The following is a 55844-nucleotide window of genomic DNA, read 5'->3' as shown; positions in this document are numbered from 1 at the left end:
ATTTCCTCCCGACGCACTGAGCGAAATCGTGGTCAACCCGGCCATCCCCGTCGACGAACGGGTCTGGGTTCCGCAGGCTGAAAATGTCGCGTTCCGCCCGCTGTGCCTGAACCGCTCGCAGGGCTACTGGATGAACCTCCTGCGTGTACGCAAGTCCGGCGTGCTCAGTTGCCACCGTCATCCGCAGACCGTGCACGGGTTCGTGCTGAAAGGCCGCTGGCGCTACCTGGAGCATGACTGGATGGCGGAAGCGGGCAGCTATGTGTTCGAGCCGCCCGGCGAAACCCACACGCTGTACGTGCCCGAGGATGTCGAAGAAATGATCACCCTGTTCCAAGTTAACGGCGTGATGTATTACACCGATCCGTACGGCAACAATACCGGTTACGAAGACGTATTCACCAAGATCGAGATGTGCCGCAAGCATTACACCGAGAACGGACTGGGCGCAGATTATGTCGATCAATTCATCCGCTGAGGCCGTGGGTACCCTCCCACACTACGACTTTGGCGGCAAGGTGGTGGTGGTAACCGGCGGCGCGCGCGGTATCGGTGCGGCGATCACGACCCGCTTCACGGCGGCCGGAGCGCAGGTTAGCGTGTGGGACCTGAGCGCGGCCGAGGCGGGCGGGGCGGCCCATATGGCAACCGTCGACGTCACCGACCTCGACAGCGTGCAGCGGGCATTGCGCGCCACCATCGAGCGCTTCGGAAAAATCGATGTGCTCGTGCACTGCGCCGGCCTGGCGGGGGAAACCGTGCCGCTCGAGGCCACCGCGCCGGACACCTGGCGCAAGGTCATCGACGTCAACCTGATCGGCGCCTACAACGTCTGCCGCACGGCAGTGCCGGCAATGCGCGCGGCCGGCAGCGGCCATGTGGTCAACATCGCCTCGCTGGCCGGCAAGGAAGGGACGCCGAATGCGTCCGCTTACAGCGCGGCCAAGGCCGGCGTGCTGGCCCTGACCAAGTCGCTGGCCAAGGAACTCGCCGGTTCGGGCGTGCTGGTCAACGCCATCGCCCCGGCCGCCATCGACACCCCCTTGCTGGGCCAGATGTCACCGTCCCATGTGCAGACCATGATCAGCAAGAGTCCGCTCGGCCGCCTGGGCACGACCGACGAGGTGGCCGAGATGGTGCTCTGGCTGTCGTCCGCCGCGTGCACCTTCAATACCGGCGCCGTGTTCGATTTGTCGGGAGGGCGTGCCACCTATTAAACGCGGTAGTGCAGCAAGCGAAGTAGACGTATCGATCATGGAACCGCCAGAGCGTCTGATTCAACTCATTCTAATAAGCTGGAGACACATATGAAAACACTATCATCGTTCAAGCAAATCGCATGCGCAGGCCTGTTTGCCGTTTCCGCCATCGGCGCGGCAGCGGCGCAGGCGCAAGAAATCATCAAGGTTGGCGTGGTGCTGAGCCTCTCCGGCCCGGCCGCGGCGTTCGGGATTCCCGAACGCGATGCCATCAAGATCCTGGCCGACCAATACAACCGCGACGCCGGCCCCAACGGCCGCAAGATCGAACTGGTCTATTACGACGACATGACCAATCCGACCGAAGCGGCGCGCGGCACCACCCGGCTGATCGACCAGTCGAAGGTGGTCGCCATCATCGGCTCGACCACCGGCTCGAGCTCGCTCGCGATGGGGCCGATCGCCGCCGCCAAGTCGGTGCCCGTGCTGGCGCCAGCCGGCACCATTTCGCTGATCTCGAAAACCCACGCGTTCTACCCATGGATGTTCCGCTCGTCGATCAGCGACGAGGTGGCCGTGGCCGAGGCGCTGGAGCGCGGCATTTTCGCTACCGGCAAGAAAAACATCGCGATCATTTACCAGGAAGACGCGTATGGCAAGACGACCAAGGACTACATCGTCGAGAAGCTCAAGGCACGCAAGGTCAACGTTGTCGCCGAGGTCAGCGCGCCGCTCAACGCCAAGGACCTGACGCCGGCCGCGACCAGGATCCGCAACGCCAAACCGGATGCGATCTTCGTGCAGGCATCGGCGCCAGCCCTCGGCGCCGCCTTTGCGCGCGCCGCCAAACAGGTGGGCATTACGGCACCGCTGATCGGTTCGTTCTCGCTGAACCAGCGCGCCTTCCTCGACAACGCCGGCACCGCGGCTGACGCCATGGTCGTGGTGTCACTGGGCAACTTCTACGATCCGTCGGCGAAGCAGAAACAACTCGTCGACCTCTTGACCAAGAACGGCAAGACGCCAACCGGCTTTGGCGAGTTGCTCGGCGCCACCGCGTTCCAGGCGCTGGCCGAGGGGATCAAGCGCACCAAGGATCCGGTTACCGGAACCAAGCTGCGCGACAGCCTCGAATCGATCTGCGGTTTCGAGGGCACCTTCCTGGACGGCAAGCTTTGCTACACCGGTACCCACCAAGGCATCGGCGCCGACTCGCTGGTGAAAATGACGGTCCAGAACGGCAAGCTGAAGACCACCCCCTGATCCACCGCACCACCTGACCACCGGTTAATCCGGGTGTGCCGCAACAGCGGGGCAGTGTTGCGCCTTTTTTCCTGAAAAACCAACAGAGAGAACAACATGAAACTTCAAAAACTGGTGACTCAAGTCACCCAATTCACCGTCAACAATCCGAACGAGCGCGATTGCTGGGAAAAGGCGCCGGCCATGACCGGCGTACTGACCTGGGGCGAAAAGGAGTCGGTGGCGGCCATCTCGCGCTGGCTGGACCGCGCCGTGGCGACCCAGAAATCCGATGGTAATTTCAGCTATACCGACGCGTCGAAGAGCATGCGTGGCCACCTCAAGGACCAGACCCCGACCGCCAGCCTGTCGGCCAGCATCGGTTTCCCGTTGCTGATGCGCTATCAGGAAAGCGGCAACAAGGCCGACCTGGAGGCGGCGGCGCGCCAGATCGAAGGACTGAAGAATTCGCCCCGCACGGCCGAGGGCGGCATCTGGGCGCGGCGTGAAGCGCCCGAACTGTGGATCGACTACCTGTACCTGATGTGCCCGTTCATGGTGCTGTACGGCCAGATTACCAAGGACGACAGCATCATCGATGAAGCGTTCAAGCAATTCGACGTGCACGTGAAATACCTGGTCGACCAGCACAAGCACCTGTCGCGCCATGCGTGGTGCGAGAAGCCGAACCATTTCCCGCAATCGACGTTCTGGCTGCGCGGCAACTGCTGGCTGGTGTGCGCCTGCGTCGACCTGGTGACCCTGATCCCTTCGCATCCGGCCATCGAGCGGGTCAAGAAGGTGTGCGCCGACGCGCTGGCCGCCATGGAAGCCTATCAGGACCGGTCCGGTTATTTCTACCACGTGCTGGACGACGAGCAGAGCAACTTCGAAGCCTCGGGCACCTTGATGTACGCGTATGCGGTGGCCAAGGCGGTCGAGCAGGGCATCGTCCCTGAATCGATGCGCGAATCGGCGCTGCGCGCCTTCACGGTCGTGGCCGGGGCGGTCGAGGCAGACGGCAAAGTGCCGGGCGTGGCGCTGGCCCCGGGCGGCCCCGGCGTGCCGTTCGACTGGACCCTGTTCGGCCAGGGCTTCTTTCTGCTGGCGGCCGATGCGCTGAAACAGCACCTGCCTGACGAGTTCTGAGCGGAGCCGCAGATGACAGCCCTCAAACCGCTTAGCGGCGTGCGCATCGTCGACATGTCGCGCATGGCGCCCGGACCGTATTGCACCATGCTGCTGGCCGACCTGGGTGCGGAAGTGATCGTGGTCGGTGGCGGACGTGCCGGCTTGCCGGTGTCGTCCTTCGCCCGCGGCAAGGATTACATCACGCTCGACCTGAAATCGGCGGCCGGCCAGCTGGCCCTGGCCGAACTGGTCAAGACCGCCGATGTGTTCGTCGAAAGCTTCCGCCCGGGCGTCGCGGCCCGGCTGGGTGCGGGCTACGCGCAACTCAGCGAACTCAACGACAAGCTGATCTACTGCTCGCTGACCGGCTACGGCCAGCATGGGCCGCTGGCCAGGGAAGCCGGGCACGACATCAACTACCTGGCGCTGACCGGCATTCTGGGCGCCATCGGCCCGGCCGGCAGCGAGCCGACGCTGCCGCTGAACCTGCTCGCCGATTTTGCCGGCGGCAGCCTGTTCGCCGCCATCGGCATCCTGGCTGCCTTGTACGAACGCAAAACGTCGGGCAAGGGACAGCACATCGATGCCGCGATGATCGACGGCTGCCTGTCGCTGATGAGCATGCACTACCCGGTCTGGAATACGCCGGTGATGCCGGCGCGCGGCAAAGGCTGGCTGACCGGCGAAGCGCCATACTATCGCTGCTATCGCTGCGCCGACGACAAGTACGTGTCCGTCGGTCCGCTGGAGCCGCAATTCTTTGCCGCGCTGTGGAACGACATCGAGGGCGGCGCGATCCCCGACCACATGACCAAGTCGCAGTGGCCACGCATCGAAAAGAGCTTCGAGAAATGGTTCCTGACCAGGCCGCGCGACGACTGGGCGCGCCACTATGCCGGCATGGATGCCTGTGTGTTCCCGGTACTCGACCCGGACGAGGTATGGCAGCACCCGCACATCCAGGCACGCTACCAGGGCACTGCCGGTCCGGAATCGGTGCCGACCGCGCCGCGCTTCAGCCGCAGCGAGCTGCCGGTGCAGGCCACCGACACCACCGACAAGACCGAGGCGATCCTGGCCGCGCTCGGGATCTCCCCGTCGCAGATCGCGGCCGCCTATCCCGAATCGGAGCGCAGCCGGGTCCACAGCAAGGCAGTCGAATGGCCGCCGATCCTGACCGACGAATAAACCCATTACCTGACACAGCGAGATAAACCATGACCATGCTCGATCACGATACCTACAACGAATTCAGGGCATCGATCCGCCGCTTTGCGGAAGACAAGGTGGCGCCGTTCGCCGCCCTGGTGGACGAAGAGGCGCGCGCCCCGGTTGAATCGGTGAAGGCGCAACTCGAAGTCGGCCTGCCGGGCTTGCCTTTCCCGGAGCGTTTCGGCGGTTCCGACGGCGATTTGTTCACCCAGATTATCGCGTCCGAAGAACTGTCGCGGGTGTGCGCCTCGACCTCGATCTGCACTTCGACCAACTGGCTGATGATGGCCATCGTGCAGTACGGCTCGGAAGAAATGCAGCAAGACCTGATTCCCGGCATTGTCAACGGCACCCTGCAGACGGCATGGGGCCTGACCGAACCGCGCGGCGGCTCCGACCTGATGGGAATCACCAGCAGCGCCAGACGCAGCGCCGACGGCTGGATCCTGAACGGCACCAAGCGCTTCATCACCAACGGCGGCTGGGCCGACCGCTACCTGATCTTCGCGCGCACCGCCGACAAGGAATTCAGCCTGTTCATGGTGCACAAGAACGACCCGGGGCTCAGCTTCGGCGCGCAAGAGCGCAAGATGGGCTTGCGCGGCAGCCCGACCTGCGACGTGATCATGGAAGAGTGCCTGATTCCGCATGCGCGCCTGGTGGGCAGCGAAGGCAAGGGTGCCTCCTACATTACCGACGCGCTGCACAAATCGCGCCTGACCATCGGCGCCCACGCGCTCGGCATCGCCCAGGGCGCGCTCGATGAAGCGCTGCGCTATACGACGGAACGCGAACAGTTCGGGCAGCCGGTGGCGCGCTTCCAGATGGTGCGCGGGATGGTGGCCGACATGTCGGTGAAGATCGAAACCGCGCGCGCGGTCCTGTACCGCGCCGTCGACTTCTACATGCGCGGCGACCCGGCCGCCAAACACCTGGCGTCGGTGGCCAAGATCGCCTGCAGCGACGCGGCGATGTTCGTGACCACCGAGGCGGTCCAGCTGCACGGCGGATATGGCTACCTGAAAGAGTATCCGGTGGAACGCATGATGCGCGACGCCAAGGTCACCCAGATCTGGGAAGGCACCAACCAGATCCAGAAGCTGATGATCGCCAAAGAAGTTTACGCCAAAGCCTAGGAGCAGCGTCATGTCTGTACTGAAAGGCATCACCGTCATCGAAATGTGCGAAGTCTGGCAAGGGCCGCTGGCCGGCCAGACGCTGGGCGACTACGGGGCGCGCGTGATCAAGGTCGAGCGGCCGCCCGCAGGCGACCTGATGCGCCACAATGATTTCCATGCGCAGCAAAAGAACTGGGTGAGCTGCTATTTTGCGGCCGCCAACTGCAACAAGGAATCGGTTTGCCTCGACCTGCGCGCGGAGGAAGGCAAGGCGGCGCTGGTAGCGCTGCTGCGCAGCGCCGACATCCTGATCTGCAACTACCGGCCTGGCGTCATGGACCGGCTCGGCTTCGGCTACGAGCAGGTCAGGGACATCAATCCGCGCCTGATCTACGCGGTCGCCACCGGCTACGGCGAAACCGGGCCGCTGGCCGGCATGGCTGGGCAGGATATGCTGATCCAGGCGATTTCCGGGATGGCGACCAAGCATGCGAATGCCGATGGCAAGCCGGGCATCGTCAACGTGCCGTATACCGATTTTTCATCAGGCATGTTGCTGGTGCAGGGCGTGCTGCTGGCGCTGCTCGAGCGCGCCAGCTCCGGGCTCGGGCAGAAGCTGTCGATTTCGTTGCTCGATACCGCGATTGCGATGCAAAGCCTGGAGATCGCCTCCTCGGTCAACTACGGTTACGACACGCAGTGGTTCGAATCGGGCCCCAACTTCACCGCGCAGACGGCCGACGGCCACGTGATCGTGCTGGGCTTCTATCGCGAGAACCCGTTGCAGCTGATGTGCTCGGCGTTCGGCTTGCCGGACCTCAGCCGGGAAGCCGGCTTTGGCACCCTGGCGCAGCAGATCGAGCGGCGCGAACAGATCGGCGACTACCTGCGGCCGGCGCTGCTGGCGCTGCCATCCGATGATGTGGCCGCGCGCTTCCAGGAAGCGGGCATCCTGTGCACGCCGGTGTTGACCCAGGCCCAGAGCATCGCCTCGGCGCAGGTCGTGCACAACGACATGGTCCGGACTATCCCGGTCGCCGGCCAGCCTGACATGACGATGGTCAAGCATCCGCTCAAGTTCTCGCGCATCACCCAGCAACTGCGCAGCGGGCCACCGCGCTTTGGCGAGCATACCGCGCAGGTGCTGGGCGAACTGCAACTGGCGGACGGCAATGGGGCGTCGACCGCGCCGGCCGCGCCATGATCCGCGCGGATACCCCGGCGCCCGGCGCGGACATGGCCGACTGGAACGTGGTGCGCCTGCTCGGCGAACGGGCGCGGACCCACCACGACCGTACGTTCGTGCAGGAGTTCGGCGGCCGCCGGCAAACCTATGGCGAGAGCCTGCAGGCGGCGCGCCGCATCGCCAGCGGCCTCCAGCGGCTCGGCAGCGCGCCACGCGACACCGTCGTGGTGATGGTCGGCAACCGGCTGGAAGCGATCGACCTGTGGCTCGGAATCAACCTGTTGGGCGCGACCGAGGTCGCCATCAACACGGCGTATGTCGGCAACAGCTTCGAACATGCGCTCAATCTGTGCGGGGCGCGCACCATCGTCATCGAGGAGGCCTGGCTGCCGGTGCTCAAGGCGTCGCTGGGCGCGCTGCCGCACCTGCGCTCGGTCGTGGTGCTGGGCCAGGCGGCAGGGCTGCCCGCACTGCCCGGCGTGACGGTCGAGGGCTACCGCGAGCTCGCCGCCGCGGACAACGGCGCCCAGTTCGTCGAGCCGCAGTACTTCGATACCGCATCGGTGATCTACACCTCCGGCACCACCGGTCCCGCCAAGGGGGTGATGATGCCGCACGCGCAAGTGATGCTGATCGCCCGGATGACCGTCGACGCGATGCGCATGACCGACAGCGATATCTTCTACAACTTTACGCCGCTCTACCATATGGCGGCCAAGTTCATGGGCGTGCTCGGCGTGCTGCAGGCCGGCGCCACGCTGGTGCTGGACCAGAGCTTCGCACCCGCCGAATGGCTGAGCCGGATCCGCGCCTGCGGCGCCACCGTCAGCGGCGGTCCCGGCACGCTGATCCAGATGATCCACGACACTCCGCCGACGGCCGACGACCGCAACCACGCGCTGACCCGCATCTACGGCGCGCCGGTGCCGCAACACATCGCAGCGCCATTCCAGCAGCGCTTTGGCGTCAAGGGCATCGAGCTATGGGGCATGACCGAAATCGGCGACCCCTGCTGGTCGCCGTATGACGAGCCCTTGCGCGAAGGCTCGTGCGGCAAGGTCGACCCGCGCTGGTATGAACTGACGATCGCCGATCCGGACACCGACCTGCCGCTGGCGAACGGCCAGACCGGCGAAATCCTGGTGCGCCCGAAGCTGCCGTGGATCTGCATGAAAGGCTACATGGGCATGCCGGACAAGACCGCGGAAGCATGGCGCAACCTGTGGTTCCATACCGGCGACCTCGGCTACGTCGACGCGGACGGCTATGTCTATTTCGTGGCGCGTGCCAGCGAGCGCATCCGGCGCCGCTCGGAAAACATTTCGGCCTACGAAATCGAACTGGCGGCGCGCGCGCATCCGGCGGTCGCCGAGGCGGCTGCGGTCGGGGTTGAATCCGAGTACGCGGGCGACGACGACATCAAGCTGTGCATTGTCGGCAAGGACGGCCAGGCGCCGGATCCGCTGCTGCTGACCGAGCACCTGGCCAGGCTGCTACCGCATTACATGGTGCCGCGTTACATCGAAGTACTGCCGGAACTGCCGCGCACCCCGACCAGCAAACTGCAACGGGCGCTGATGAAGAAGCCGGCACCCGGCGGCACGGTGTGGGACCGCAAACAGGCAGGGGTTGCGCTGCGCGGCATGGTCGAGCGGGTGCGCTGAACCAGGCGCTGGCGCGCGGCGCGAAGGACCAGGTAGTACGGGTAAGGAACTACGCAGCAATCAGGAGATGTTTCAACCACCAATGCGGCCTGCCAGTCATAAGAGCCCATCACTTAACGAGGTACGTTCTATGTTCACGGTATTATTGGAGTACATCTTGCAGGGGGTATTCGTCGGCGTCGTCTACGGCCTTGTCGCGTTCCCCATCAGCCTGCTTTTCATCACCACCGATTCGGTCGACCTCGCGGTCGGAGGCTACGCGGTGGTGGCCGGCAGCATCGCGATGCTGATGCCTGGCGTGGCCGGCATCGGCCTCGGTATTGTCGCCGCCATCGTGGCCTCGGTGCTGGTCGGCCTGATCTCGGTCAAGATCAACAAGCCGAACAGTACCGACCCGCTCACCGTGGTGCTGGCGACCTTCGGCGTCGCTACCTTCATCGAATCGGCGGTGCTGACCTTCCTCGGCAAGGATCCGATGATCCGCCAGCCGTTCGACGTGTTCTGGAACCTCGGTTCGATCCGCATCAGCCCGCAGGCGGGCATCAATGTCGCGATCGGCCTGTCCCTGCTGGGGATGCTCTACTGCCTGCTGTACCGTACCTCGTTCGGGCGCGACATGCGCGCCAGCGCGGTGAATGTGATTGGAGCCGCCCTGGCCGGCATCCCGGTGCGCGCGGTCTGGTTCGGCACCTACGTGGTGGGCGGGCTGCTGGCCGGCATCGCCGGTATCCTGATCCTGTATACCACCGGCACCGACTACAGCTCGGGCACCGCCCTGACCATGTCGGGTTTTGGCGCGGCGGTGCTGTTCGGGCTGACCAGCCCGCTGCGCGGCTTTGCCGGCGGCATCATCATCGGTATCGTCCAGGCGGTCGCGCTCGGTTATTTGCCCGGTGGCTGGGCCACCGCGGCCCCGCTGCTGTTCATCTTCCTGGTGCTCGTCAGCGGCCGGGTCAACGTTGCTAAAATCGCCGGAGGACGCGCATGAACCGCCCACACCCCACCGCGCCAAGCGCGCGCACGCCGTTTGTCAAATACCGCCAGGCGATTATCCTGGTGGCCTTGCTCGCCGCCGGTTCGGTGCTCAGTTTCGGCAACTCGTACTGGCTCGACAACTCGGTGACGATCGCCATCTACGCGCTGATGGCGCTGTCGGTCGGCATTTCATACGGCCAGGCCGGGATCCTGTCGATGGCAACCGCCGCCTTCGCCTCGATCGGCGCCTACGGCACCGCGATCCTGTCGACCCGCTACGGTCTGTCGCCGCTGGTCGGACTGTTGTTCGCGATCGTCGCGCCGATGCTGCTGGGCTACGTGATGGCGCGCGCCATCGGCCGCCTGTCGCCCTTGCCGCTGGCGATTGCCACCTTCATGCTGGCCGACCTGATCGGGCTGGCGATCCGTGAAGGCGGCGACTTCACCGGCGGCTTTGTGGGCCTGTCCGGCATTCCGCGGCTCGGGATCGCACCGGATGCGCAAGCGTTCCACTTCGTCGCCTGGGGCGCGGTGCTGGTGGTGCTGGTTTTGTATATCAATCTGATGAATTCGTCGGTCGGCCGGGCCATCAATACCGCCCGCCATGACCCGCTGCGGGCCAAGGCGGACGGCGTCAATGTGCCGCAGGTGATCTCGCTGACCTTCGCGGTGTCGGGCGCGGTGGCCGGTATCGCGGGCTGGCTGTACGCGCACCATGTGACCTATATGGGGCCGGACTCGATGACCACCCAGTTATCGATGAGTGTGATCCTGATGGCCGTGGTCGGCGGTGCCCGGGTGTTCCTGGGCCCGGTATGCGGCGCCGCCGTCTTGCTGATCATTGGCCTGTACATGCCGGCGGCTGAAAGCCAGGGCATGATTTTCGGCGCCATCCTTGTTCTGGTGCTGCTGATCGCGCCGCAAGGGCTGCTCGGCGTCGCGTGGAACAAAATCCTGCGCAAGAAAGCGGTCGGCGGCCCGGGTTCCAAACCGGCCCCGGCGCCCGCTACCAAGCGCACCAGCACCTTACTCGGAGAAACTTCGCGATGACCATTCAAGTCGATAATGTCAAAGTGCAGTTCGGCAACGTGGTCGCCCTGGCCGGTGTGTCGCTGCAATTCGGGGCCAACCAGATTGTCGCCGTGATCGGCGCCAACGGGTCCGGCAAGAGCACCTTGTTCAACAGTATCACCGGATTCGTCGATGTCACCTGCGGCAGCATCCGCATCGACGGCACCGAGGTGGTCGGGGTGCCGGCGTTCAAGCGGATCGCCAATGGCCTTGCCCGGACCTTCCAGACCCCGCGCTTCGATCCGTTCGTGACCGTGGAGAAGGCTGTCATGTGCGGGTTTTATCCCGTCTCGCGGGCTGGTTTCATGCGTTCCATCTTCGCCACCCCGAGCGCGCGGCGCGAAGAGCGCGAGATCGCCGACAAGTGCGACGGCTTGCTGCACGACTTCAAGCTCGACGGCCTGCGCCACATGCAGATGGGCGAACTGCCGATGGGGCAGGTGCGGCTGGTCGAGGTGGCGCGGGCGGTCGCCAACAAGCCGAAATACCTGCTGCTCGATGAACCGGCGGCCGGCCTGACCAAGGTCGAGCAGACCTTGCTCGGCGATGAAATCAGGCGGCTCTCGAAAAGCGGCGTCGGCATCTTGCTGGTGGAGCACAACTTCAACATGATCCGCGAGCTGTCGGAACACGTCGTGGTGCTCGACCGCGGAGCGGTCTTGTTCACAGGGAAACCCGACGAGCTGGCCGGCAACCGGGACTTCGTCAATGCATACCTCGGCACCAGCGGCCACTGACAGGGATTTCAGATGCAAACTACTCAACAGATTCAACAGGTGGACCGGGCCGGCCAGCATGGGCAGCCTGCGCTCGGTATTGCCAACTTCAACGTCAGCCACGGGCGCATTCAGGTCGTGTTCGACGTCAGTCTGCAGGTGCGCGCCGGCGAGATGCTGGCGGTACTCGGTTCCAACGGTGCCGGCAAAAGCAGTCTGCTGGGCGGGATCGCGGGCGTGGTCAACAATCAGGGCAGCGTGACGGTTAACGGGGTCAACCTGGAACGGTTGCCGGCCCATCTGCGCTCGCTGAAGGGCATCTCCTTCGTGCCTGAGCGGCGCGGGAATATTTTTTCGGCCATGAGCGTGGCCGAGAACCTCGATATCGGTTTGCGCCTGACCGCGGCCGACCGCCAGGCCGCGGTCAAGGCCGATATCCTCGAGTTGTTTCCGATCCTGACCAAGCGCATGTCCGCGCCCGCCGGCATGCTGAGCGGCGGCGAGCAACAAATGTTGGCCATCGGGATGGCACTCGGGCGCGAGCCCAGCGTGCTGGTGCTCGACGAGCCATCGCAGGGATTGGCGCCCACCATTTTCGATCTGCTCCAAGACACCTTCGATACCCTGAAAAAACGCAATATGGCGATCCTGCTGGCTGAGCAAAACCTGCCGTTCGCGACCCGCATCGCGGACCGCTACATCGTGCTGTCGCAGGGGGAGCAGGTGGCCGAAGGCGAGCAGTCCGATCTGCACGATCACTCGCGCATCATGGCGCTGTTCATGGGGCCGAAAGGCTGAAACATTCAAGGCCGGCGCGCGCCGGCCCGCAACCGACACCAAGGAAACAATATGACCTTTCATCCAAACCTGTTCGCCGGAAAAGTGGCGCTGGTTACCGGCGGCACCCAGGGTATCGGCGCCGGTATCGCCCATCATCTCGCCCGGCTGGGCGCGCGCGTGATCGCTGCCGGCATCAACGTCGAGTCGTCGGTCCGCGAAGTAGACGGGGGCAGTATCGAGACACGCCATCTTGATGTCGCCGATCAGGGCAGCGTGGACGCACTGTTCGCCGACCTCGGTTCGCTCGACCTGCTGGTCAACTGCGCCGGCATCATCAAGCGCGGCGAAGAACACCAGGTCGACGTGTTTCAGCAAGTGATCGAGGTAAACCTCACCGGCACCATGCGGGTGTGCACCGCTGCCCGGCCGCTCTTGGCAAAGAGCAAAGGCTGCATTGTCAATACTGCATCGATGCTGACGTTTTTCGGCGGCGGCCTGGTGCCGGGATATAGTGCAAGCAAGGGCGGCATTGGACAACTGACGAAGTCGCTCGCCATCGCCTACGCCAGCGACGACATTCGGGTCAACGCGATCGCCCCAGGCTGGATCGCCACGCCCATGACCGCCGCCCTGCAAAACGACCCGGCACGCAACAGCCCGATCCTGGCGCGCACCCCGCTGGGCAGGTGGGGCACGCCGGATGATGTGGCAAGTGGCGTCGTGTTCCTGTGTAGCGGGGCTGCGGGGTTTGTCACAGGCATTACTTTACCCATCGATGGCGGGTACATGGTTTCTTAGGGAAGCGCTGAGCAATCAACGACTTCAGCGTGCTCACGTTTTTCTGCCGGCGCGGCCCCTCGCAAGTCCGGAACGCGATTTTTACGGGCGCGAGGGCCGGTTCTCAGCAGATCCAGATTTACATGTCGGTGCGGTCATCGATTGCACTGGTAAACTTCTTGGGACCTTGGCGACGGCAACTACTATCAGCGGATACCAGCAACCCATGGCACGGGCTCGCACACTGGAGACCTTCGCCGCGCTGGCGTCGAAGTCCTGGAAGTGAATCGTCCCGATCGCAGAGGGGCGACTGGTTGGTCAGTCCGATCCAACTGATGCGGAGAGCGCGGCTGCGGGGGCATATTAGTAAGTGCTCCGGAAGAACTCCGGGATCGTCTTTGGAAGGCCAAAGCTGAGCAATGTGTCGCTGGCGGTGTCGATCTTCGTCAACTCGGCACAACGACGCATTTGGTAGCACTGCCTTCGACGCTACGTCTTTTGGCGAAGAAGGTTACGCATGCGGGGCAACGCCTGCAATTCTAGCCCAATTGCAGATCTGCACCAGCGCCTTCTTGCCGAGCATGCGCTGCAGTTGTGCGATCCGGGCGCGAGCCGCTGCCAGTGCGCTTGCCGGCAACAAAGGCCAGCACCATCACGATGACGGCGGCAGCGCCGAACACGGTGTGCCAGCCGCCATGGTCGGCCACCAGGCTGGCGGCGGGACGCGCCAGCATGATCCCCAGCAGCAGGCCGCTGACCACCTTGCCGACCGTATGCCCGCGCGTTTCTTCGCGCGACAGGTGGGCGGCGAAGGGTACCAGCACCTGGGCGGCGACCGAGCCGAGCCCGATGGCGAGCGAGCTGGCGAGGAACAGCCAGGCATTGCTGCTCAGGGCTGCGCAGGCCAGGGCGGCGGCAGTGCCGAGCAGCAGGACGAAGACCAGGTGGCGGTTTTCCAGCAGGTCGCCGAGCGGCACGATGAAGAACAGGCCGAGCGCGTAGCCGATCTGGGTCAGCGTCACGATCAGGCCGGCGGCGCCCTGCGACAGGCCGGTGCTGGCGGCGATCGGGCCGACCAGGGTTTGCGAGTAATACAGGTTGGCGACGATCAGGCCGGCGGCAAGCGCCAGCAGGCGCACCATGCCGGGCGCGATGTCGGCGCCGTGCGTTGTGGGGTGGTTCATGGATTCTCCTGTGGGATGGACATGTGATGCGTCCATTCTAGAAAGTCTCGAGCGAAAGATAATCAGCTGTCCAGCCTCCCTTACAATTCATCTTATCTGAACAATCAGCGCCATGCTGGGGAGAGGTGATTTGGACCGCATCAAAGCCATGCAGACCTTTGTCCGCATCGTCGAGGCCAGGAGTTTTTCGCGCGCGGCCGAAAGCCTGGACCTGCCGCGCGCGTCGCTGACGGCGACCATGCAGAATCTCGAGGCCTACCTGGGCCACAAGCTCCTGCAGCGCACCACGCGCAGCCTGTCGCTTACCACCGACGGCGCCGACTACTACGAACGCTGCCGGGAGATCCTGGCCGCCCTCGATGCGGCGGAAGCGCCGTTCCGGGTGGACGGTGCACCGCCCCAGGGTCGCCTGCGCGTCGAGCTTCCCGGCGCCCTCGGCCGCAACGTGGTCATGCCTCGCCTGGGCGAGTTCCATGCCGCCTACCCGGAGGTTGAGCTGGTGGTTGGCCTGAGCGACCGCCTGGCCGACCTGAACCGCGACGGCATCGACTGCGCGCTGCGCGTGGGAGAACTCGACGATTCGGCCCTGGTCGGGCGCCGCGTCGGCAGCATGCGCTTCGTCACCTGCGCGGCGCCAAGTTACCTGGCGCGCCACGGCACGCCCACGGACCTGGACGACCTCGGCGAGCACCAGGCGGTCGTGCATTTTTCAGGTCGCACGGGACGGCCCTTCGACTGGGACTTCGAGGTCGATGGCGAGGTCCGGCGCTTCAGCTTCGCAGGACCGGTATCGGTGAACGATGCCGACGCCTATGTTTGCGCCGGCCTGCAGGGCATGGGCCTGATCCAGGCGGCCAGCTACCAGGTTGCGCCGCACCTGGACAGCGGCGCGCTGGTGGCGCTGCTCCCCGACTACCCGTGTGCGGCGATGCCGGTCTCGCTGGTCTATGCTAAGGGACAGATGGCGGCGCCCAAGCTGCGCGTCTTCGGCGCCTGGATCGAGGCGCTGTTCGCCGCCCACCCGCAATTGCACCTCTGAACCGAATATGGAACCGACAATGAATGAACATATCCAGCCCGTCTCGCTCGAAAAAGCCTACCGACTGCTGACCCACGGACCGACCGTGCTGGTCTCGGCCCGCCACGCCCGCGTCGACAACGTGATGGCCGCGGCCTGGGCCTGCGCCCTCGACTTCGCGCCGCCGAAGCTGACCGTGGTGCTCGACAAGAGCACGCGCACGCGCGAGCTGATCGAAGCCAGCGGGCAGTTCGTGATCCAGGTGCCGACGGTGCAACTGCTCCAGCTGACGCACGAGGTCGGCACACGCAGCCGCGCGAGCGAGCCCGGCAAGCTGGATGCCATCGGCGTCGAGCTGATGCGCCTTGGCGCCAGCGGCATGCCCTACGTCGCCGGCTGCTCGGCCTGGCTCGAATGCCGCCTGCTGCCGGAGCCGCACAACCAGCAGGTATACGACTTGTTCATCGGTGAGGTGACGGCTGCCTGGGCGGACGACCGCGTTTTCCGCAATGGCCACTGGGAATTCGAGAGCGCCGGTCCCGAATGGCGCAGCATCCACCATGTGGCGGGCGGCCATTTCTATGCGATCGGCGAGCCGATGGCGGCGCGGTCGACGGACGAGGAATAAGCCTTCCTGCCGGCGTTCGAAAATTTCGACGATAGGACGGCAAACTACTCGCTTTCTGTTCCCGCTCCGGCGTCGCATAATGACTCCATCGACAACGTGGCCACAGCGCACACGGTGAAGTGAACCGGATACCGGCGCAGATGTTCGAACCCTTCGAACGGCCCACAAGAACAGGAGCGCATCATGTTGAAAGTACGTAAAAGCGAAGAACGCGGCATCGCCAATCTGGGTTGGCTGGACTCGAAGCACACCTTCTCGTTCGGCCATTACCACGACCCGGCCCACATGGGCGTCGGCCCGCTGCGCGTAATCAACGAAGACCGGGTGCATGCTGGCCGCGGCTTCGACGCCCACGGTCACCGCGACATGGAAATTATCTCGTATGTGCTCGATGGCGCGCTGGAACACAAGGACAGCATGGGCAACGGTTCGGTGCTGCGCTACGGCGACGTGCAGCGCATGAGTGCGGGCAAGGGTGTGGTGCACAGCGAGTTCAATGGCTCGAAGACCGATCCGGTGCACTTCCTGCAGATCTGGATCCAGCCGAACCAGGTCGGCGCGCCGTCCGGTTACGAGGAAAAGCATTTCGACCGCGAATCGAAGCTGGGCCGCCTGCGCCTGGTGGCGTCCAGCGATGGCCGCGAGGGATCGGTGACGATCCGCCAGGATGCGGCGCTGTATGCCGGCATTCTGAATGGCGGCGACGAAGTCAGCTTCCCGCTGCAGGCTGGGCGCATCGGTTACCTGCACGTGGCACAAGGCGCGCTGAGCGTGAACGGGATCGCACTGAAAGCTGGCGATGCGGTGCGGGTCGACGATGAGGCGTCGATTGTGCTGAATGGCGCTGACAATGCGGAAGTGCTGCTGTTCGATTTGCCGCACTGAGAGTGGTAGCAAGCCGGTGGTGAATGGTGGGTTCGAGAACCCACCCTACGCGCTGGAAACGGTCACCGGCGCGCTTCCATCGGCCGCGGTCAGGAGCGCAGGAAGTCGAGCAAGTCGGCGTTGATGCGCTCCTTGTGCGTGGTTGGGATGCCGTGCGGCGCGCCTTCGTACACGATCAATCTCGCCTGCGGCAGCAGTTCCACCGAACGCCGGGCGCTGGCGACGATGGGCACGATCTGGTCATCGTCGCCGTGGATCAGCAGGGTCGGGATCGTCATCTTCGCCAGGTCGGCCGTGAAGTCGGTTTCCGAGAACTGGGCGATGCAGGCATGGGCGCTGCGGATGCTGCACTGCATGCCCTGCAGCCAGAAGGTATCGATCACGCCCTGCGAGGGCGTCGCCCCGGGCCGGTTGCAGCCATAGAAGGGCAAGGCCAGGTCCTTGAAGTACTGCGAGCGGTCGGCGAGCACGCCGGCGCGGATGGCATCGAACACCTCCATCGGCAAGCCCTCGGGGTTGCTGTCGGTGCGCAGCATCTGCGGTGGCACCGCGCTGATCAAGACCGCCTTGGCCACGCGCGCCGTGCCGTGGCGGCCGATGTAGCGCGTGACTTCGCCGCCGCCGGTGGAGTGGCCGACCAGCACGGCGCCGCGCAGGTCGAGCGCGTCGACCAGGGTGGCCAGGTCGTCGGCATAGGTGTCCATGTGGTTGCCGTCCAAGGGCTTGCCTGAGAAGCCGTGGCCGCGGCGGTCGTGGGCGATGACGCGGTAGCCGTGTTCGGCCAGGAACAGCATCTGGTCTTCCCAGGCGTCGCCCTGCAGCGGCCAGCCGTGGGAAAAGACCACGGGCGTACCCTGGCCCCAGTCCTTGTAGTAGATGGCGGTGCCGTCGCGGGTGGTGACGGTGCTGGTGGTGCTGTCGATGGCGCTGGCGCTGGCGCTAGTACTTGTGGTCATGGTGTCCTCGCAAGATCGTTAGCTCATGCGATTGGACCCGGCGCGCCGCCAAACGTTCGGCGCTTTTTTTATCGTGCGCTCAACGCGGGCCGCGCTGCAGCATGGCTGTGACGGTGGCGCCGTCGCGCATGCGCGCCTTCCACCAGGCCAGCGCTGCGCCTTCCTCGCCGGTGCGCCAGGCCAGGTGCAGGGTTTCGTCCGGCTTCGGTTCGTCCACCGTCTTCACCACCAGGCGGCCCTCGGCCACGTCCTCGCGCACCCAGGGTTCGGGCAGGAAGCCGAAGCCGAGGCCGGCGCGCTGGTAGTCGTACTTGGTCTGCATGTCGGGCATGGCCAGGGTGTCCTGGCCGAACAGCAGGCCCACCGTCCGTGCCTGCAACTGGCGCGCCGAATCCGATACCGATACTGCGCGGTAGGCGGCAAGGTCGGCTTTCGAGAGCGGATGGTCGACGGCGGCCAGCGGATGGGCGGGCGCCACCACGAAGGCAAACGACACGGTCGCCAGCGGCATCGAACTGTAGCCGCCACCCGAGGGTCCGCTGCCGGCCGCGCCCACCAGCAGGTCGGCCCGGCGGTCGAGCAGGGCTTCCCAGGTGCCGGACAGGGCTTCCTTCAGCAGGCGCAGGCGGGTCTGGTCGGCCACTTCGTAGAATGCGCGGACGTCGGGCATCAGCGCGCACGGGTCGAGCATCGAGTCGATGGCGATCGTGAATTCGGTTTCCCAGCCCGAGGCCACGCGCCGCACGCGCCGCTCCAGGTCGCCTGCCGCCTTGAGCAGGTAGCGGCCTTCCTTCAGCAGTTCCTCGCCGGCCTCGGTGAGCGCCACGCGCGGGCCGAAGCGCTCGAACAACTGCACGCCCAGGTCTTCCTCGAGCTTGGCCACGGTGTAGGAAATCGTCGATGGCACCCGGAACAGCTCCTTGGCGGCGGCCGCAAAGGAGCCGCGCCGGGCGATGGTGTCAACGGTGAGCAGGGCGTCGAGGCTGAGTTTCAACATGCTTGGATAATGGGAGAAACGACAGAAGGCGGCGAAAGCGGCCGCCTCGCTGCGTCAGAAGTAAAAGTTGGCGAAGATGCCGGCGTGGTCGCCCTTGACCTTGCCGCCGTAGGCTTTTTCCTTGAACTCGTCGTTTACGTAGCGCAGCTTGACGCCGATTTGCGGGGTGAACAGGTATTCGAGTTCGACCACGGCGCTGGTCGTGTCCTTGAATTCGTAGTCGCCGATGTCGCTGGCGCCGCTGCTGCGGAACTCGGTGCCGGTCACCCAGCGCAGGCCGCCGCCGACGCGCACCTTGTCGTTCACATGGTAGTAGCCGAGCAGCTCGAAGGGAATGCGCTGGAAGCGCGTGTCGCCGTTGCGGGCGCTGGCGTTGTCGACGTGGTAGCCGACCGTGCCCTGCACCGAGAATTCCGGGCTGACGCGGTAGTCGAGGCCGGCCAGCAGGGCGACCGTGCCGCCGCCGCGGATATCGATGTCGAAGCCGTCCTCGTAATACACGGTGGCCAGCTTGTCGCCGCCATGGGTCAGGCCGGCGCCGACCACGAAGCGCAACGGCTTGGCGCCGACGGGTTCGTACTGGACAACGGGCGCCGGTGCCGGTTCGGTGGTCTGGGCCTGGGCCGCGTTCAGCGCAGCCAGGGAGAATGCAAGTGCGAGTGCGATGGTTTTCATGGTGATTTATCGTTGTTATGGTCGCGGGCTTGCACATTTCCGTGCTCAAGCATTGTAAAGATGCAATTGCTTATTTGCAATCTTGACACGATCACCGGGAGAGGAGTGTTGCAGCGGCAGGACGCCGCTGCGACGGGACGCGCGGCCAGGCAGGCCGCGCGGGTGCTTCTTTGCTACTTAGAACACGCGCTGCAGCCAGCCGTGCTTGTCTTCTGCGCGGCCGTTCTGGATGTCGAGCAGTGCAGCCTTCAGCCTGGTCGTGACTTCGCCGGCGCCGCCGTTGCCGATGGTGGCTTCGAAGCTGCTGCCCTTGACCTTGCCGATCGGGGTCACCACTGCCGCGGTGCCGCAGGCAAAGGCTTCGGTCAGGCGGCCGCTGGCGGCGTCCGCGCGCCACTGGTCGATCGAGTAGGCTTCTTCGCGCACGGTGATGCCCATGTCGCGCGCCAGCGTGATCAGCGAGTCGCGGGTGATGCCCGGCAGGATGGTGCCGGTCAGCGGCGGGGTCTGGATCGAACCGTCTTCGAACACGAAGAACACGTTCATGCCGCCCAGCTCTTCCACGTACTTGCGCTCGACGGCGTCGAGGAAGACGACCTGGTCGCAGCCCTGGCGGATTGCCTCGGCCTGCGCGGCCAGGCTGGCGGCGTAGTTGCCGCCGCACTTGGCGTCGCCGGTGCCGCCTGGCGCGGCGCGGATGTAGTTTTCCGAGACCCACAGCGTCACGCCCGCAGCGCCGCCCTTGAAGTAGGCGCCGACCGGCGACGCGATCACGCAGTACAGGTATTCATTGGCCGGTTTCACGCCCAGCGCGGCTTCGGTGGCGATCATGAACGGGCGCAGGTACAGGGCCGAACCTTCGGCTTCCGGGATCCAGTCGCGGTCTTCGCTGACCAGGGCGTGCACCGATTCCAGGAAAAGCTCTTCCGGCAGCGGTTCCATGGCCAGGCGGGTGGCCGACTTGGCGAAGCGGCGCGCGTTGGCGTCCGGACGGAACAGGGCGGCGCCGCCTTGCGGCAGGCGGTAGGCCTTCAGGCCTTCGAAGATTTCCTGCGCATAGTGCAGGACCATGGTCGACGGGTCGAGCGGCAGGTTGGCGCGCGCCACGACCTTGCCGTCATGCCAGCCTTTGCCTTCGGTGTAGCGGATCGTGACCATGTGGTCGCTGAACGCGCGGCCGAAGCCCGGGTTTTCCAGCAGCGCCGAACGCTCCGCCGGCGGCAGGGGAATCAAGCATTTTTCGATCGACAGCGTCGATTGGCCTTCTTTGTTCATACAGTCTCCAGAAACGGCGGGTGGGCGCGCGATGCTGCCCGGCTGCCCGCAAAACCACTATTATCGGTCAATTCGCGGGGTTTGTTGCAGCTGCCGTTTTGAAAGCGCCAACATTGCCGGAATGGCCGCTTTGGCCCCGTATAATTCGGTTTCGCCCCGCAGGAGTTGCGCCTTGTTCCAGAACCAGTCATTGCAGATGCCGGACGCGCCGCTGCCGCCCGCCGGCGCCGGCCTGCTGTTGCGTGCGCTGTTCAAGCGCGGCGCCGGCGTCAATCAAATGCCGCAGCTGCCGGCGACCGTCTTCGCCTGCACGGCTCCCGGTCCGGGCGCGCTGGCGCGCTACAACGCTTTACTCGGCTTTGCGCCGGGTGCGCAGCCGGTGAGCGCGCATTACCTGCTGGTGCAGCGTGCCCACCTGGCGAGCATGCTGGCGCCGGCGTTTCCGTTCCGGCTGCCGGGCATGGTCCATATCGAGAACAGCGTCGCCGAGCATGCGCGGGTGGCGGCCGGCACGCCGCTGCGGCTGATCACGCAGGTGCGGATCGACCCGCCGACGGCATCCGGCGCGCGCTTTTGCGTGCTCGACACCACGGCATGGGATGGTGCAACCGAGGTGTTCGACTGCACCAGCAAGTACCTGGCGCTGCCCGGACGGAGAAGCGGAGCGCGCAGCGCGCCACAGCCGGCGCCGGCGCTGCCGGTGTTCGGCGGCTGGGACGTGCAACACGATGCCGGCCGCGCCTATGCGCGCGCGTCGGGCGACTGGAATCCGATCCACCTGGCGCGGCCGGCGGCGCGGCTGTTCGGGCTGCGCGCACCCATCATCCACGGCATGCATTCGGTCGCCAAGGCGCTGGTCTGCCTGGAAGCGCAGGGCGGACGCGTGCGTGCAGCCGACGTGCGCTTTCGCTCCACCGTGCCGCTGGGCGCGCACGTGCAGATGCTGCATGCGCCCGGTGGCGCCGCCTTTGCGCTGGTGTGCGAGGGACGGCTGGCGGTCGAGGGGAACGTGGCGTTTGCGCCGGCCTGAGCTGATTGCATATGGGAAAGTCGCGCGGAATCCCGCTACAATGGTTTTTTGATCTTCAGCCTCGCAGGCCCACACCATGAACGACCAGCACGGACGCCCGATCCACGAACTGACCATGACGGTCCTGATGACGCCCGACATGGCGAACTTCTCGGGCAACGTCCACGGCGGCACCATCCTGAAATTCCTCGACAGCGTGGCCTATGCCTGCGCCAGCCGCTACTCGGGTTCCTATGTGGTGACGCTGTCGGTGGACCAGGTGATGTTCCTGGAGCCGATACACGTGGGCGAGCTTGTGACCTTCCTGGCCTCGGTGAACTATACCGGCACCAGCTCGATGGAAGTCGGCATCCGCGTAGTGACGGAAAACATCCAGCAGCGCACCGTGCGCCACGCGAACAGCTGCTATTTCACGATGGTGGCGGTGGACGAGCATCGCAAGCCGCAGGCCGTGCCGAAGCTGGTGCCGGAAGGCGAAGACGCCGTGCGCCGCTACCAGAAGGCCGAGGAACGCAAGCGCTCGCGCCAGGCGCTGCACGGCCGCAAGGGCTGAGCGGCGCGCTCCGCCGGTGCGAGCTTACTCGAGGTTCTCGTGGTGGTCGGCCACACCCTGTTTCCAGTAGGCCGACACGCGCATCGCTTCCTTGGCGATGCCTTTTTCTTCGGCCAGCAGCGCGCGCAGGCGGCGCATGGTGGCCGCTTCGCCTGCACCCCAGGCAAAGCCTTCGCCCGCCGGCAGCGTGCATGCACGCACGCGTTCGAGCAGGGCATCCTCGCTGTCGACCCAGTGCACGTCGATGTGCGCGGCGCTGGTGAACGGCAGGCGGTCGCCGTCGCCGGCAAGCACGACCACCATGGCGCGCACCTGGGCCGGCAGCTCTTCCAGGCGGCGGCGCATGGCCGGCAGGGCGGTGCTGTCGCCGGCCAGCAGGTGCCAGTCGAAGTCGGGCGGGATGATCATCGAGCCGCGCGGGCCGCCGACGATGGCCCGGTCTCCTGGTTGCGCATGGCGCGCCCAGTTCGATGCCGCGCCGTCGCCGTGCAAGGCAAACTCGATGGTCAGCTCGCGCGATTGCGCGTTGAAGCGGCGCGGCGTATAGTCGCGCCGCACCTGGTTACCGGCGCCGTCGTCGAACATGAACTTCACATGGTCGTCGAAGGAGAGCGAGACGAAATCGGCCAGGGCCTCGCCCTGGAAGGTGATGCTGGCGAAGTGCTCGCCGCTTGGTGCGATGCTGGCGACGCTGACTTCGCGCATGCGCAGCTCATGGCGCACGCGCTGGACGGTCTTGCGGGATTGCTGTTCCATGATTCATCCAAACTAGTTGATAATGTCACCTATTATGCGAAAACCAGTTGATAAAGTCAACGAAAAACCGTCGGGGACGGTGGGCGATGTGTTCGACGCCATCCATTCGATCATGCACCTGTACCGGGCGCAGCAGTTCCGGGCGTTTGCCGACGGCGAGCACGAGCTGACGCACATGGAAAGCAAGGTCCTGCGCTTCTTCGCGCGCCAGCCCGGCGCCACGCTGAGCGACCTGGTGGCGCATTCGGGGCGCGACAAGGCGCAGCTGACGCGCTTGATCAAGGGCTTGCGCGAACGTGGCTTGCTCGACGCCAGCGCGGACCAGGCCGACCGGCGCAGCACGCGGCTGCACCTGAGCCAGGCGGGGGAGGCGCTGCACGGGCGCTTGCACCAGGTCGGCGCGGCGTTGTCGGGCGTGGCGCTGGACGGGATCAGCGAAGCGGAGCGCGAGCAGCTGCATGCGCTGTTGCAGCGGGTAAGGGCGAATCTGGCGGGGGAGGGGGAGGGGGAGGTGTAGTGGCCTTTGTTGGCGCTGCGTGATTTCANCGGCGTTGTCGGGCGTGGCGCTGGACGGGATCAGCGAAGCGGAGCGCGAGCAGCTGCATGCGCTGTTGCAGCGGGTAAGGGCGAATCTGGCGGGGGAGGGGGAGGGGGAGGTGTAGTGGCCTTTGTTGGCGCTGCGTGATTTCAGGCGTCAGACCGCGTGGGCTCAAGAGCCCACCCTACGAAACCCGCGATACGTAGGGTGGGCTCTTGAGCCCACGCGGTATGGAACAGCCGCCAGTCGAAACGACGAACCCGCCGCCATCAAATGCGTAGGGTGGGTTCTCGACCCACCGGTACGGAACGGTCCTAATCCCGCACCACCTCGCCCTCCGCTTTCGCCGCCACCGCATTCGCCCCCGCACCCCGCACGATATTCGCACTCGCCGCAATCACCACCCCCGCCAGCGCCAGCGACCCGACCCCTACCGCCAGCCCGGCATGCGCCGCAATCCACCCGATCACCGGCGGCCCGAGCAGCAGCCCGCTGTATCCCACCGTGGCCGCCGTCGCCAGCCCCACGCCCGGCGCCATGCCCGGCGTGCGCGCCGCCGCGGTAAAGATCACCGGCACCACGTTCGCCGCCCCCAGCCCCACCAGCCCGAAGCCCAGCGCCGCGATCACGACATTCCCCGTGCTGACCGCCAGCAGCACCCCGGCCGCCATCGCCAGCCCGCCCGCCACCATCACGCCGCGCGCGCCGAAGCGCAGCACCAGGCCGTCGCCGGCAAAGCGGCAGGCCGCCATCGCGATCGAGAACAGCGAGAAGCCCAGCGCCGCCTGCGCCGCCGAGGCGCCGGTCTGCTCCCTGAGCACCAGCGCGCTCCAGTCGACCAGCGCGCCTTCCACCGCCATGCACAGCAGGGCCAGCAGGCCGAGATACAGCGCCGGTCCGCGCGGCAGGCGCACCCCGGGGCCATGCTCGCCCGGCACCGGCGCTACATGCAGCGTCGAGCTCACCGTCAGCATCACCGCAACCAGCATCACGCCCGCCAGGACCAGCACGCCGTTGCCGTCGCCCAGGCCGAACTTCAGCATCAGGCCGCCCAGCGCCGCACCGAACAATCCTCCCAGGCTGAAAAAACCGTGGAAAGACGACATGGTCGGCACACCGCGCGCCTTTTCGACTTCGGTCGCATTCGCGTTCATGGCAACGTCGAGCGTGCCGTTGGCGGCGCCGAACAGGAAAGCGAAGACGAACAGGGAGGCCGGCGCCGAGGCGCCGACCAGGGCCGCCAGCGTGATCGGGAACAGCAGCGCCGAGGCCAGCGTCAGGCGCCGGCTGCCATGGCGCGCGATCAGCGCGCCGCACAGCGGCATCGCCGCCATGGCGCCGCCGGCGATGGTCAGCAGCAGCAGGCCGAGGGTGGCGGTGTCGAAGCCGGCGCGCGCCTGCACCGTGGGCACATGCACGGCCCAGGCGCCGATGCCGGCCCCGTTCAGCAGGAAGATGGTGGAGATGGCGCGGCGCGCGCGGCGCACGGCGTCCGGCGAGGGGCTGGTTGGAGACATCATGCGACCTTGTTGGCGAGAAGGATATCGGGGCCGCCGGCGGCGTCGCGCAGGCGTGCCAGTACGTCGGGCGGCGCGTCCGCCTCGAGCACCAGGTGATCGAGTTCGGCGAGGGCGGCAACGGCAAACGGCGCGGCGTCGAGCAGGCGTTCGTTGAGAACGGCGGCGGCGCGGCGGCTGGACGCCGCCAGCATGGCGCGCTTGAACAGCGCTTCTTCCGGGTCGGCGGCGTACAGGCCTTTCTGCACATGGACCGCGCATACGCCGACGATGCATATATCGGCATGGATGCGCCCGACCTCGGCCACGGCCTGGGCGCCGAGGGCGGCGCCGCAAGTGGGCGAATACACGCCGCCGATCAGCACGATGCGCGTGCGCTGGAAGCCGCGCAGCGCCAGCGCCACCTGCGGGCTGTTGGTGACGATCGCCGCGGCGCAGCCATCGCCCAACTGCTGCACCAGCGCCAGGTTGGTCGAGCCGGCATCGATCAGCACGGTGTCGTGTGGCTTGACGAGGCTGCGCAGGGCGAGGCCGAGCGCCGCCTTGCGCGGCCCGTCGCGTTCGGCACGCTGCTGCAGCGGCGCTTCGCCCATGGTGCGGCGCAGGGCGCCGCCATGCACACGGCGCAGCAGGCCGGCGTTGTCGAGGTCGCGCAAGTCGCGGCGTACGGTGTCTTCCGAGGCGCCCAGCCGGGTGGCCAGCTCGGCCGCCAGGACCTTGCCTTCGCGCTCGACGGCGTCGAGGATCAGCCGGCGCCGTTCTTCGGGTAGTTGCATGGAGTGCTCCAGAAATGAGCACGGATCATAACTTGCCATCCATGAACAGGCAAGAAAAAGCAGAAACCGGCATAAAATAGTGCGAATCAGCGCATGTTCACGCATCAGCAGGCGAAACCAGACAAACGCGGCGCCGCGCTTACACGCGAACTGAGGTCAGCGCTTCGGCGCCGGCTGCTGGCTACGCAGCCAGGCAAGCAAATCGGCCACCTGCTTCTGGTCGCTCATGCCCCAGAAGCGCATCTTGGTGCCGGGAACCACGTCGCCCGGGTCGTCGAGGAAGGCGGCCAGGGTCTTGTCGTTCCAGACGATGCCGGCGCGTTTCATGGCCGGCGAATAGCTGTAGCCGGAGCCGCTGCCGGCGCGTCGCCCGAACAGGCCGTTCAGCTGCGGGCCGAAACCGTTGCTGGCCGCCGGCCCGACCGCGTGGCAGGATGCGCAGCGCACGTTGAACAGGCGCTGGCCGTTGGCCAGGTCGGCGGCGCCGGCGCCCAGGTGCAGGCCGAGCAGGGCAATGAAGCAGAATGTTTTCATCAGGCAGACAGGATTCAGGCAGCGGCGGCCCCGGGGGTACGCGCGCCATACGCGGCAAGGAAGACGCCCACGGCGCGCTCGGCGCTGGCCTCCAGCTGTTCCGGCCCCAGGGCCTCGATGGCCTGGAACAGCAGGCGCTCGCCCCACTCGGCATCGAACAGGGCCTTCAGGTGGCGCGCCGCCAGTTCGCTGCCGGCTTCGACCAGCTCGCCGTCGTCCATGGCCTGGTGCAGCAGGGCGGCCAGGGCGGCGATCACGCGGCCGGGGCCGAGATCGTAGCACTGGTTGCCCAGGCTGGAGCGCGCCGCTTCGGCCAGCACCAGCCGGCGCGTGGCCAGCGTTTCGGGCGCGCAGGCAAAGGCCAGGTAGCGCCGGCCCACATGTTCGAGCGTGGCGCGGATGCCGGCGGGGCTTTCCGCCAGCGCGGCACGCGCCGCTGCGTACTCGGCTTCGGCGGCATCCAGGGCGATGGCTACCAGCAGCTCTTCCTTCGACTTGAAGTAGGCGTACACCGTCGCCTTCGAATAACCGACGCGGTTGCAGATGTCGGACATCGAGGCGCGGTCGAAGCCGGCCTCGTGGAACACTTCGGTCGCCGTGCGCAGGATGGCCGTGCGCCGGGCTTCGCTTTTCGTCATGGACGCGCCTACTGGACGCGCCGTACGCGCGCCGTGCTGTTCTGGCCGTCCACCTGGAAGAAGAAAGCGCCGCCGAACAGGCCGCGCTTGATGCGCACCTTCGGGTTATGCATGCGCGGCAGCACGGCCTGGCTGCCGTCGGTGATGCGCCAGACCTGGCCATTGGCGAGCTTGATGGTGGTGTTGCCGCTCCAGCCGTCGAAGTCGCCGGCGATGCTGCTTTCGATCTGCTCGGGTTCGGCTTCCTTGACCTGCTGCTGCTTGATGCCGAAGCGCTGTTCCGGCGCCCGGGCGGCGGGCGGCGCCGATGCCGCGTTTATCGAAGCTGCGCCGACCGGCATCGCGTCGTAGCAGGCCAGGCGCTGGGCGGCGTCGGCAAGGCTGCGGCATGCCAGGACGGCGGCGTCGTCGGCCAGGGCGGCGCCGGGAGCGGACAGGAACAGTGGCAGGAACAACGGCAGGAGCAGGGGCGAAGCTTTCTTCATGGGCTATCCGTAAAGTGAACGCGCCGCGCCAGTGCACGGCTGAGTTCGATTATAGCCACAGGAAGCGGTGCGCGGGCAGCCCCGTGCCTGGCGCCCGGGCGGGATCGCCGCCGGCCCCCTCGCTGCGCTACTGGACGCGCACCACGCGCGCCGTGTTGGGTCGCCCCACGACCTGCAGGAAGAAGGCGCCCAGCAGGCCGCGCGAGACTTCGACCTGCGGTTCCTGCATCGGCGGCAGGACCGCCTCGCTGTTGTCGGAAACGCGCCAGACCTGGCCGTTGGCCAGCGTGATCCGCGTGCCGGGGGCCCAGCCGTCGAAGGCGCCGACCACCGTGCTGCGGAACGAAGACGCCTGCTCGACCTTCTTGACCGGCGGCGTGAGGCCGAAATCCTGTTCCGGCGCCTTGGCGGCAGCGGGGGTGGCAACGGTGGAGCTTGGGGCGACAGGGGGCGCAAGCGAAGCGACCGGGATCGCGTCGTAGCAGGCGACACGCGGGACAAGATCGGTGAGCGCGCGGCACTTCAGCAAGGCGGCATCGTCCGCCAACGCAGGCCCGGCCGCCGAAACCAGGACCAGGGGGAGCATATACAGGGTTTGTTTCATTCGCATTCCAAGGATGAGGAAAAATCGGCGTTATCCTGCAGACAACGCGCGATTATAGCGCCTGCGTCCGGCGCCGCCGCGGCGGCGCAGGCACATCCTCACCAAAGGCCGGTCAGGCGGCCAGTGGAGCCGCGCCGCTGGCCGTGGCGCCGATATGGCGGTTCACCGCCGACAGCACCGCGTGGAAGGACGCGGTGACGATGTTGCTGTCGATGCCGGCGCCGAACAGGGTCGGGCCGTTCCCGACGCGCAGCTCGACATAGCAGGCCGCGCGCGCATTCGCGCCGGAGCCGATCGAGTGCTCGTGGTAGTCCATCAGGCGGATGTCGAGGCCGAGGGCATTCACGAAGGCGTCGATCGGGCCGTTGCCAACGCCGCGCCGCACCGCCTGCACGCGCTCCTGCTGCGCCGTCACCTCGATCTGCACCGGCTGCTCGCCCGTGCTGTCTTCGGTCATGCGGTGCGACACGTAGCGCCACGGCGCCTGCTGTTCCAGGTATTCGCGCCCGAACAGGGCGTGGATGTCGCTGGCGGCGATTTCGCGGCCGCTGCTGTCGGCCAGCTGCTGCACCACGCGCGAGAATTCGATCTGCAGGCGGCGCGGCAGCTGCAGGCCGTATTCCTGTTCGAGCAGGTAGGCCATGCCGCCCTTGCCGGATTGGCTGTTCACACGGATCACGGCATCGTAGCTGCGGCCCAGGTCGGCCGGATCGATCGGCAGGTAGGGCACTTCCCAGATCGCGTCCGGCTGCTGCTTGGCGAAGCCCTTCTTGATCGCATCCTGGTGCGAACCCGAGAAGGCGGTGAAGACCAGGTCGCCGGCATACGGGTGGCGCGGGTGCACCGGCAGCTGGTTGCATTCCTCGACCAGCTGGCGCACGGCGTCGATGTCGGAAAAGTCCAGGCCCGGGTGTACGCCTTGCGTATACAGGTTCATGGCGAGGGTGACCAGGTCGACGTTGCCGGTGCGTTCGCCGTTCCCGAACAGACATCCCTCCACGCGGTCGGCGCCGGCCATCACCGCCAGTTCGGCCGCCGCCACCGCCGTGCCGCGGTCGTTGTGCGGGTGGACGCTGATGACGAGCGATTCGCGGTTTTTCAGGTTCCGGCACATCCATTCGATCTGGTCGGCGTACACGTTCGGGGTGCTCGCTTCCACGGTCGACGGCAGGTTGACGATCATCTTGTTCTCGGGCGTCGGCTGCCATTCGGCGCTGACGGCGTCGGTGATCTGCTTCGAGAAATCGAGTTCGGTGGTGGAGAACGACTCCGGCGAATACTCCAAACCCCATTGGGTTTGCGGGTGCTGGGCAACGAGCTCCTTGATCAGCCGTGTGCCGTTGACGGCGATCTGCACGATCTCCTCGCGCTCCATGCCGAACACCACGCGGCGGAACACCGGCGCCACCGAGTTGTAGATGTGGACGATGGCCCGTTTGGCGCCGACGGCGGAATCCACGGTGCGGCGAATCAGCTCGTCGCGCGCCTGGGTCAGGACGATGATGGTGACGTCGTCGGGAATGTGGCCGTCCTCGACCAGCATGCGCACGAAATCGAAGTCGGTCTGCGAGGCAGACGGGAAGCCGACTTCGATTTCCTTCAGGCCGATCTGGACCAGGGTCTGGAAGAAGCGCAGTTTCTTGTCGGCGCTCATCGGCTCGATGAGGGCCTGATTACCGTCGCGCAGGTCGGTGCTCATCCAGATCGGCGGCTGGGTGATGGTCTTGCCCGGCCACTGGCGGTTTTCCAATGGGACGGCGGCGAACGGGCGGTATTTGGCGGATGGATTGGTCAACATGATCGGTACTCCTGCTTGTGCTGTGAATGCTTGCCTGGAAGGCGCTGGTGTGGCGGGGAGGCTGCCGGACGGGCCACGAAACGCTAGGCCCGGCAACCGATCGGTAGTTTTAGCAGCAGACGAAACACGGCGCGTGCGCCGGCTGGCAGGGCCGACCCCTGGCGGATGGTGAATGACGAGGAATTCTGAGGGACTGGCATCGTACAACTTCCTGTAACTACTTTTTAGGGTGCCGGCAATGGTGGCCGGACGCGAACGCGACGTTCAGGCGCGTAGTAGTAGCGACGCTGGCGATAGCGCGCCGGCGAGCGGTAGGACAGTTAGCAGATGCAATTGGATAGACATTGATATGACTGTAGGCCGAATATAGTTCGGTGTCAACCCTCGATTTCGAACAGGTGTTGCGCGGGTGCGATGTCACCGCTGCGGCGGCTGGGTCAGGAAAAGCCAGGCGACCGTGATCACGACCATGCCGGTGGCCGTCACGCAGCTCCAGGTAAAGAACCAGGCCGACAGCAGCGTCGCCTGCAGGGCGCGCTCGAACACGAAGCCCAGCACGAAGTCGAAGGCGGTGAGGAAGGACCAGCGCCGCAGGTAGACCGGCAGGTAGACGCTCATGCGCCGGTTGTGCTGGAAGGCGGCGTGGCGCTCGACGGCCGTGCGCGCGCCGCCGACGTCCTTGAACAGCCAGTCGAAGAAAATGAAGCGGTAGAGCAGGGTGCGGAAGGGCAGCTCATCGGCCTGTTGTACGGTCGCGGGCGGGGTGCGCTGTGGTTCCGGCGTGGTCGTCATGGTCGGCTTTCGTCCAGGCGGGCAAACGAAACCCCAGTATGCCGGAAGGGGCGCAACCACTGCCCGGCAGCGTCAAATCGTGCGGAAACAAAATTCTGCGTGGCAACTGCGCCACGGCTGGGCAAATTGCCGGCTTGGCGTTAGGATGGCTTTTTTTCGTTGGGCTACCGTATGATCTCGCCTGCTTCCTTGCAGATCCGTTCCATCCGCGAGGATGACCTCGACGCCGTCCTGGGCGTCCAGGCGGCTTGTTATCCGCCTGCCATGCAGGAGCCGCGCGACGTGGTGCTGGCTCGCCTGCTGGCGACGGGCGATACGACGCTGGTCGCCGTACACGGCGGCGCCCTCTGCGCGTATGCATTTGCCTACCGCAGCGCCGCCGGCGCTGTGACGCCACTGGGCGCCGCCTTCGAGGTGAAGGAGGGCGGCGACACGCTCTATATTCACGACCTGTCGGTGGCGCCGGCCGCGGCCGGGCTGGGCATTGCCAGGCAGCTGGTTGAGAGCCTGCGTTCATTGGCGGCTGGAGCGGGGCTGCGGCAGTGCGCGCTCGTGTCTGTCCAGGAATCGCAGCCCTTCTGGGAAAAGCTGGGTTTTGCGAAGCAGGCTTGCGAGGAGGGTACCGCCCGGCTGGCGCTGGCAAGCTATCCTGCCGTCGCCATCTACATGTGCGGTGACCTGCAAGGCGGAACGCCGACATGACTGGCTCCTGGCCTGCACACTCTGCGGCCCGATCCTTGCTATAGTTTCGCCTTTCGTATTACGCGGCGGCGATCGGATGCTCGCAGGCTTCTACGTGTGGCTGCTCGCCCACGCCTGCCTGGTAGCGGCTGTCGTCCCGGCCCGCTACGCACATCACAAGACACATCGATAAGGAACCAATGAAGAAGTACGCCATCGCCGCCTCCCTCCTGACTCTCTCTGGCTTCGCCACTGCCCAGGAAGTGGTCAAAATCGGCCACTCGGCCGCCGTCACCGGCCCCGTCTCCTACTTCGGCAAGGACACCGAAAACGGCGCCCGCATGGCGATCGAGGCCCTGAACGCGCGCGGCGTCGTCATCGGCGGCAAGAAGGTGCGCTTCGAGCTGGTGGCCGAAGACGACGGCGGCGATCCGAAGCAGGCGACCAACGTGGCGCAGAAGCTGGTCGACGGCCGTGTGAACGGCGTGGTCGGCCACGAAACTTCGGGCACCACGATTCCCGCGTCAAAAATCTACAACCAGGCCGGCATCCCGCAGATTTCGCCGTCGAGCACCAGCCCGGTGTACACCAGGCAGGGCTTCAACACCGCCTTCCGCGTGGTGGCCAACGACGTGCAGCTCGGCCAGGCGCTCGGCCACTACGCGGTGCAGAAGATGAACGCGCGCCGCGTCGCCGTGATCGACGACCGCACCGCCTACGGCCAGGGCCTGGTGACCGAGTTCTCGAAAGGCCTGCGCGGCCAGGGCGCCACGGTCGTCGCGCGCGAATTCACGCACGACAAGGCGAGCGACTTCAATGCCATCCTCACCAAGATCCGCGCCGCGAAACCGGACCTGGTCTTCTTCGGCGGGATGAGCGCCGTGGCCGGCCCGATGCTGCGCCAGATGAAGCAGCTCGGCATGAACGTCAAGATGATGGGCGGCGACGGCATCTGCTCGGACGAGATCCATAAACTGTCCGGCGGCGCCATGGCCGACGGCCAGGTGTTCTGCGCCGAGGCGGGCGGGGTGGACGCCGCCGGCAAGCCGGCCATGGACAAGTTCCGCGCCGACTACAAGAAGCGCTTCGGCATCGACGTGCAAATCAACGCGCCGTACGCCTACGACGCCGTGATGACGATGGCCGAAGCCATGGTCAAGGCCGGCTCGTCCGCGCCGGCCAAGTACCTGCCGGTGCTGGCCAGGATCGAAACGAAGGGCGTGACCGGCCCGATCGCCTTCGACGCCCGCGGCGACATCCGCGACGGCGCCATCACCCTGTACACCTTCAAGGGCGGCCGCCGCACCGTCATCGCCGTCACCAAGTAGGGTGGGTTCTCGAACCCACCGTGCCTGTTCTTTGGAACCCTGCGCCGGATGCGTAGGGTGGGTTCAAGAACCCACCCTACGTCTGGTTGGCAGGGCAGCGCCGAGTAGGGTGGGTTCCCGAACCCACCATCCGTCGCCCATCGAAAACCACAGCCCCGTAGGGTGGGCTCTTGAGCCACGCTGTCTCAATCAATGCACATTGGCGACGGTCGCTTGGACCCTCCCGGTAGCAGCAGAGCTCCCCTCAGCAAACTCCAGGCCTCATCCACCACCCAACGCAGGCCGCCCTCGCACCAGCAACAATAAGCCGAAGAACGAATCAACCGCCACAAGCCTTACTTGATCATAAAAACGTAACTAACCAACAAAATAACAAACCCATACCAATAACTCAAGCGTCCGAGGCCAAAACCAAACTAACAAATATCAAACAAGGCCTCCAGGGAGAGGGGGTGTAATCGCTCAAGAAAACGCAACAAGCGTACGGGCAAGCTTCTGGCCGCGCGCTCTCAACCTCAACTCACTGACAACTGAAACTCGCCGCATCCTCCACGTTCCCACTCCCTTTGTACCGCGCGAACTTCGGGTAAGGGCAGAGCGGCCGTGAACGGCTGGCCGACCACGCCGCCGGCAAATCCGCATTCACCCCACCCGCATTCCCCGCACCGCGCGCACTGGCCAGCACGCTGTCCGGCGCCTGTCCCTTTTCGACCCAGTTCACCAGCGGAGTCAGCATGTCGAACTGCTCAAGCGCCGGTCCGCCCGAGCAATGGTTCATCCCCGGCACCCGGAAGAAGCGTGCGAAGTTGGACGCATCGCCGCTGTTCGCCGTACGCAGCGCCTCGTACCACGCCGTCGTGTCGTCGCTCGAAAAGATCGGATCGCTGGTGCCGTGGTAAACCAGCATCTTGGCGCCGCGGTTCTTCAGCCTGGCCAGGTTGGCGCCATCGGCGGCGTCATGAAGCCCATGCCGGATTCGGTGTAGGTGGCATTCGCCGCATTCACCCGCGCCAGCAAGCTCGCCAGGTTCACGTTCAGCACGAAATCGCGCCCGTTGAAGGTGGTCGGGTCTTCCGGCGGCACCGCCCAGATGAATGCCGCTGCACCCGAGTCGCGGTCGATCGGCGCGCCGAACTTCCAGCTCGCCCAGCCGTTGGTCCCGAACCCTGCGTCGTACGGGAAGCTGGTGTAGATGGTCGCGCCGCTCTCGGTCCTGGCGCCGCTGAACAGGGCCGCGATCCCGGTTTTTTGCGCGCCGCTCAGGCAAGTACCGTCGCGCGCGCCGGTGCAGGTTGGTACATCGCGCTCCAGGCTGAAGGCGGCCTGGCAGGCGCCGGTATCCTGGACCAGCCCGTCCGAAGCGCCATCGAGCGCATCGCACTTGCCCAGCACCGCGTTCGATACCAGCGAACGCTCCGCCTGGGTAAAGCCGGTCGTCAGATCCCCGGGCGTCGACGCCAGCGCGGCATAGGTCTTGGCCCCGCCGATGTTCGCCAGCGCCGCCAGCGGCAGGCGATAACCCGGATTGCCGGCCAGGTAGCCGTCGTACTGCTCGGCGTAACGCGCCGCCGCCACCATGGTGTGGCGCCCGCCGTTCGAGCAGCCGCCAATGTAGGAGCGGTCGGGCGCCTTGCCGTAGGCGAGCTGGATCAGGCTCTTTGCCATCGGGGTCAGCTTGCCGACCGCCTGGTAGCCGTATTCGAGGCGCGCCTGGGGGTCGATGCCGAAGAAGGGCGTGGGTGCGCCGTGTCCGGCGTCGGAACTGAGCACCGCAAAGCCCTGGTTCAAGGCATTGTCGAGCGGACCGCCGCCGCCTACCGGGCCGGTCGCCGTGACCACGCTGCCGTCGACGCCGCCATTCGCCTGGTAGAAGAAGCGGCCATTCCAGTTGCGCGGCAGGCGCATCTCGAAGCCGATGGCGTAGCTCTTGCCGTCCACCGGGCTGACGCGGCGGAACATCTGGCCCAGCACCTGGCAATGGGCGGCCACCGGCTTGCCGGCGATGGTCAGCGCACCGGCGGCGATCTCGTTGGCGGCGGTGATGGTGGTGTCGGGAATCGTCACGCGCGCCGCCAGTTCGGTGCAGGCGCCAAGGGTGGCGCCAACGGCGGGACTCAGTTGCGGCAGCTGGGCCACCGGTGGCGGCGCCGGGACGTCGGGCGGGTCGTCGTGGTCGTTGCTGCTGCAGCCGGCAAGGCCGAGCAGGGCGATGGCGGCAAAGCCGGTGAGGTGCGGGATCTTCATGCGTGTTGTCTCCTGTCGTGAAACCGAAATGGATTTGCAAAACGTCGGGACGAACCGGCCCGCGCAGCCCAATGAATGGGCTGCGTCAGGCCTGCACTGCGGGGAAAAAGAAAAGGCTTAGTCGGGCATCACGTCCTTGAGGACGCCGATTGGCTGGTTCACCAGCTTGCCGTTGACTTTCTTGACCTCGCGGATGTACATGTTCTGTACGATGTCGCGGGTTTTTGGATCGATGGAGATGGGCCCGCGCGGGCTGTTCCACTTCATGCCCGACAGGGTCTTGACGGCGGCGTCGCCGGTGACCTTGCCGTTCAGCCTGCGCACGGTCTCGTAGATCATGCCCATGGTGTCGTAGGCCGCCACGGTGACAAAAGTAGGCGCCGGACGGTTGGGATTGGCCTCGGCATACGCCTTCAGGAAGGTTTTATTCGCTTCGTTGTGCAGGGCGGTGGAATAGTTCAGCACCGTGACGGCGCCCAGGGCGCGGTCGCCCAGTGCTTCCAGGGTCGGCGAATCGCTGGTCATGTCGCCCACGCCCAGGAACTTGATGCCCGCCTTGTCCAGGCCCTTGTCGCTGAAGGCCTTCAGCAGGCCGGCGCCGTCTTCCGCGCCGGGCGCGAAGAAGAACAGCGCGTCCGGCTTCTGGTCCTTCACGCGCTGGACAAAAGGCGAATAGTCGGGGTTCGCAAGCGGCACGCGCGAAGAACCGACGATCTTGCCGCCGCCTTCCTGCAAGCCCTTGGCGAACTTCAGTTCGGCGTCAATGCCGGTGCTGTAGTCGGTGACCAGCGAATACACGTTGCTGATCTTGTTCTTCGCGGTCCAGGCGCCGAAGGGTTCGGTCATCTGTTGTATCGTCATCGAGGTGCGCAGCATGTAGGGCGACTTGGCCGTGATGCCGGTGGTGACCGCATTCATGACGATCATCGGGGTCTTGCCCTGGGTGGCGACCGGGGCCACCGCCAGCGCGCTCGGCGTCAGCGAAAAGCCGATCAGGAAGTTCACTTTTTCGCGGCCGATGAGTTCCTGTGCCGCGCGCTTGGATAGCTCGACGTTGCTGCCGCCGTCGTCGCGGTAGATGATCTGCACCTTCTTGCCGGCCACCGTGTCGCCATGCTGCTTCATGTAGGTCTTGATACCGTCCTCGAAGGGCTTGCCGATGTTGACGAACGGGCCAGTCAATGCGGCAATGACGCCGATCTTGATGGTGTCGTCCTGCGCCTGGGCGCTGCCGCCGGCGAAGGGAAGGAATGCCAAACCGATGCAAGCGAGGGTCTTCAGTTTCATGTCGTCTCCTTTGTCGTTATAGTCAGGTCCGTACGTCGTTCATGCTGCCACTATCGTTTGGTCTTGCGTGCCGTTGTACAGCGCGTCCACCAGCGCCGCGCGCCGGGTCAGCACCGCCGCCTGGTTGATCGAGCCCTTGTCGGTCATCTCGCGATGGTCGATCGACGGCGGCTCGGCGAGCAGGAGAAGGCGTTCGATCCGCTTCGAGGAGCCGCTGGCATCGACGTTCAGCTTGTCGAGCAGGGCCTTGAAGTAATCGCGCACCGCAGCGCTGGCCAGCACGTCCCCGGCCGGCGAGCCGGCGGGCAGGCCGGCCAGTTCGCTGCAATGGTCCAGGCGCGGGAACACCATCAGGCCGATGCTGCTGCGGTTGATGCCCGTGACCACGGCGTCCTGCACATACGGCGCGCCCTGGCTGATCACGCGCGCGCGCAGCGGGCCGACGCTCACAAAAGTGCCCGAACTGAGCTTGAAGTCCTCGGCGATGCGGCCGTCGAACATGAAGCCGAGCGCCGGCTGGTCCGGGTCGACGAAGCGCAGGGCGTCGCCGGTGCAGTAGTAGCCGTCTTCGTCGAAGGCCTCGGCCGTGAGGTGCGGCGCGCGCCAGTAGCCCGGCGTCACATGCGGGCCGTGGAAGCGCGCTTCGAGCTTGTCGCCGACGGGCACCAGTTTGACTTTGCAGCCCGGCGCCGGCACGCCGACATAGCCGGCTTTCACGATCGGTCCGGTGCCGAAGGTGCAGGATGGCGAGGTTTCGGTCATCCCGAGGCCGGTCATGATGCGGATGGTTTCGCCGGCGCGCTGCAGGGCCACGCGGTCGAGATGGTCCCAGCAGGCCTGCGGCAGCCCGGCGCCGGCGCAGAAGAACAGCTTTACGCGCGAGAAGAAGTTGGCGGCGAGGTCGTCGTCGGTTTCCAGCGCCTCGGCCAGCATCTCCCAGCCGGCCGGGATGTTGAAATAGACGGTCGGCGCGATCTCGCGCAGGTTGCGCAGCGTGCCTTCGAATTCGCGTCGGGTGGCGCGGCCGTCGTCGATGTACAGCGTGCCGCCGTTGTACAGCACGATGCCGACGTTGTGGCTGCCGCCAAACGTATGGTTCCAGGGCAGCCAGTCGAGCAGCACTGGCGGGTCCATACCCAGGAAGGGGAAGGTCTGCAGCAGCATCTGCTGGTTACTGCACAACATGCCATGCGTCGTGATGACCGCCTTCGGCTTCTTGGTCGAGCCCGAGGTGAACAGGAACTTGGCGATGGTCTGCGGACCGACCTGCGCGTTGCGCGCGTCGATGCCGGCCGGTTCGGTGTCGAGCAGGGTGGCGAAGCGCGTGGCGGTACGGCCTTCAACCTCGCCATCGGCCAGGATCAGCTCCACGCCATCCGGCAGCACGGCATCGATGACGCGCGCATAGGCCGTGCCGTCGCTGGCATAGATGGCGCCAGGCGTCAGCTGCTCGATCAGGTCGCGCAGCTTGGCCGGGTCGGTCGCCACCAGCGAGTAGGCCGGCGACAGCGGCGAATAGGGCACGCCGGCATACATGGCGCCAAGGGCCAGCTGGAAGTGTTCGAGGTCGTTCCCGGACAGGATCACCAACGGGCGCTCGGCGGACAAATCGCGGTCGAGCAGCGCCTGGCCGATGCGGCGCGCGCTCTCCAGCACCTGCGCATACGACAGGCGGATCCATTCTCCATCCGGCCCGCGGCGCGCCACCAGGGTGCGCTCGGGGTGCTTGTGCGCGCCTTCGACCAGGCGGTCGGTGAAGCCCGCCGGTACGGGTTGCAGCGGCGTGACGGCATCCACGTGCCAGGTGCCATCCACCTGGTACGCTGCGACCTCGGGGTTTCCGAGCTCGACGAATCTCCGTTTTACGCCCCTGCTGCCGCCTTCCACAATCGATGATAGTGTCATGGCGGCCTCCGTTCAGATCGGGAAGTGACGCGGGGTGGTCTGGACCGTGATCCAGCGCAGGTCCGTGAACTCGGCAATCGCCGCCTTGCCGCCGAAGCGTCCGTAACCGCTGCCTTTCACGCCGCCGAAGGGCATCTGCGCCTCGTCGTGCACGGTGGGACCGTTGATGTGGCAGATGCCCGACTCGATGCGCTGGGCCACCGCCATGGCGCGGCCGATGTCGCGGCTGAACACGGCCGACGACAAACCGTACTCGCTGTCGTTGGCCAGGCGGATCGCTTCCTCGTCGCTGTCGAAGCGCAGCACCGAGACGATCGGGCCGAAGGATTCTTCCTGGTAGACCAGCATCTCCGGCGTCACCTTGTCGACGATCGCCGGCTGCATGATGTTGCCGTCCACGCCTTCAGCGGCTTGGGTGACGGTGGCGCCGCGCGTGCGCGCATCCTGCAGCATGGCGTCCACGCGCAGGGCGGCGCTCGGGTCGACCATGCCGGCCAGCGGCGCGTCCGAACGCGCGGCTTTCAAAGTGGCGGTCTTGGCGGCGAGCTTGGCGACAAAGGCATCGGCCACCTTGGCATCGACCAGGATGCGGTCGGCCGACATGCAGATCTGCCCCTGGTTGAAGAAGGCGGAGAAGGCGGCGGCTTCGACGGCGGCGTCGAGGTCGGCGTCGTCCAGCACCACGACCGGGTTCTTGCCGCCCAGTTCCAGCAGCACCGGCTTCAGGTATTTCGCGGCGGTCTGTGCGATGATGCGGCCGACCTTGGTCGAGCCGGTGAAGTTCACGCGGCGCACGGCCGGCGCGGCGATCAGGCGCTCCACGATGGCGGGCGCATCGTCGGGCGCGTTGGTGATGACGTTCACCACGCCCGGCGGGAAGCCGGCGTCGACGAACACCTGGCCGATCAGGCGGTGCAGGGCCGGACACAGCTCCGACGCTTTCAGGATGACGGTATTGCCGCAGGCGAGCGGCATGGCCACCGCGCGCGTGCCCAGGATGACCGGCGCATTCCAGGGCGCGATGCCGACCACCACGCCGCAGGCCTGGCGCACGCCCATGGCCAGCGAACCGGGCACGTCGGACGGGATGACTTCGCCGGCGATCTGCGTCGTCATGGAGGCTGCTTCGCGCAGCATGTTGGCGGCCAGGGTGACGTTGAACTGGTACCACACCGGCGCGCCGCCGGCTTCCTCGACGGCGGCTTCGACGAACCGGCCGCGCAGGGCTTCCATCCTGTCGGCGGCTTTGAGCAATAGCGCGCGGCGGGCGCCCGGCGCCATGGCCGACCAGGCCGGGAAGGCGGCCTGCGCGGCGGCGATGGCGGCGTCGACATCGTCGAGGGTGGCGGCGCGTGCGCGGGTGGCGACGTCGCCGGTGGCGGGATTGCGGCGCTCGAAGGTGGCGCCGGTGGATGCTGCACGGGTCTCGCCGTTGATCAGCAGATCGGTCTGGAACATCAGAGGTCTCCTCTGTTATCGGATAGAAGGCGGCCGCTGCTCAGCAGGGCCGCCGCCATTATTATTGTTTTGTTCTGAATGAGCAGGCTTTTTTATTAGCTACGCTTATAGGTCTGCAGCCCCGGCTTGATGGTCTTATCGTCCAGGAATTGCTTCAGGCCTTCCTTGCGGCCCTTTTCCGGGTCGCGGTAGTTGGACTGGTCGGTCTTGGCGTACAGGTAGTCTTCGCCTTGTTCCCAGGTCAGTTCGCGGCAGCGCTTGAAGCCGACTTTCGCGTAGCGCAGCACCACCGGGTTCTTTTCGAGCAGCTTATTTGCCAGTTCGATCACGGCGTCGCGTAGCTGCTCCTTCGGCACGCTCCTGTTGATCAGGCCCATGCTTGCCGCTTCCTTGCCGGTAAAGGTGTCGCCGGTCATGATGTAGTGCAGGGCGTTGCGGTGGCCCATGGTGTCGGCCACGGCCTTGCTCACCAGATTGCCTGGTGGGATACCCCAGTTCACTTCCGACAAGCCGAACACGGCGTCGTCGGCGGCGATCGCCAGGTCGCAAGCCACCAGCGGCGAGAATGCGCCGCCGAAGCACCAGCCGTTGACCATGGCAATGGTCGCCTTGCTATACATGCGCAGTAATTTCCACTGCCACTGCGAGCAGTCGCGGCGCATGCGTTCCTGCATGATTTCCGGCTTGCCATCGGTTTCGCGGAAGTATTCTTTGAGGTCCATCCCCGCGGTCCAGGCCTCGCCGGCTCCGGTGAGGACGATCACCTGGGCGTCATCGTCGAGCTCGAGGGTCTCCAGCACATCGATCATCTCGCGGTTCAGCGTCGGGCTCATGGCATTGCGCTTCTCCGGGCGGTTCAGGGTGATCCAGCCGATACCGTTATCGACATCCACTTTGACGGTTTGCCAGCGTGCTTCGTATTTGGACATACAATGTCTCCTCTTGGTCAATTTTGTATCAGGCTGCCTGATATGTGTCTTATACTATACGGGCCGGATCGGCATGACAAGTAACTTTTTATGAACACTGCAAAAAAATTATCGCCCGTCCCGAAGACCTCGAAACCGACCAGCCTGGCCTACCTCGTCGGCCGCCTCGACCACATCCTGAAGCAGCGCCTGCGCGACAGCCTGGCGCCTTGCGGGTTGTCCGTGCCGCAGTACACGGCGCTGTCGGTATTCCGTGCGCATGGCGCGCTGTCGAACGCGCAGCTGGCCACGCGCACGATGGTGTCGCCGCAGTCGGCCAACGAGATGGTCAAGCAGATGGAGGGAAAGGGCTGGATCGCGCGCACGCCGGACCCGGCGCACGGGCGCATCATCCAGATCAGCCTGACGGAGGCCGGGCAGGCCGTGCTGGCCGATTGCGATGCGCAGGTAGCAGAGCTGGAGGGGTTGATGTTTGCCGATCTGGACGAGGAGGCAAAGGCGACCTTGCAGGCGCAGTTGCGCGGCGCGGTCAGGGCCTTGAGTGTGCAGGGACTGTAAACGTATTTCTACGTTGGCGCTGATGTACGTAGGGTGGGCCGGGCCGCGCTAGGCACTTGTGCCCACGCGTGAACGATGACCATTGTTGGCCAACTTTTTAATTCCAACAGTTAGCGAACGTCACGCGTGGGCACGGAGCGCCCACCCTACGAGCTTCTGACGACTCCAGCTCCGGTTGCACGCGCGGATGCATACTCTGGCCGCTCGAACAGATCCGGCTCCTCCAGGAAGCGCGTCGCCCACTCGACCGTATCGTTCCCCCAGAAAACCTGTCCATGCAGTACCAGCGAAGGCACGCCGAACACGCCCTGGCCGATGGCCTGTTGGGTATTCGCGACGAGCCGCTGCTTTACCTCTGGCCTGGCGACCAGCTCCGCAGCATCGCCGACGCCGAGCCGCGCAGCCAGCGCATCGAACTCAACTTCCGGATCGCGCCCCTCGCCGAAGATGAAGCCGAAGGCCTTTTCAACGACCTCATCGCCGGCCTCCAGCGCCACCATCAGCCGCTGCGCCGCCAGCGAATTGAAGGGATGCCGCGGCGGCATCCGGAACGGAATACCCTGCACCCCGGCCTGCCACACGCAATACTGGTAAGTATGCAGCCGCTTCGGCGCCGTCTCCGCCGGCCCCTTCGTCCCCCAGTGCTTCAGCATCCCCGCAAACAGCACCGGCACCGCCTTGATCTGCACCTGCTCGCGCAATGGAGCCAGCCGGTGAAAGTGCAGGTACGCGAACGGCGAAATCAAATCGTAGTGCCACAGCGCGCGTTCCATATTGGCGCCCTCAGCCCGCCAGGCCAAGATCGGTCGCGGCCTGCTCGCGCAGCAGGTACTTCTGGATCTTGCCGGTCACCGTCATCGGAAACTGCGTCACGAAGCGGATATGGCGCGGGATCTTGTAGTGCGCGATCTGCCCCTTGCAGAAGTCGCGGATCTCGTCGGCATCGGCGTCCATCCCGGGCCGCAGGATGATGCAGGCGCACAGCTCCTCGCCGAACTTCGGGTCGGGCACGCCGACGCACTGCACGTCCAGCACCTTCGGATGCTTGTACAGGAATTCCTCGATCTCGCGCGGGTAGATGTTCTCGCCGCCGCGGATCACCATGTCCTTGGCGCGGCCGACGATGGTGGCAAAGCCGTTCTCGTCGATCACGGCCAGGTCGCCCGTATGCATCCAGCGCGCCGCGTCGATGGTCTCGCGCGTCTTTTCCTCGTCGCCCCAGTAGCCGAGCATCACCGAATAGCCGCGCGTCAGCAGTTCGCCCTTCACGCCGCGCGGCACGATGCACCCGTCGGCGTCGACGATCTTCACTTCCAGGTGCGGGTGCACGCGGCCGATGGTGGACACGCGCAGGGGCACCGGATCGTCGGTCGAACTCTGGAAGCTGACCGGAGAGGTCTCGGTCATGCCGTAGGCGATCGTGATCTCGGACAGGTGCATGCGCTCGATCACGCGGCTCATCACCTCGGCCGGGCAGGGCGAGCCGGCCATGATGCCGGTGCGTAGCGTCGACAGATCGTATTGTGCAAAATCCGGATGGTCGAGCAGGGCGATGAACATGGTCGGCACGCCGTGCAGGCCGGTGCAGCGTTCGTTCTGCACCGTTTCCAGCACCGACTTCGGCTCGAAGCCTTCGCCCGGGAAGACCATCGTCGCGCCGTGCGTCACGCAGGCCAGGTTCCCCAGCACCATGCCGAAGCAGTGGTAGAGCGGCACCGGGATGCACAGGCGGTCGATGTGGGTCAGCTTCATCGCCTCACCGATGAAGAAGCCGTTGTTCAGGATATTGTGGTGGGTGAGCGTGGCGCCCTTCGGCGAGCCGGTGGTGCCCGAGGTGAACTGGATGTTCACCGGGTCGTCGAACTGCAGCGCCGCGCCCAGCTTGGCCAGTTGCGCCAGCTGTCCGGCGCCCGGTTCGGCCATCAGATCATCGAAATTCAGCATGCCCGGCGTCTGCGCGCTCCCCATGCGGATCACATGGCGCAGTTGCGGGAGCTTGCTTGAGCGTAGCTGCGACGGCGCCGCCCCCAAGATCTCGGGCACCACATCCTGCACCATGCCGATGTAGTCGCTGAACTTGAACACGGGCGCCAGGATCAGGGCCGCGCACTGCACCTTGCCCAGCACGTATTCGAGTTCCGAGCGGCGGTAGGCGGGGTTGATGTTCACCATGATCAAACCGGCGCGCGCGGTGGCGAACTGCACCAGCACCCATTCGGCGCAGTTCTGCGACCAGATGCCGACGCGGTCGCCCGGCTCCAGCCCCAGCGCCAGCAGGCCGGCGGCCAGTCGCGTCACGCGCTCGTCGAATTCGCGGTAGGTCCAGCGCACCTCCTGGTGCCGAACGACGAGGGCGTCGTTGTCGGCGTAACGCGCCGCGATGTGGGTGAGGAAGTCGCCGATGGTCTCGCCGATGAGCGGCACGTCGTGCGCGCCATGGACGTAGCTGGGCAGAGGCTGCATGTTTGTCTCCATATCCTGTCGTTGTCTATGGTGTGCCGCTGCGCTGTGCCGCGCAGTCGGCATGCCCCGCGCCTGCAAGGAGGCGCGGCGGCGTATCGAACTTGTGCTACAGCTTACACTACCGGCTTGCGCGGCGGCACAGGCGCCTCCTGCGGCAGCAAGCCTTCGGCCAGCAGGGCTTCCCAGAACGCGGCAGGAATCTGAATATCCATCAGCGCCGCGTTGCGCTTCAGGTGCTGCGGGCTGCTGGCGCCGGGAATGGTCGCGGCCACCACCGGATGCGCCAGGCCGAACTGCAGCGCCGCCGCCGGCAAGTCGACGCCGTGCTCGGCGGCCACCTTGCGCAGGCGCTCGCGCAGCGCGTGCTGCTCCGGCTTGGCCGGCTGGTAATCGTAATGCTCGCCGCCGACCAGGAAGCCGGAATTGAACGGCCCGCCGAGCACCACGCCCGCGCCGCGCGCTTCGCACAGCGGGAAGAATTCCTGTAGCGGAGTGGTTTCCATCAGCGTGTAGCGCCCCGCCAGCAAAAAGATGTCCGGGTCGGACTGCTGCAGTGCGCGCATGCAGGGTCCGATCGTGTTCACGCCCATGCCCCAGCCCTTGATCACGCCTTCCTCGCGCAGCTTGACCAGGCCCTCGAAGGCGCCGTTCTTGCCGGCCGCAATGCCGAAGTGGTGCTCGAACTCGGCCTGGGGCAGGGCGTCGGGCGACAGGTCGTGCACATAGACGATGTCGATGTGGCCCAGCGCCAGGCGCTGCAGGCTGTCTTCCACCGCGCGGCGCACGCCGTCCGCCGTGTAGTCGAGCACGCGCTTGAAGGGCAGCGTGCCGACGAATGGCGCCGCGATTTCGCCGGGGCCGTGCGGCACCAGCAGGCGGCCGACCTTGGTCGACAGCGTGAAGTCCTCGCGCTTGCGGCGGCGCAGGGCCTGGCCGAAGCGGTGCTCGGACAGGCCGGCGCCGTAGTGCGGCGCGGTGTCGAAATAGCGGATGCCCGCTTCCCACGCGGCGTCGACGGTGGACATTGCCGCCTCGTCGCTCGTGGTGTGGTACATGTCGCCCAGCCCGGTGCCACCCAGGCCCAGGCGCGTGATCGGTCGATAGCGTTGGTTCACCATGCTTCCTTTCGTATTCGGATAGTCGGTGGGGCGAGGCAGCCCCGATGACCTATGCTACACCGCTCGACCATGGCGGCGGGCACGGTTGACCGGGCGCGAAAGCTTGCCTGGAAAACAACGGCAACGTAGACTCCGGCTTTCGATAACCCGGCGCCACAACGCCCCGAGCCACGCACACATGAGACAGATGAACAGAACGATTGCCACATGCCTCGGCGCCGGCTTGCTCCTCCTGGCCGGCGCCTCGCGCGCCGGCGCCGCCGACCTGCCCAAGCTGCAGTTCTCGCACGGCGACTGGGAAATCGCCTGCGACAACACCCGCACCTGCCGCGCCGCCGGCTACTACATCGGCAGGACCGGCGACGACGACAGCGAACCCGAACCGCTGGCGGTGTCGGTGCTCCTGACCCGCAAGGCAGGGCCGAACGCGCCCGTGCAGGGTGAAGTGCAGTTCGGCACCTACCTGGACGATGAGACCGCCAAATCGCTCCCCAAGACGCTGGCGCCGACGATGAAGATCAACGGCAAGGCCTACGGCAAACTCATGGTCCCGGAAGAAGACTGGACCGTCGACCTGTCGCCGGCCCAGACCGCGGCCCTGCTCGGCGCGCTCGCGCGTGTCAGCAAGATCGAATGGACCGACGGCCCGCGCACCTGGCGCCTGTCGGATGCGGGCGCGACGGCGGTGCTGCTCAAGATGGACGAGTTCCAGGGCCGCATCGGCACACCCGGCGCGGTGATGCGCAAGGGGACGAAGCCCGAGAGCAGCGTCTTGCCGGCCCTGCCGGAACCCGTGGTGGTGGTCGCCGCCCTCGACGACCGCGCGGTCAGCCTGCCAAAGGAGCGCCTCGCCGCCCTGCGCACAGCCTTGCAGGTCGACGAGGAAACGTGTACGGAAACGACGGATAGCGAGGGCAAGCCCGGCGAGATTACCGTGAACCGCCTGTCGGGCGGCAAGCTGCTGGCCTCCATGCCTTGCTGGCGCGCGGCGTACAACGAGGGCTATGCCTACTGGGTCATCAACGCCAATCCGCCGTATGCGCCGCAGCTGGTCACGAGCGCCGGCTCCGACTACCAGGGCGGCACCATCGGCGGCTCGCACAAGGGCCGCGGCCTGGGCGACTGCTGGTCGTTCGAGGCGTGGACCTGGGACGGACGGCGCTTCGTCCAGACCGGTGAGGGCGACACCGGCGATTGCCGGATGGTGGCGCCGGGCGGGGCCTGGTCGCTGCCGGTGCTGGTGGCGACCGTGCGCACGGCTGGAGAAAAGGCTCAGCCCTGAGTCCCGCACGCAGTGCCCTGGACACGGGCACCGCCATGTTAAGGCTGGGCTCGTGTCCGGATGTCAGACCTGACCCCCGCTGTTCAGCTTATTGCTTGCCCGGATCCTTCAGGTTCGGGAACTGGTCGAACTCGATGTTGTAGGGCTCACCGCTCACCTTCTCGACCTTGCGCACGTAGACCGTCTGCACCACGTCGCGCGTGGCCGGGTCGATGCTGATCGGGCCGCGTGGGCTGGCGATCTTCATGCCCTTTAATACTGCCATCGCCTTGTCGCCGTCGATCTTGCCGCCCAACTTGTTGCTGACCTGGTAGATCGCGTTCATGCCGTCATACGCGGCAACGGCCATGAAGTTGGGGCGGCCGCCTTGCGGGTTGGTGGCGGCAAAGCTTTTCAGGAAGGCGTCGTTCTCGGGCGACTTGTGCGCCGCCGAGTAGTGGAAGGTGGTGATCACGCCCAGGGTGTTGTCGCCCATGGCCGGCAGCACGTGGTCGTCGGTCAGGTCGCCGGTGGCGATGACCTTGATGCCGGCGGCAGCCAGGCCGCGTTCCCGATAGCCCTTCATGAAGGCGATGCTTTGCTCGCCGGCCGGCACGAACACGAACACGGCATCCGGCTTGGCATCCTTGATGCGCTGGATGAAGGGCGCGAATTCCGGGTTGCGCAGCGGGACGCGGATCGATTCGACGATCTTGCCGCCGTTTTTCACCAGGCGGTCGCTGAAGGCTTTTTCGGCATCGATGCCGGGGCCGTAGTCGGCCACCACCGTCGCCACATTCTTGATCTTGTTCTTCAGCGCCCAGTCGCCCATCGGCGCCGAGATCTGCGGCAGCGTCATCGAGAAGCGCGCGATGTAGTCGGATTTTGTGGTGATGATCGACGTGGCCGCGTTCATGATGATCATCGGCTTCTTCGCCTGCTGCGCGATCGGGGCCACCGCCAGCGCTTCCGGCGTCAGGCCGAAGCCGGCCAGGAAGTCGACCTTGTCGCGCACCACCAGTTCCTGCGCCAGGCGCTTGGCGATTTCCGGCGAGGGGCCGGTGGTGTCCTTGTAGATGATCTGGATCTTCTCGCCGGCGACGGTGTCGCCATGCTGCGCCATCCAGGCCTTGATCCCGCCCTGCATCTGCTTGCCGTAGTCGGCAAACGGCCCGGAGAAGGAGGCGATCACGCCGACCTTGATGGTGTCCTGGGCCCAGGCGAGCGGGGTGGCGGCGGCGCTGAGCGCGGTGGCCACGGCGAACGCGGCGATGTTCTTGAACTGCATGCTTGTCTCCTGTTGGTTGGTCTCGCGGGGCAGCTTGTCTGCCCGGTTGGCATCGTGGCCGAGCCGCAACCGGGTCAACAAGTGACGCAATCATATTGTTGACAAGGTTACGTGACAACAATAGTATCGTTTTCGCGTTCGATTAACAACCTCTTGTTCGGTAATCGCACACTCCATACCAATAAACCCATGGAGACAACATGAAGAAAGTCCTGTCCAGCGCCGCCGCGCTGATGTGCGGCCTCGCCGCCGCCGCAAGCACTTCCGCCCACGCACAGACTTCGGTCCAGATCTACGGCATCGTCGACAGCGGCGTCGCCCACCTGACCAACGTGAACGCTGCCGGCGACTCCAACACCAAGGTGCCGTCGCTCACCAGCTCCTTCCCCTCGCGCATCGGCTTCAAGGGCACCGAGGACCTCGGCGGCGGGCTGCAGGCCTTCTTCGTACTGGAAAGCGGCCTGGCCATGGACAACGGCTCCTCGCAGCAGGGCGGGCGCATGTTCGGGCGCGCGGCGCTGGTTGGCCTGAAAGGCGACTGGGGCACGCTGACCCTGGGCCGCCAGAACAACATGACGTATATCTCGGGCCTGAAGGCCGACGTCCTTGGCCCGCACCTGTTCGCCATCGGCAGCATCGACCCCTACCTGCCGAACGCGCGCAGCGACAACGCCATCGGCTACATGGGCAACTTCAACGGGGTCGTGGTGGGCGCCACCTACAGCTTCGGCCGCGATGCCTCCGCCGCCGGCGGCCCGGCGGCCACCAACTGCGCCGGCGAAGTGGTCGGCAATTCGAAGGCCTGCCGCCAGTACACCGCGCTGCTCGGCTACGAGAACAAGCAGTGGGGCCTGAACGCTTCGTACGACCGCCTGAAGGGCAACACCGGCGCTGCCGGCGGCCTCACCAGCCCGAACAACACCGACATCCGCAGCACCGTCAACGGCTACCTGATGCTGGGCGCGACCAAGATCGGCGGCGGCGCCATCGACCGCGAAACCAACGCCGCCACCGGCCCCACCGAATCGCTGCTGTGGTACCTGGGCGTGAGCCACCCGGTCAACAACTTCGTGGTCGACGTCCAGGCGGCGGCGCGCAACACGCGCCATTCCGACGACGACGTCACGATGCTGGTGGCGCGCCTGAGCTATGCGCTGTCGAAGCGCACCGTGCTGTACACGGCGATCGGGCGGATGGACAACGACGGCAACTCGGCGGTGGCGCTGGATGCGGGCGGCTCGGTGGGTGTGGGCAAGACGCAGAATGGCGTGATGCTGGGGCTGCGGCACCACTTCTGATTGACCGGCTATGGTGCCGATTGGTGGGTTCGAGAACCCACCCTACGGTATCGATGCAGCGCCCACATGTCGAACCGCGTAGGGTGGGTTCTCGAACCCACCATGACAGCGCCCGCATGTCGAAACGCGGGCCGTAGGGGTGGCGGTTTTGTAGGGTGGACTCCCGAGTCCACGCGGTTGAACCGTTGCATGTCGCTGAAGTCACATTTCGACATGCGGCCGTCGTACCGCGTGGGCTCGAGAGCCCACCCTACGAACGTCCAATAAGCCTTACGGCAGCAGCACCGACAGCTCCTGCGCGCCGCGCAGCAGCACCGGCAGGAACTCGGCCTGCATCCGCTCGACACTGACCCGCGCCGCCTGCGCTCCCACGTTCAGCGCCGCAACCACCTGGCCGGAAGCGCCGCGCACCGGCACCGAGATCGAGCGCAGGCCCAGTTCCAGTTCCTCGTCGTTGATGGCGTAGCCGCTCTGGCGCACGCCGGCCAGGATCTCGCGCAGGCGCTTCTGCGTAGTCACGGTCTTGTCGGTCATCGCCTTCAACTTGGTGCGCGCAAAGTAGGCGTTCAGCTGATCCGGCGGCAGATGGGCCAGCATCACCCGGCCCAGCGAAGTGCAGTAGGCGGGCAGGCGGCTGCCGGTGTTCAGGGCCACCGACATCACGCGCGTGGTGGCGGCGCGCGCCACGTACAGCACTTCGCCGTCGTCGAGCACGGCGAGCGAACTCGATTCGCCCAGCTCGCGGCTGATGTTGTTCAGGTAGGGCTGGCTCGACACCGTCAGCGGCGTCGACGACAGGTAGGAGTAGCCGAGCGTCAGCACCTTGGGCCGCAGCGAGAAGTTGTTGTGCTCGGCGTCGACGTAGCCGAGCTGCTGCAGCGTGTACAGGCAGCGCCGTACGGCCGCGCGCGGGATGCCGGTCTTCTGGCTGACCTGGGCGATGGTCTGCGGCTTGCGCGAGTCGCTGAAGGCTTGCACCACGGCCAGGCCGCGCGCCAGCGAGGTCATGAAACTGGGGTCGGTCAGGGCGTCGATCTGCTCGGCGATGCTGAGCTCGCGCTCCTCGCCGGCATCAAGCGTTTCCGGGCTGTCGGCCTCGTTGTTAGTGATCGCAATATTTGTCATGGCGGGATTGTAATGCAGCGGGGTGCGCTTCGATTGGTCTTTTTTCTTGACCTTTCGGCTACGCTACCACTACACTGCGTTGGGCGGTAATCAAACAATAGTTCGATTATCGAACAACGGCAACATCATTTCAAGTGGGCCGGATGGATCAGGCCCCAAGGCGGAGACATGATCGACAAAACCTACCAATCGCTGGAGCGTGCCGTCGCCGACGTGCATGACGGGGCGACCGTCATGATCGGCGGCTTCGGCAATGCGGGCATGCCCGCGCAGCTGATCGACGCACTCATCGCGCAAGGCGCGCGCGAGCTCACGATCGTCAACAACAATGCCGGCAACGGCGACACCGGGCTGGCCGCGCTGCTGGCCGCCAGGCGGGTACGCAAGATCATCTGCTCCTTCCCGCGCCAGCTTGACTCCCACCACTTCGACGCCCTGTACCGCGCCGGCGACATCGAACTCGAACTCACCCCGCAAGGCAACCTGGCCGAACGCATCCGCGCCGCCGGCGCCGGCATCGGCGGCTTCTTCACGCCCACCGGCTACGGCACGCTGCTGGCCGAGGGCAAGGAAACGCGCCTGATCGACGGCCGCCACTATGTGCTGGAAGCGCCGATCCACGCCGACTTCGCGCTGATCAAGGCGCACCGCGGCGACCGCTGGGGCAACCTCGTGTACCGCAAGACCGCGCGCAACTTCGGTCCGATCATGGCGATGGCGGCGAAGGTCACCATCGCCCAGGTGGCGGACATCGTGCCGCTGGGCGAGCTCGATCCCGAGGTCATCGTCACCCCGGGCATCTTCGTCCAGCGCGTCGTGAAGGAGGTTGTATGAATCGTTTTACCCGCGACCAGATCGCCGCGCGCGTGGCGCAGGACATCCACGAAGGCGCCTACGTGAACCTCGGCATCGGCCTGCCGACCAAGGTCGCCAACTACCTGCCGGCTGACCGCGAAGTCTTCCTGCACAGCGAGAACGGCCTGCTCGGCATGGGTCCGGCCCCGCTTGAAGGCGAGGAAGACGAAGACCTGATCAACGCCGGCAAGCAGCCGGTAACCATCCTCACCGGCGGCGCCTACTTCCACCACGGCGATTCGTTTGCCATGATGCGCGGCGGCCATCTCGACATCTGCGTGCTCGGCGCCTTCCAGGTCTCGGAAAGGGGCGATCTCGCCAACTGGCACACCGGCGCACCGGATGCGATTCCCGCCGTGGGCGGCGCGATGGACCTCGCCATCGGCGCCAAGCAGGTGTTCGTGATGATGGACCACCAGACCAAGACCGGCGAAAGCAAGGTCGTGCAGCAGTGCACCTACCCGCTCACCGGCGTGGCCTGCGTGAACCGTATCTATACCGACCTGGCCGTCCTCGACGTGACCAGGCACGGCCTGCGCGTGCGCGAAATGGCGCCGGGCCTGAGCCTGTATGAACTGCAGGCTGTTACGGCAGCACCCCTGCTGCCACCGGAATCAGGAGATCCAGCATGACCGACGCTTTCATTTGTGACGCCATCCGCACCCCGATCGGCCGCTACGGCGGCGCGCTGAAGGATGTGCGGGCCGACGACCTCGGCGCCATCCCGCTGCGCGAGCTCATGTCGCGCAATCCCGGCGTCGACTGGACCCAGGTCGACGACGTGATCTACGGCTGCGCCAACCAGGCCGGCGAAGACAACCGGAATGTCGCCCACATGGCGTCCTTGCTGGCTGGCCTGCCGCCTGACGTTCCGGGCACCACCGTCAACCGCCTGTGCGGCTCGGGCATGGACGCCATCGGCATCGCGGCGCGCGCCATCAAGGCCGGCGAGACCCAGCTCATGATCGCCGGCGGCGTCGAGTCGATGACGCGTGCGCCTTTCGTGATGGGCAAGGCCGATGCCGCTTTTTCGCGCCAGGCCGCGATCTACGACACCACCATCGGCTGGCGCTTCCCGAACAAGCAGATGAAGCACCTGTACGGCACCGACTCGATGCCGGAAACGGCCGAGAACGTGGCGGTCGACTACAAGGTGTCGCGCGCGGACCAGGACCGCTTTGCCCTGGCCAGCCAGCAAAAGGTGGCGCGGGCGCAAAAAGAGGGCCTGTTCGCGGACGAGATCGTGCCGGTCTTGATTCCGCAAAAAAAAGGCGATCACATCAAGTTCGAGCACGACGAACATCCGCGCGAGACCAGTCTCGAGGCGCTGGCGAAATTGAAAGGCGTGGTGCATCCGGAAGGAACCGTCACAGCCGGTAACGCTTCCGGCGTGAACGACGGCGCCTGCGCAGTGCTGATCGCCAGCGGCGAGGCGGCAGCCAAACATGGCTTGACGCCACGCGCGCGGATCGTCGGCATGGCCACCGCCGGCGTGCCGCCACGCGTAATGGGCATCGGCCCGGCGCCGGCGTCGAAGAAGCTGCTGGCCCAGCTGGGCATGACCATCGACCAGATGGACATCATCGAGCTCAATGAAGCGTTCGCAGCGCAAGCCCTGGCCGTGTTGCGCGAACTCGGTGTTGCCGACGATGATCCGAGGGTCAACCCATATGGCGGCGGCATCGCCCTCGGCCACCCGCTGGGCATGAGCGGGGCGCGCCTCGTTACCACTGCCGTGTACCAGCTGCACCGCACCGGCGGGCGCTATGCGCTGTGCACGATGTGCATCGGCGTGGGGCAGGGTATCGCCATGGTCATCGAGCGCGTCTAAGCACGTAGATTCATAAGAAGAGAAGCAGGAGACAAACATGAAATACAAAGCATCTTCACGCGGGAGGCTGCCATGATCGGCAACTTCATCGGCGTGCTGTTCGACGGCGTGGCTTACGGCGCGCTGCTGTTCCTGATCAGCGTCGGCCTGTCGGTCACGATGGGCATGATGAACTTCATTAACCTGGCCCACGGCGCCTTTGCCATGGTCGGCGGCTATGTCTGCGTCACCTTGCTCAGCAAACTCGGGCTGCCTTTCCTGGCCACGCTGCCGCTGGCCTTCGTCGCGGCCGCCGTGGTCGGCCTGGTGCTGGAACGCACCCTGTACCGCCAGCTGTATAAAGCCACCCACCTGGACCAGGTGCTGTTCTCGATCGGCCTGACCTTCATGGCGGTGGCCGGCGCGACCTTCCTGTTCGGCCCGACCCAGCAGCCGGTGCACCTGCCGGACTGGCTGCGCGGCCAGGTGCATGTGCTCGGCCTCGACCTCGGCGCCTACCGCCTGTTCCTGATCGGCGTGGTGGTGCTGATCACCTTCGGCCTCTACCTGCTGATCGAGCGCACCCGCTTCGGCGCGCAGATCCGCGCCTCGGTCGACAACCAGACCGCGGCCGAAGGTCTCGGCATCAACGTCAGCCGCGTGTTCTCGCTCACCTTCGCGCTGGGCTCGGGCCTGGCCGGCCTGGGCGGTGGACTCGGCATCGACGTGCTGGGCCTGGACCCGAGCTTCCCGATCAAGTACATGGTCTACTTCCTGCTGGTAGTGGCCGTGGGCGACGCCGGGTCCATCAAGGGGTCGCTGATCGCGGCGATCATCCTCGGCGTGTTCGACGTCGCCGGTAAATACTATGTGCCGGAAGTGGGTGCCTTCGTCATCTACACGCTGATGGTGGTGCTGCTCATCCTGTTCCCGTTTGGCCTGGTACGGAGGAAAGCATGAACGCCTATTCGACGACGGCCATCAAGGCCAAGACCGATGCTTCGGTCACTGGTACGGAGCCGCAGGCTGTGAACCGCAGCACGCTGCGCCTGCCGAACGACCGCTGGAAGGCGCTGGAAATCGCGTTCTGGCTGCTGCCGGTCGCGTCCTACTTCTTCTTCCCGGACTACCTGGTCCTGATCAGCCAGATCATGATCATCGGCCTGTTCGCGATGTCGCTCGACCTGATCCTGGGCTATGCCGGCATCGTGTCGCTCGGCCACGCCGCCTTCTTCGGACTCGGCGCCTACACGGCCGGCCTGCTGTCGGTGCATGGCTGGGGCGAGCCGATTTCCGGCCTGTTCGCGGCGGCCATCGTGGCCGGCATCTTCGGCTTCATCGTCAGCTTCCTGGTCATTCGCGGGCAAGACCTGGCGCGCCTGATGGTCACGCTCGGCATCGGCCTGATGCTGTTCGAGGCGGCCAACAAGGCGGCCTTCATTACCGGCGGCGTCGATGGGCTGTCGGGCATGGCGATGGCGCCGCTGTTCGGCGCCTTCGAGTTCGATTTGTACGGCAAGACCGCCTTCTGGTACAGCTTCGGCGTGCTGTTCATCCTGTTCGTGGTGATGCGGCGCGTGGTGAATTCGCCGTTCGGCCTGTCGCTGCGCGGCATCCGCGAAGGCGGGCGGCGCATGCCGGCCATCGGCGCGAACGTCGATCGCCGCCTGGTAGCCGTGTTCACGCTGGGTGCCGCGGTGGCCGGCATCGCCGGGGCACTGCTGGCCCAGACCACGCAGTTCGTCGGCCTGGACGTACTCGGCTTCCCGCGTTCGGCAGAACTGCTGATCATGCTGGTGCTGGGCGGGACCGGACGCCTGTACGGCGCGCTGGTCGGTGCGGCCGTGTTTATGATCGCGCAGGACAAGATCTCGGGCTTCGACCCGACCTACTGGCAGTTCTACATCGGCCTGCTGCTGGTGCTGATCGTGCTGTTCGCACGCGGCGGCATCCTGGGCGGCCTGGAAAAGATCGTCGCCACATTCAAGCGTAAGGAGGCCCCATGGCCATGACCCTGCGTACCGAAGCACTGTGCAAGCAGTGGGGCGGCTTCAAGGCGAACACCGATATCTCGCTCAGCTTCGAGCCGGGCGCGCGCCATGCGCTGATCGGCCCGAACGGCGCCGGCAAGACCACCTTCATCAATTTGCTTACCGGCGGCTTTCCGCCATCGAGCGGCAAGGTGTTCTTGGGCGACGAGGACATCACCCGGCTCGCCCAGCACGAACGCGTAAAACGCGGCATGACCCGTACCTTCCAGATCAACACCCTGTTCGCGGGCATGACGGTGCTGGAATCGGTGATGCTGGCCATCTGCGAGCGCCGCGGCCTGCAAAAAGTGTGGTGGAAGACGGTGGCGAACCATGCCGATGTGGTCGAGGAAGCGATGGCGCTGCTGGCCACGCTCAAGCTGACGAAAGAGGCGAGCAGCATCACGCGCAGCATGGCCTATGGCAAGCAGCGCCTGGTGGAGATTGCGCTTGCGCTGGCGACGCAGCCGAAGATCCTGCTGCTGGACGAACCGGCGGCCGGCATTCCTTCGCTGGAGAGCAAGGAGCTGTTCGAGGTCATCGCCGGCCTGCCGCGTGACGTGACGGTGCTCTTCATCGAGCACGACATGGGCCTGGTGTTCCGTTTTGCCGACCGCATCACGGTGCTGGTGGGCGGCAAGGTGCTGACCGAAGGCACGCCGGCCGAAATCGCCGCCGATCTGCGCGTGAAGGAAGTGTACTTGGGGGAGGCTGAACATGCCTGAATTGCTTGCGTTGGACCGCGTGACCGCCGGCTACGGCGAATCGATCGTTTTGGAGGACGTATCGTTCACGATGAACGAGGGCGACAGCCTGGCCCTGCTGGGCCGCAACGGCGTCGGCAAGACCAGCTTGCTGGTGACGCTGATGGGTCTCACCCGCCTGCACAAGGGTTCCATCCGCTGGGCCGGCGGCGACATCGCGCGCGTGCCGACCTATAAACGCTCGCGCTCGGGGCTGGGCTGGGTGCCGCAGGAGCGCCACATGTTCCCGTCGCTCACGGTCGAGGAACACCTGACCGTGGTGGAGCGCCCGGGGCCGTGGAACCTGGCGAAGATCTACGAGATATTCCCGCGTTTGCAGGAGCGCCGCGCGAACATGGGCAATCAATTGTCTGGTGGCGAGCAACAAATGTTGGCCATCGCCCGCGCCCTGATGACGAACCCGCGCATCCTGCTGCTCGACGAGCCGATGGAAGGCCTGGCGCCGATCATCGTGCAGGAGCTGGTGCGCGTGATCCGGCGCCTGGTGGCGGACGAGGGCATGTCGGTGATCGTGGTCGAGCAGCACGCGCGGCTGGCCTTGTCGCTGACCTCGCGCGCCATCGTGCTGGACCGCGGGCGGATCGTGCATGACTCGGACAGCGCCAGCTTGCTGGCCGATGGCGAGAAGCTGGATCGGCTGGTGGCTGTCGCGTAACTGTTGGCTGCTGCCACGTAGGGTGGGCACTCCGTGCCCACCCTAATGTGATGGACTCCACCCTCCTGATAACGGCA

53 protein-coding genes and 2 pseudogenes (1 of these 55 running past the window's edge) are annotated in these 55844 nt (G+C 65.8%); 31 read left to right on the top strand and 24 right to left on the bottom strand.

The features are described from left to right. The 13 genes from QWL29_RS17425 to QWL29_RS17365 all read left to right on the top strand — a co-directional run. Positions 1 to 478, top strand: partial view of a 2,4'-dihydroxyacetophenone dioxygenase family protein gene (locus QWL29_RS17425; RefSeq protein ID WP_305824167.1) — the 3' portion only. The gene continues 17 nt to the left of window position 1, outside the view; only the last 478 of its 495 coding nucleotides appear in the window; its start codon lies off the left edge, out of view; it ends in the stop codon at positions 476 to 478. Between the two features lie 4 nt (positions 479 to 482). Continuing rightward, entirely contained in the window at positions 483 to 1217 is a 735-nt protein-coding gene (locus QWL29_RS17420) for an SDR family NAD(P)-dependent oxidoreductase (RefSeq protein WP_305824143.1), read from the top strand. 90 nt (positions 1218 to 1307) lie between these two features. Further along, complete coding sequence (locus QWL29_RS17415) at positions 1308 to 2462, top strand: ABC transporter substrate-binding protein (protein ID WP_305824142.1); 1155 nt, start codon at positions 1308 to 1310, stop codon at positions 2460 to 2462. Positions 2463 to 2558: 96 nt separating this feature from the next. Next, positions 2559 to 3590, top strand: a complete 1032-nt coding sequence (locus tag QWL29_RS17410; RefSeq protein ID WP_305824141.1) for a glycoside hydrolase family 88 protein — start codon at positions 2559 to 2561, stop codon at positions 3588 to 3590. Between the two features lie 12 nt (positions 3591 to 3602). Further along, positions 3603 to 4760 carry a CaiB/BaiF CoA transferase family protein gene (locus QWL29_RS17405; RefSeq protein ID WP_305824140.1) on the top strand — a complete coding sequence of 386 codons (1158 nt, stop codon included), beginning with the start codon at positions 3603 to 3605 and terminating at the stop codon, positions 4758 to 4760. Positions 4761 to 4789: 29 nt separating this feature from the next. Then, positions 4790 to 5920 carry an acyl-CoA dehydrogenase family protein gene (locus QWL29_RS17400; protein WP_305824139.1) on the top strand — a complete coding sequence of 377 codons (1131 nt, stop codon included), beginning with the start codon at positions 4790 to 4792 and terminating at the stop codon, positions 5918 to 5920. A gap of 10 nt (positions 5921 to 5930) precedes the next feature. Then, positions 5931 to 7106: a CaiB/BaiF CoA transferase family protein gene (locus QWL29_RS17395; protein ID WP_305824138.1), complete on the top strand. Its 1176-nt coding sequence runs from the start codon at positions 5931 to 5933 to the stop codon at positions 7104 to 7106. Then, a complete protein-coding gene (locus tag QWL29_RS17390) occupies positions 7103 to 8752 on the top strand; it encodes an AMP-binding protein (protein WP_305824137.1) in 1650 nt (549 codons plus the stop codon). The genes QWL29_RS17395 and QWL29_RS17390 overlap by 4 nt, the downstream gene beginning before the upstream one ends. Before the next feature lie 157 nt (positions 8753 to 8909). Further along, complete coding sequence (locus QWL29_RS17385) at positions 8910 to 9740, top strand: branched-chain amino acid ABC transporter permease (protein ID WP_305824136.1); 831 nt, start codon at positions 8910 to 8912, stop codon at positions 9738 to 9740. After that, the gene (locus QWL29_RS17380; protein WP_305824135.1) at positions 9737 to 10777 is read left to right on the top strand and encodes a branched-chain amino acid ABC transporter permease; all 1041 of its coding nucleotides are present in this window, start codon (positions 9737 to 9739) and stop codon (positions 10775 to 10777) included. The genes QWL29_RS17385 and QWL29_RS17380 overlap by 4 nt, the downstream gene beginning before the upstream one ends. Beyond that, the gene (locus QWL29_RS17375) at positions 10774 to 11535 is read left to right on the top strand and encodes an ABC transporter ATP-binding protein (protein ID WP_305824134.1); all 762 of its coding nucleotides are present in this window, start codon (positions 10774 to 10776) and stop codon (positions 11533 to 11535) included. The genes QWL29_RS17380 and QWL29_RS17375 overlap by 4 nt, the downstream gene beginning before the upstream one ends. A gap of 12 nt (positions 11536 to 11547) precedes the next feature. After that, positions 11548 to 12312: an ABC transporter ATP-binding protein gene (locus tag QWL29_RS17370; protein ID WP_305824133.1), complete on the top strand. Its 765-nt coding sequence runs from the start codon at positions 11548 to 11550 to the stop codon at positions 12310 to 12312. Between the two features lie 51 nt (positions 12313 to 12363). Then, positions 12364 to 13092 carry an SDR family NAD(P)-dependent oxidoreductase gene (locus tag QWL29_RS17365; RefSeq protein WP_305824132.1) on the top strand — a complete coding sequence of 243 codons (729 nt, stop codon included), beginning with the start codon at positions 12364 to 12366 and terminating at the stop codon, positions 13090 to 13092. Positions 13093 to 13706: 614 nt separating this feature from the next. Here QWL29_RS17365 and QWL29_RS17360 read toward each other — a convergent pair. Further along, positions 13707 to 14255, bottom strand: a pseudogene (locus tag QWL29_RS17360) (MFS transporter); the annotation flags it as partial. A gap of 130 nt (positions 14256 to 14385) precedes the next feature. Between QWL29_RS17360 and QWL29_RS17355 the strand changes: the two are divergent. The 3 genes from QWL29_RS17355 (at position 14386) to QWL29_RS17345 (ending at position 16786) form a co-directional block, all read left to right on the top strand. Continuing rightward, a complete protein-coding gene (locus QWL29_RS17355) occupies positions 14386 to 15294 on the top strand; it encodes a LysR family transcriptional regulator (protein ID WP_305824131.1) in 909 nt (302 codons plus the stop codon). A 19-nt stretch (positions 15295 to 15313) separates the two neighbouring features. Beyond that, positions 15314 to 15901: a flavin reductase family protein gene (locus QWL29_RS17350; protein ID WP_305824130.1), complete on the top strand. Its 588-nt coding sequence runs from the start codon at positions 15314 to 15316 to the stop codon at positions 15899 to 15901. Between the two features lie 183 nt (positions 15902 to 16084). Further along, complete coding sequence (locus QWL29_RS17345) at positions 16085 to 16786, top strand: pirin family protein (RefSeq protein ID WP_305824129.1); 702 nt, start codon at positions 16085 to 16087, stop codon at positions 16784 to 16786. Positions 16787 to 16875: 89 nt separating this feature from the next. Here the strand turns inward: QWL29_RS17345 and QWL29_RS17340 are convergent, their stop codons facing one another. The 4 genes from QWL29_RS17340 to QWL29_RS17325 form a co-directional block, all read right to left on the bottom strand. Continuing rightward, on the bottom strand, positions 16876 to 17742 hold the full coding sequence (locus tag QWL29_RS17340) for an alpha/beta fold hydrolase (RefSeq protein WP_305824128.1): 867 nt from the start codon (positions 17740 to 17742) through the stop codon (positions 16876 to 16878). Between the two features lie 79 nt (positions 17743 to 17821). Continuing rightward, positions 17822 to 18739, bottom strand: coding sequence for a LysR substrate-binding domain-containing protein (locus tag QWL29_RS17335; RefSeq protein WP_305824127.1), 918 nt, complete (start codon positions 18737 to 18739; stop codon positions 17822 to 17824). Between the two features lie 54 nt (positions 18740 to 18793). Continuing rightward, on the bottom strand, positions 18794 to 19414 hold the full coding sequence (locus tag QWL29_RS17330) for an outer membrane beta-barrel protein (protein WP_305824126.1): 621 nt from the start codon (positions 19412 to 19414) through the stop codon (positions 18794 to 18796). Between the two features lie 177 nt (positions 19415 to 19591). Continuing rightward, the gene (locus tag QWL29_RS17325) at positions 19592 to 20689 is read right to left on the bottom strand and encodes a branched-chain amino acid aminotransferase (protein WP_305824125.1); all 1098 of its coding nucleotides are present in this window, start codon (positions 20687 to 20689) and stop codon (positions 19592 to 19594) included. 172 nt (positions 20690 to 20861) lie between these two features. Between QWL29_RS17325 and QWL29_RS17320 the strand changes: the two genes are divergently transcribed. Further along, positions 20862 to 21719, top strand: coding sequence for a MaoC/PaaZ C-terminal domain-containing protein (locus QWL29_RS17320; protein ID WP_305824124.1), 858 nt, complete (start codon positions 20862 to 20864; stop codon positions 21717 to 21719). A gap of 76 nt (positions 21720 to 21795) precedes the next feature. Beyond that, on the top strand, positions 21796 to 22272 hold the full coding sequence (locus QWL29_RS17315; RefSeq protein ID WP_305824123.1) for an acyl-CoA thioesterase: 477 nt from the start codon (positions 21796 to 21798) through the stop codon (positions 22270 to 22272). 24 nt (positions 22273 to 22296) lie between these two features. Here QWL29_RS17315 and QWL29_RS17310 read toward each other — a convergent pair whose 3' ends face one another. Next, the gene (locus tag QWL29_RS17310; protein WP_305824122.1) at positions 22297 to 23028 is read right to left on the bottom strand and encodes a siderophore-interacting protein; all 732 of its coding nucleotides are present in this window, start codon (positions 23026 to 23028) and stop codon (positions 22297 to 22299) included. A 34-nt stretch (positions 23029 to 23062) separates the two neighbouring features. Here QWL29_RS17310 and QWL29_RS17305 point away from each other — a divergent pair, with 34 nt between their 5' ends. After that, positions 23063 to 23545 carry a MarR family winged helix-turn-helix transcriptional regulator gene (locus tag QWL29_RS17305; RefSeq protein WP_305824121.1) on the top strand — a complete coding sequence of 161 codons (483 nt, stop codon included), beginning with the start codon at positions 23063 to 23065 and terminating at the stop codon, positions 23543 to 23545. A 335-nt stretch (positions 23546 to 23880) separates the two neighbouring features. Here the strand turns inward: QWL29_RS17305 and QWL29_RS17300 are convergent, their stop codons facing one another. The 8 genes from QWL29_RS17300 to QWL29_RS17265 all read right to left on the bottom strand — a co-directional run bounded on the left by QWL29_RS17300 (position 23881) and on the right by QWL29_RS17265 (position 30710). Beyond that, positions 23881 to 25086: an MFS transporter gene (locus QWL29_RS17300; RefSeq protein WP_305824120.1), complete on the bottom strand. Its 1206-nt coding sequence runs from the start codon at positions 25084 to 25086 to the stop codon at positions 23881 to 23883. Beyond that, the gene (locus tag QWL29_RS17295; RefSeq protein ID WP_305824119.1) at positions 25083 to 25859 is read right to left on the bottom strand and encodes a DeoR/GlpR family DNA-binding transcription regulator; all 777 of its coding nucleotides are present in this window, start codon (positions 25857 to 25859) and stop codon (positions 25083 to 25085) included. Before QWL29_RS17295 ends, QWL29_RS17300 begins: the two co-directional genes overlap by 4 nt. A gap of 156 nt (positions 25860 to 26015) precedes the next feature. Continuing rightward, positions 26016 to 26393, bottom strand: coding sequence for a c-type cytochrome (locus QWL29_RS17290; RefSeq protein ID WP_305824118.1), 378 nt, complete (start codon positions 26391 to 26393; stop codon positions 26016 to 26018). 14 nt (positions 26394 to 26407) lie between these two features. After that, the gene (locus QWL29_RS17285) at positions 26408 to 27031 is read right to left on the bottom strand and encodes a TetR/AcrR family transcriptional regulator (RefSeq protein WP_305824117.1); all 624 of its coding nucleotides are present in this window, start codon (positions 27029 to 27031) and stop codon (positions 26408 to 26410) included. Positions 27032 to 27039: 8 nt separating this feature from the next. After that, entirely contained in the window at positions 27040 to 27516 is a 477-nt protein-coding gene (locus QWL29_RS17280) for a hypothetical protein (protein ID WP_305824116.1), read from the bottom strand. A 127-nt stretch (positions 27517 to 27643) separates the two neighbouring features. Continuing rightward, positions 27644 to 28120, bottom strand: a complete 477-nt coding sequence (locus QWL29_RS17275; protein WP_305824115.1) for a thioredoxin domain-containing protein — start codon at positions 28118 to 28120, stop codon at positions 27644 to 27646. 112 nt (positions 28121 to 28232) lie between these two features. Then, on the bottom strand, positions 28233 to 29921 hold the full coding sequence (leuA, locus tag QWL29_RS17270; protein WP_305824166.1) for a 2-isopropylmalate synthase: 1689 nt from the start codon (positions 29919 to 29921) through the stop codon (positions 28233 to 28235). A 414-nt stretch (positions 29922 to 30335) separates the two neighbouring features. Continuing rightward, the gene (locus tag QWL29_RS17265) at positions 30336 to 30710 is read right to left on the bottom strand and encodes a hypothetical protein (protein ID WP_305824114.1); all 375 of its coding nucleotides are present in this window, start codon (positions 30708 to 30710) and stop codon (positions 30336 to 30338) included. Between the two features lie 171 nt (positions 30711 to 30881). Between QWL29_RS17265 and QWL29_RS17260 the strand changes: the two genes are divergently transcribed. Both QWL29_RS17260 and QWL29_RS17255 read left to right on the top strand, forming a co-directional pair. Then, the gene (locus QWL29_RS17260; protein ID WP_305824113.1) at positions 30882 to 31412 is read left to right on the top strand and encodes a GNAT family N-acetyltransferase; all 531 of its coding nucleotides are present in this window, start codon (positions 30882 to 30884) and stop codon (positions 31410 to 31412) included. 179 nt (positions 31413 to 31591) lie between these two features. Further along, complete coding sequence (locus QWL29_RS17255; protein ID WP_305824112.1) at positions 31592 to 32719, top strand: branched-chain amino acid ABC transporter substrate-binding protein; 1128 nt, start codon at positions 31592 to 31594, stop codon at positions 32717 to 32719. Between the two features lie 520 nt (positions 32720 to 33239). Here the strand turns inward: QWL29_RS17255 and QWL29_RS17250 are convergent. The 5 genes and pseudogenes from QWL29_RS17250 to QWL29_RS17230 all read right to left on the bottom strand — a co-directional run bounded on the left by QWL29_RS17250 (position 33240) and on the right by QWL29_RS17230 (position 40542). Then, positions 33240 to 34963, bottom strand: a pseudogene (locus QWL29_RS17250) (tannase/feruloyl esterase family alpha/beta hydrolase). A gap of 117 nt (positions 34964 to 35080) precedes the next feature. Further along, complete coding sequence (locus QWL29_RS17245) at positions 35081 to 36250, bottom strand: ABC transporter substrate-binding protein (RefSeq protein WP_305824111.1); 1170 nt, start codon at positions 36248 to 36250, stop codon at positions 35081 to 35083. Positions 36251 to 36289: 39 nt separating this feature from the next. Beyond that, positions 36290 to 38155, bottom strand: coding sequence for a feruloyl-CoA synthase (locus QWL29_RS17240; protein WP_305824110.1), 1866 nt, complete (start codon positions 38153 to 38155; stop codon positions 36290 to 36292). Positions 38156 to 38167: 12 nt separating this feature from the next. Continuing rightward, positions 38168 to 39613 (bottom strand): aldehyde dehydrogenase, encoded by a 1446-nt coding sequence (locus QWL29_RS17235; RefSeq protein ID WP_305824109.1) that lies wholly within the window; start codon positions 39611 to 39613, stop codon positions 38168 to 38170. 95 nt (positions 39614 to 39708) lie between these two features. After that, positions 39709 to 40542, bottom strand: a complete 834-nt coding sequence (locus QWL29_RS17230; RefSeq protein WP_305824108.1) for a p-hydroxycinnamoyl CoA hydratase/lyase — start codon at positions 40540 to 40542, stop codon at positions 39709 to 39711. 90 nt (positions 40543 to 40632) lie between these two features. Here QWL29_RS17230 and QWL29_RS17225 point away from each other — a divergent pair, with 90 nt between their 5' ends. Continuing rightward, positions 40633 to 41100: a MarR family winged helix-turn-helix transcriptional regulator gene (locus QWL29_RS17225; RefSeq protein WP_305824107.1), complete on the top strand. Its 468-nt coding sequence runs from the start codon at positions 40633 to 40635 to the stop codon at positions 41098 to 41100. A gap of 146 nt (positions 41101 to 41246) precedes the next feature. Here QWL29_RS17225 and QWL29_RS17220 read toward each other — a convergent pair whose 3' ends face one another. The 3 genes from QWL29_RS17220 to QWL29_RS17210 form a co-directional block, all read right to left on the bottom strand. Then, complete coding sequence (locus QWL29_RS17220) at positions 41247 to 41873, bottom strand: 2-hydroxychromene-2-carboxylate isomerase (RefSeq protein ID WP_305824106.1); 627 nt, start codon at positions 41871 to 41873, stop codon at positions 41247 to 41249. Positions 41874 to 41883: 10 nt separating this feature from the next. Continuing rightward, positions 41884 to 43563 carry an AMP-binding protein gene (locus QWL29_RS17215; RefSeq protein ID WP_305824105.1) on the bottom strand — a complete coding sequence of 560 codons (1680 nt, stop codon included), beginning with the start codon at positions 43561 to 43563 and terminating at the stop codon, positions 41884 to 41886. Between the two features lie 113 nt (positions 43564 to 43676). Further along, entirely contained in the window at positions 43677 to 44681 is a 1005-nt protein-coding gene (locus QWL29_RS17210; protein ID WP_305824104.1) for an aldo/keto reductase, read from the bottom strand. Positions 44682 to 44868: 187 nt separating this feature from the next. Between QWL29_RS17210 and QWL29_RS17205 the strand changes: the two genes are divergently transcribed. Beyond that, a complete protein-coding gene (locus tag QWL29_RS17205) occupies positions 44869 to 45963 on the top strand; it encodes a DUF1176 domain-containing protein (RefSeq protein ID WP_305824103.1) in 1095 nt (364 codons plus the stop codon). Between the two features lie 88 nt (positions 45964 to 46051). Here QWL29_RS17205 and QWL29_RS17200 read toward each other — a convergent pair whose 3' ends face one another. Further along, positions 46052 to 47230: an ABC transporter substrate-binding protein gene (locus tag QWL29_RS17200; RefSeq protein WP_305824102.1), complete on the bottom strand. Its 1179-nt coding sequence runs from the start codon at positions 47228 to 47230 to the stop codon at positions 46052 to 46054. Between the two features lie 200 nt (positions 47231 to 47430). On the opposite strand from QWL29_RS17200, the gene QWL29_RS17195 reads away from it, so the two are divergent. Beyond that, positions 47431 to 48528 carry a porin gene (locus QWL29_RS17195; protein ID WP_305824101.1) on the top strand — a complete coding sequence of 366 codons (1098 nt, stop codon included), beginning with the start codon at positions 47431 to 47433 and terminating at the stop codon, positions 48526 to 48528. Between the two features lie 270 nt (positions 48529 to 48798). On the opposite strand, the gene QWL29_RS17190 is transcribed toward QWL29_RS17195, so the two are convergent. Further along, positions 48799 to 49653: an IclR family transcriptional regulator domain-containing protein gene (locus tag QWL29_RS17190; protein WP_305824100.1), complete on the bottom strand. Its 855-nt coding sequence runs from the start codon at positions 49651 to 49653 to the stop codon at positions 48799 to 48801. 168 nt (positions 49654 to 49821) lie between these two features. Between QWL29_RS17190 and QWL29_RS17185 the strand changes: the two genes are divergently transcribed. The 7 genes from QWL29_RS17185 to QWL29_RS17155 all read left to right on the top strand — a co-directional run bounded on the left by QWL29_RS17185 (position 49822) and on the right by QWL29_RS17155 (position 55767). Continuing rightward, entirely contained in the window at positions 49822 to 50487 is a 666-nt protein-coding gene (locus QWL29_RS17185) for a 3-oxoacid CoA-transferase subunit A (RefSeq protein WP_305824099.1), read from the top strand. Further along, a complete protein-coding gene (locus tag QWL29_RS17180) occupies positions 50484 to 51140 on the top strand; it encodes a CoA transferase subunit B (RefSeq protein ID WP_305824098.1) in 657 nt (218 codons plus the stop codon). The genes QWL29_RS17185 and QWL29_RS17180 overlap by 4 nt, the downstream gene beginning before the upstream one ends. Continuing rightward, positions 51137 to 52339, top strand: coding sequence for a 3-oxoadipyl-CoA thiolase (pcaF, locus tag QWL29_RS17175; RefSeq protein ID WP_305824097.1), 1203 nt, complete (start codon positions 51137 to 51139; stop codon positions 52337 to 52339). The genes QWL29_RS17180 and pcaF overlap by 4 nt, the downstream gene beginning before the upstream one ends. 72 nt (positions 52340 to 52411) lie before the next feature. Beyond that, positions 52412 to 53278, top strand: coding sequence for a branched-chain amino acid ABC transporter permease (locus tag QWL29_RS17170; RefSeq protein ID WP_305824096.1), 867 nt, complete (start codon positions 52412 to 52414; stop codon positions 53276 to 53278). Further along, on the top strand, positions 53275 to 54330 hold the full coding sequence (locus QWL29_RS17165; protein ID WP_305824095.1) for a branched-chain amino acid ABC transporter permease: 1056 nt from the start codon (positions 53275 to 53277) through the stop codon (positions 54328 to 54330). Before QWL29_RS17170 ends, QWL29_RS17165 begins: the two co-directional genes overlap by 4 nt. Beyond that, positions 54321 to 55073, top strand: coding sequence for an ABC transporter ATP-binding protein (locus QWL29_RS17160; RefSeq protein WP_305824094.1), 753 nt, complete (start codon positions 54321 to 54323; stop codon positions 55071 to 55073). Before QWL29_RS17165 ends, QWL29_RS17160 begins: the two co-directional genes overlap by 10 nt. After that, a complete protein-coding gene (locus QWL29_RS17155) occupies positions 55066 to 55767 on the top strand; it encodes an ABC transporter ATP-binding protein (protein ID WP_305824093.1) in 702 nt (233 codons plus the stop codon). The genes QWL29_RS17160 and QWL29_RS17155 overlap by 8 nt, the downstream gene beginning before the upstream one ends. The last annotated feature ends 77 nt before the right edge of the window (positions 55768 to 55844 follow it).

This window comes from Massilia brevitalea (assembly GCF_030711405.1).
Lineage (GTDB): Bacteria > Pseudomonadota > Gammaproteobacteria > Burkholderiales > Burkholderiaceae_D > Telluria > Telluria brevitalea.
The sequence above is the reverse complement of the archived record's forward strand: the minus strand, read 5'-3'. Positions and strand labels throughout refer to the sequence as shown.

Bases quoted from the DNA above. Each gene is read 5' to 3' on its own strand.
- QWL29_RS17415 (WP_305824142.1), top strand. From the start codon at position 1,308: ATGAAAACACTATCATCGTTCAAGCAAATCGCATGCGCAGGCCTGTTT.
- QWL29_RS17410 (WP_305824141.1), top strand. From the start codon at position 2,559: ATGAAACTTCAAAAACTGGTGACTCAAGTCACCCAATTCACCGTCAAC.
- QWL29_RS17405 (WP_305824140.1), top strand. From the start codon at position 3,603: ATGACAGCCCTCAAACCGCTTAGCGGCGTGCGCATCGTCGACATGTCG.
- QWL29_RS17400 (WP_305824139.1), top strand. From the start codon at position 4,790: ATGACCATGCTCGATCACGATACCTACAACGAATTCAGGGCATCGATC.
- QWL29_RS17395 (WP_305824138.1), top strand. From the start codon at position 5,931: ATGTCTGTACTGAAAGGCATCACCGTCATCGAAATGTGCGAAGTCTGG.
- QWL29_RS17390 (WP_305824137.1), top strand. From the start codon at position 7,103: ATGATCCGCGCGGATACCCCGGCGCCCGGCGCGGACATGGCCGACTGG.
- QWL29_RS17380 (WP_305824135.1), top strand. From the start codon at position 9,737: ATGAACCGCCCACACCCCACCGCGCCAAGCGCGCGCACGCCGTTTGTC.
- QWL29_RS17375 (WP_305824134.1), top strand. From the start codon at position 10,774: ATGACCATTCAAGTCGATAATGTCAAAGTGCAGTTCGGCAACGTGGTC.
- QWL29_RS17370 (WP_305824133.1), top strand. From the start codon at position 11,548: ATGCAAACTACTCAACAGATTCAACAGGTGGACCGGGCCGGCCAGCAT.
- QWL29_RS17365 (WP_305824132.1), top strand. From the start codon at position 12,364: ATGACCTTTCATCCAAACCTGTTCGCCGGAAAAGTGGCGCTGGTTACC.
- QWL29_RS17350 (WP_305824130.1), top strand. From the start codon at position 15,314: ATGAATGAACATATCCAGCCCGTCTCGCTCGAAAAAGCCTACCGACTG.
- QWL29_RS17345 (WP_305824129.1), top strand. From the start codon at position 16,085: ATGTTGAAAGTACGTAAAAGCGAAGAACGCGGCATCGCCAATCTGGGT.
- QWL29_RS17340 (WP_305824128.1), bottom strand. From the start codon at position 17,742: ATGACCACAAGTACTAGCGCCAGCGCCAGCGCCATCGACAGCACCACC.
- QWL29_RS17335 (WP_305824127.1), bottom strand. From the start codon at position 18,739: ATGTTGAAACTCAGCCTCGACGCCCTGCTCACCGTTGACACCATCGCC.
- QWL29_RS17330 (WP_305824126.1), bottom strand. From the start codon at position 19,414: ATGAAAACCATCGCACTCGCACTTGCATTCTCCCTGGCTGCGCTGAAC.
- QWL29_RS17325 (WP_305824125.1), bottom strand. From the start codon at position 20,689: ATGAACAAAGAAGGCCAATCGACGCTGTCGATCGAAAAATGCTTGATT.
- QWL29_RS17315 (WP_305824123.1), top strand. From the start codon at position 21,796: ATGAACGACCAGCACGGACGCCCGATCCACGAACTGACCATGACGGTC.
- QWL29_RS17310 (WP_305824122.1), bottom strand. From the start codon at position 23,028: ATGGAACAGCAATCCCGCAAGACCGTCCAGCGCGTGCGCCATGAGCTG.
- QWL29_RS17305 (WP_305824121.1), top strand. From the start codon at position 23,063: ATGCGAAAACCAGTTGATAAAGTCAACGAAAAACCGTCGGGGACGGTG.
- QWL29_RS17300 (WP_305824120.1), bottom strand. From the start codon at position 25,086: ATGATGTCTCCAACCAGCCCCTCGCCGGACGCCGTGCGCCGCGCGCGC.
- QWL29_RS17295 (WP_305824119.1), bottom strand. From the start codon at position 25,859: ATGCAACTACCCGAAGAACGGCGCCGGCTGATCCTCGACGCCGTCGAG.
- QWL29_RS17290 (WP_305824118.1), bottom strand. From the start codon at position 26,393: ATGAAAACATTCTGCTTCATTGCCCTGCTCGGCCTGCACCTGGGCGCC.
- QWL29_RS17285 (WP_305824117.1), bottom strand. From the start codon at position 27,031: ATGACGAAAAGCGAAGCCCGGCGCACGGCCATCCTGCGCACGGCGACC.
- QWL29_RS17280 (WP_305824116.1), bottom strand. From the start codon at position 27,516: ATGAAGAAAGCTTCGCCCCTGCTCCTGCCGTTGTTCCTGCCACTGTTC.
- QWL29_RS17275 (WP_305824115.1), bottom strand. From the start codon at position 28,120: ATGAAACAAACCCTGTATATGCTCCCCCTGGTCCTGGTTTCGGCGGCC.
- QWL29_RS17265 (WP_305824114.1), bottom strand. From the start codon at position 30,710: ATGACGACCACGCCGGAACCACAGCGCACCCCGCCCGCGACCGTACAA.
- QWL29_RS17260 (WP_305824113.1), top strand. From the start codon at position 30,882: ATGATCTCGCCTGCTTCCTTGCAGATCCGTTCCATCCGCGAGGATGAC.
- QWL29_RS17255 (WP_305824112.1), top strand. From the start codon at position 31,592: ATGAAGAAGTACGCCATCGCCGCCTCCCTCCTGACTCTCTCTGGCTTC.
- QWL29_RS17245 (WP_305824111.1), bottom strand. From the start codon at position 36,250: ATGAAACTGAAGACCCTCGCTTGCATCGGTTTGGCATTCCTTCCCTTC.
- QWL29_RS17240 (WP_305824110.1), bottom strand. From the start codon at position 38,155: ATGACACTATCATCGATTGTGGAAGGCGGCAGCAGGGGCGTAAAACGG.
- QWL29_RS17235 (WP_305824109.1), bottom strand. From the start codon at position 39,613: ATGTTCCAGACCGATCTGCTGATCAACGGCGAGACCCGTGCAGCATCC.
- QWL29_RS17230 (WP_305824108.1), bottom strand. From the start codon at position 40,542: ATGTCCAAATACGAAGCACGCTGGCAAACCGTCAAAGTGGATGTCGAT.
- QWL29_RS17225 (WP_305824107.1), top strand. From the start codon at position 40,633: ATGAACACTGCAAAAAAATTATCGCCCGTCCCGAAGACCTCGAAACCG.
- QWL29_RS17220 (WP_305824106.1), bottom strand. From the start codon at position 41,873: ATGGAACGCGCGCTGTGGCACTACGATTTGATTTCGCCGTTCGCGTAC.
- QWL29_RS17215 (WP_305824105.1), bottom strand. From the start codon at position 43,563: ATGCAGCCTCTGCCCAGCTACGTCCATGGCGCGCACGACGTGCCGCTC.
- QWL29_RS17210 (WP_305824104.1), bottom strand. From the start codon at position 44,681: ATGGTGAACCAACGCTATCGACCGATCACGCGCCTGGGCCTGGGTGGC.
- QWL29_RS17205 (WP_305824103.1), top strand. From the start codon at position 44,869: ATGAACAGAACGATTGCCACATGCCTCGGCGCCGGCTTGCTCCTCCTG.
- QWL29_RS17200 (WP_305824102.1), bottom strand. From the start codon at position 47,230: ATGCAGTTCAAGAACATCGCCGCGTTCGCCGTGGCCACCGCGCTCAGC.
- QWL29_RS17195 (WP_305824101.1), top strand. From the start codon at position 47,431: ATGAAGAAAGTCCTGTCCAGCGCCGCCGCGCTGATGTGCGGCCTCGCC.
- QWL29_RS17190 (WP_305824100.1), bottom strand. From the start codon at position 49,653: ATGACAAATATTGCGATCACTAACAACGAGGCCGACAGCCCGGAAACG.
- QWL29_RS17185 (WP_305824099.1), top strand. From the start codon at position 49,822: ATGATCGACAAAACCTACCAATCGCTGGAGCGTGCCGTCGCCGACGTG.
- QWL29_RS17180 (WP_305824098.1), top strand. From the start codon at position 50,484: ATGAATCGTTTTACCCGCGACCAGATCGCCGCGCGCGTGGCGCAGGAC.
- pcaF (WP_305824097.1), top strand. From the start codon at position 51,137: ATGACCGACGCTTTCATTTGTGACGCCATCCGCACCCCGATCGGCCGC.
- QWL29_RS17170 (WP_305824096.1), top strand. From the start codon at position 52,412: ATGATCGGCAACTTCATCGGCGTGCTGTTCGACGGCGTGGCTTACGGC.
- QWL29_RS17165 (WP_305824095.1), top strand. From the start codon at position 53,275: ATGAACGCCTATTCGACGACGGCCATCAAGGCCAAGACCGATGCTTCG.
- QWL29_RS17160 (WP_305824094.1), top strand. From the start codon at position 54,321: ATGGCCATGACCCTGCGTACCGAAGCACTGTGCAAGCAGTGGGGCGGC.
- QWL29_RS17155 (WP_305824093.1), top strand. From the start codon at position 55,066: ATGCCTGAATTGCTTGCGTTGGACCGCGTGACCGCCGGCTACGGCGAA.